Below are 56039 nucleotides of genomic sequence, written 5' to 3'. Positions count from 1 at the left end.
CAATACACGTACTCATTTATTTCATGATTGTATTTCCCTAAGTCAGCAAGCGGAATATACATACCATCCATTCTTTTACCTAACGTACTTTCACTCATTTTCTTATGCAGTTCTACAATTTGTTGTTTTTCAGCTTCATTCACGGAATCACTTATTACCGTAACAAAATCAACATCGCTCGTTTCTATATGAAATGCTCCTAGCGCGATTGATCCGTAAATGTATACCCCGACTATTTTTTCATCCAAAAAAATTTCTTTTAATCCTACTATGTACTGCTCCATTAACTGTTTTACTTCTTCTGGTAGAGCCTGCTTTATTCCATTCTCCACATCTATCCCTCCAATAAAAAAAGCCTTTGCAAATTCGCAAAGGCTTCATGCTTTATAAATATTTCTCGATTTCTTCGTAAACATCCTTCAAACGTGGATTTCCTTCTCCAACAATTTCTCCATTTACAAGAACGACTGGATAAAATAAATCTTCCTCCACTACTCGCTCTGCGAATGCTTTTTTATCCTCATCTTCTTGTTCTTCTTGAAAATCAATATACTCGAAATTAAATTTATTTTCTTGTCCCTCATATTTACGACCAATTGCCGCTTGTAACCACTCAAACGTTTCTGTTGAAGATGGCATTCCAACGCAGCTCGCACAAATTACTTTCGTCCCATACACTTGAACATTAACCATTTCTTCTCCCCCACTTCTTGTTTCAACAGCATATTCAGATGTCTTAGTACATAAGCACATCATTTTACAAACTTATTCCATACCCCTATACTGAAAAAACACGTTGTACACACGATACAATATTTCGACAATAAAACAAGAAGAGAAAAAATAGATTTTCCCCTCTATCTTGATTATAATAAAACTGATGAAAGGAGTCGATAAAAATGGAAAACCCACATATGCAAGAACAAGTATTAGAAGTATTAGATAAATTACGTCCATTCTTACTTCGCGATGGCGGAGACGTTGAATTAGTAGACATTGAAGAAGGTATCGTAAAACTACGCCTTATGGGTGCATGCGGAAGCTGCCCAAGTTCTACAATCACACTAAAAGCTGGTATCGAACGCGCATTACTTGAAGAAGTACCAGGCGTTATTGAAGTAGAACAAGTATTTTAATTAAAAGCGGAAGCGGCTCGTTCAGAATCGTTTTCTAAAAAGAGACCCATTTGGGTCTCTTTTTTTATTCAAATAACACTTCTCCTTTAACATCATAAAACAAAATTGGAAATCCTTCTCAAAAAATGCGATAATTAATACTATATAGTGAATCGTTCACACATATAAGCGGGATAAAGTAAAAAACATAGGGGGACGACATATGCCAAGAATGGGAAACACTTTTTTAACAATTCAAGAACTAGAAAAGAAAAAAGAGTATTTATTAGACCTTTCATCGGTTATACCAACGTGGAATACAAGCTATCAATTTTTATTTAAAGAAATCCAGCAAGAATTATTGAGTAAAGTAAATGAAAAAATCGAAAGACATCAATTCATTTTAAATATATGTGCAGATCAACAGGTAGGGGCATAATGTATTACATACAATTGTAGTATAAAAAAAGAGACCTCCATCGGTCTCTTTTTTTATACTTTTAAGATAGCCAATCTAATTTCCTAATCCCTAACTTATCAACTGGTAAACGAAGTGACCCGTAAAAATGCTTCATAAATTGCTCGGAGCGGTTCACATCGTGTAAAATGGCTTCTAAGCGATCTCTATATATGCTTTTTTGTTCTTCGTTTCCTGTTTGATAATATCGTTCAACGGTTTCAAAGTATTGGAGCGGGAACAGAAGCCTTGCAAATAATAGGCGCCAACCAAATGAGGATAGCGAATAATTCCGTTCATAATCTGTAACAAATTGGACGATTGTTTGCTCCCAATCTTTCTTTTTTTCTATCATCATATAGCGAATTAATTCTGCCATATCTCGAGTTGGGTGATCATACACCCAATTGAAAGGAAGTTTGAGGCGCTTCGTTTGATGCCATAATAAAGGTGTGAATCTTTCTTGGCAAATTGTTGCTGCATCAGTCATTTGCGGCGTATCATCCATCTCTGTATCGACAACATATTGAATTGCATTTTCTGCAACTCCTAAGTAATACGGGAAGGATTCAATAAACAATTGATCGAATACGTCTGTAGGGTGGTTCATCACTTGTGATTGCCAAAACTTTTCTAATTGATCGAGCCTTTTTTCCCATAATGCTTTCCATTCACCAATGCGGCTTAATTGCTCGATTTCTTCTGGAAAGAATGCACCTCGTTTATGGAATATAGAAAGCTCACTTCCTAATGATGTAGCATGTCGTTCTAACGCACGCATACCTTTTAATAAGCAGTAATTTTGTTCTTCTATCTCACTTACATAGTAGCCGTGTATAGTCGGAACGAAAGTCGCTACAGTTATATCCCCTTGCTGGTTCATATAATCACTGAGCTTTTTCATCTCTACAAGTACTTCTTCCTCCATTTCTCCAATTGGAACAAGTACATAAATTTTGTTGCGAATCCAAAAGCTTTTATAGGGGCCAAGGGGGATTAATTCTTTAACATGCATGTGATAATGCTCATAAATATGCTGAATCATCGCAGTCGCCACCTATGGTTTTTCTTTATATATATGAGCTTGTGCTCGCCTTTCATTCCTATGCACATGATAAAGCAACGAAACGTATACAAATACTAAAAAGAAAAAAAGGTGATAAACATGAAAGAATCAAATCAACTACAAGAAAGAGCATTACAACTATTACAAGAACGCGGTGTAACAATTGACGATATTGCTGAACTTGTTCATTTTCTTCAAAAGAAATACCATGCAAATTTAGAGATGTCAGAATGCCGTTATAACGTTGAGCGTGTACTATCAAAACGCGAAGTACAAAACGCACTTATTACAGGCATTGAACTTGATGTCCTTGCTGAAAAAGGAATGCTAAGTCAGCCATTACAAGATATCGTAAAACGTGATGAAGGCTTATACGGAATTGATGAGGTTATCGCACTTTCTATCGTTAACGTGTACGGCTCTATCGGTTTCACGAACTTTGGATATATCGATAAATTAAAACCTGGTATTTTAGAATACTTAAATGATAAATCATCTGGAAAAGTACACACATTCCTTGACGATATCGTTGGCGGAATCGCTGCCGCTGCTTCAAGTCGTTTAGCGCACCGTGCTGAGCATTCGGAATAAGGTGTCTAGGCCGTCAGTTTCATACTGACGGCCTTTCGTATTCCATAAGCATAAACTCTCTTCCACGGCTCAAAAAAACAGGTCCTACTTGAAATCCAATGTTTTTATATAACCTAATTGCTCTTTTATTAAATGTCGCTACACTTAGTCGAAACATTTTTGAATTCAATTCCTCAGCAGCAAATGCAATTCCAGCTTGAAAAAATGTTTTCCCCATACCTTTTCCTGTTAAATCTGGCTTCATGCCAATTCCGATATCGACTACACCTTCTCCCTTATATAAATTAGCATCTCTTCCGCCCGGAACTTGCGCATTTTCTCCAAAACAAAAATAGCCGATGAATTCTCCCTTCTCATCACAACAACCGTAATACGTCCCATCTAATAGCTCTTCTATTACTTCAGCCTCTCCTGAAAAACTATATAAATTGTACGGCTCCTCATACGTCCACATATTTATCTCATTCGCTTCTTCTTCTGTTAACTTATGTATTTCCATTCCTCTCGCTCCTCATCAAATATTCTATATATATTTACTCATTCATTTTTAACACTCAATTTCCCTCTAATTACAATATGCATAATTACATACGCACACCCATTTAAAAAATGCTAAACTTTATTTGAATCGCTGTTGTTACACTTCTTGATTAAGAAAGATCGTTAACCGGAAAATTAACGTCTTATCAAATTCAAGCAATTGGCACATTTTGTCATCATCAAAGACACTCAAAAGAGTGTCTTTTTTTCTATACCTGAGCAGGACTTGCTCATTTACAAAATAAATGCATAAATTACTATAACTCTTTAAACGCATTATTCCCTTTTTATAAGCTAGGGTGTTCGTTGCGACAGATTCGGATAATAAAAAGCACTCCAGCCAGAGTGCTTTTTACTTTCAAACAAGGAGGTTACATATATGGATAGTACTCTTGTATTTAACTTCGGCATTGGTATTGTCATTATTTTATTCGTCTTCTTTGTTCTTTGTATGAGCGGGGTGTAGCAATCTTTTATGCTGATAACTCCTTTAAAGTATCACTTAATTTAAACTTTCTTAATTGTAATGAAGCAATCATAGCCGCCCCTGCTCCAAGCACCACACTAGCTAGAGCCAATATGCACATTTGATTATACGGAATGATAATAACCGTTAACTCTAAGCTTGATAACACAATGTAACTAAACAAAATTCCGCCAAAAATGCCAATACAACCAGCTATCGCTCCAAGTAAAGTTCCCTCTAATAACACAATCCGTCTCATTTGCTTCGGAATAGCTCCTACCGCACGAATCATACTAATTTCAGCACGTCTTTCATGTAAACTTGCGACAATCGCATTCATTAATCCTATACCAGAAATGATGAAAATAATTACAACTAACAAACGAATTAACATCATCATTTGCGATAATAATTGCTCTTGTTCTTTCAATAAATCATAACTATTTATAACTTCTACATTCTCTTTATTATTTGTAATTTGTTTTACTTGCTTCTTAATCGCTTCAAATGATTGATTAGAATTAGTCATAATTTGAAGCGCTTCATACCCTTGCACGTGAAACTTATCACGGGCCCATTGTTCATTCACAAAAATATCCAACCCTCTTAACCTTAATCCTTGCTCAATAATCGAAACGACTTTAATCGTTTGTTTTTCTTTTCCCTTTCCTTGTACTTCAATCGTATCTTGCAACTGAAGTCCTAAATTTTTAGCCGTTTCTTTCGTAACGACTCCCTCACCATCTTGTAATGACTTATTTAAATTTTGCCCTGAAATCACTTTCGCCTTCGTTACTTTCTGATACGCTACAATATCGTTACCCACAACTTCCATTGAATCATAGTTAAGATTATTTTTTTTCGCATGTTCATACCATTCTTGATTCGCTTTTTTAAAGTCATAATTTACAAGTTTTGCTGTGAAGTCAGTAGCATTCCCTACACTCGCTTCTACACCGTCAACTTTTTTAACCTTCTCCATCCAACTAAATGGTAAAATCTCAATTCTTTGCGACTCCATCGGTACACGTACTACTAAATCCGCTGGTAAATGCTTTTGTAATCCTTTTTTCATACCTTCATACATAGAATTTACATACATCGTTCCAACAAGTGCTAACATAAAACCAAATGCTAGTATAGCAACTGAAACAGCTGCCTTATTCCGATAACGAATTATATTTCGACTACTAATCGTCGTTTCAATTCGAAATATAATTTGTAAAGGTTTTGCAATAACAGGCGCTATCATACGAATAAATAACGGAATCGCAAATAACAAACCAACTGCAAATAACAGCGCTCCTATCGCACTTGGATTAAAACCGATATACTCCTCTAATACGTTACCCGCTAGTCCAATAACAGTACCAATAATTAAAATGCTAAGACTAACAGCACTCCATCTTTTTTCTTTTTTCTCGTTACTAGGAAGACCTGGCCGAAGTGCTTGAACTGGAGGAATCTTTCTAACCATGAAAGCTGGTATAATAGCCCCTATGACAGACATAACAATCCCTAGTAAAAACGTAATGAGTAAAATATCACCTGAAATCGAGAATGATTCTTTCCCAGCACTCTCAATATTCACCCATTTATTAATGAATGATGCCGCAATTGTGTGTGTACTCGCTCCAAGAACAATTCCTGCTAGAGATCCAATTGCTCCAATACATAAAGCCTCTAATAAAACGACTAATATAATTTGATTTGGATTACTACCAAGTGCACGTAATAATGCCCATTGCTTAAATCGACTTCTGACAGATAAGAAGAAACTTCCCATTATTAAAAGGGCTACTACAAATAAGGCAATACCACCTAAACTAAAAATTAATGGCTTCATTACATTTAGTCGTTCAAATGCCTTATCGACATAAGTACGTTGGTCTACCTTTATATTTTCTATCTTCTTATTTACATCAAGAGCAATCGCTCTCTTCACATTTACATCGGGCGTTTTCACTTGAACGAGATTAAACTGGTTTGGTAGATTTAATTCTTTTTGAAGCCACTGGATTGGAAAATAAGCCCCATGCCCCATTGCCGCCATTAGCGGCGGATTTAAAATCCCGACGACTTTTACAGTCTTTTCTCCATGTTGCGGGAATGGCAACTTAATCGTATCTCCTACCCGTATATTTTCACGATCTGTATATCCTTTTGTCAGTGCTACTTCAGCCCCTTCTTTCGGATATCGACCTTCTAATATTTTATACGAATGCATTTCTGGAGAATCTTGCTCAACACCCCAATAGGACGGCTTTCCCGATAACTCTTTATAATTTGGAAAAGGGTATGGTATAAGTACTTTTGATATTTTTTCAGCATTTTCTAAGCCATCTATTCCTTGTAAACTTTCATTATTTAAATACATATCATTTTTTATATAGCCAAATTGCAAATTATAATCTCCATACCGGCTTACTACTTGTTCCTTCACACTTTGCTCTACTGATTGATTGCCTAGTAATAACATCGTCGCTAACATAACACCTAAAGCTGCACCGAGGGCAATCAGCATATTTCGCAACCAATTTTGTTTCATCGATTTTACCGCATATTTAATTACCCATCGCATCACCTTTACCTCCTACTTTAAAGTGGCGATTCATAATCTCTTGAATGTGAGTAACTTGTTGCGGGATATTTCGAAATTTCCATCCTTTACTTTCAGCATGTTCATGAATTACTTCACCATCTAATAAGAAAACAACTTTATCTGCATGGGCCGCTACGAACGGATCATGCGTTACAATGACAGCTGTTTGCCCTAATTCATCACATGCATTGCGAAGTGCCGCGATTATATTTTTGCTATTTTCTGAATCTAATGCCCCTGTTGGTTCATCTGCTAATATAATAGCCGGCTCATTTGCAAAAGCTCTTGCTATCGCAACCCTTTGCTGTTGACCGCCTGATAACTGTGCTGGTAAATGCTTTTCTTTTCCCTTCAATCCAACAAGTTCTAATAAACGAGTTGCTGTCACCGTTGCCTTTTTTTGCGAGACATTATCTAACAGTAATGGTAATCCTACATTTTCCTCTGCATTAAATACTGGAATTAAGTTAAACTGTTGAAAAATAAAACCGATTTTATGCCTCCTAAATAAAGCGAGCTCTTTTTCTTTTAATGTTGAAATCTCTGTACCGTCAACTCGAATACTACCTATCGATGGAATATCTAATCCACCTAGTAGCTGCAATAAAGTCGTTTTCCCTGAACCACTTGCCCCCATAATACAAACGAAATCTCCTTTTTGAATTTGAAGATTAATGCCTTTTAATATTTTTACTTTACTATCCCCAATATCAAACGATTTTTCTAACCTTTCAATTTCAATAATATTCATCCCCATATCCCCTGCTCTCTCTATTTACCAATCTATATATTCTATTCAAAAATGCAAAATCCCTACTTATTTGTATTTTTTTGTAATATACTATCATGTATCCCGTATTAACTGATTAAATCTTCATTTTATTTCTCACGTCAGAAAAGTTGACTCTCGCAACAAAAGTAACCATACTACTTACACGAATACAAAAAACTACTCACATATCCACAAATAGGAGGAAGAAAAATGAAACATGTAATCGTTTATGCACACCCGAATACAGAAAGCTTCAACCATGCTATTTTAGAAACTGTAAAAAGTGAATTAGAAGGAAAAGGCCATGAAGTACGCGTTCGTGATTTATACGAATTAAACTTCAATCCAGTATTAAGCGCTTCCGATTTCATCTCATTTTCTCAAGGAAATACACCAGAAGATATTAAAGAAGAGCAGGAGCATATCTCTTGGGCTGATAGTATTACATTCATTTACCCAGTTTGGTGGGCGGGACTTCCTGCTATTTTAAAAGGATACGTTGACCGTGTATTTAGCCACGGCTTTGCTTATGCTTACGGTGAAAATGGCATTGAAAAGTTATTAAGTGGTAAAAAAGGATTGTTATTATCTACAATGGGAAATTCGAAAGAAGTATACCTAGCCGGCGGTATGTTTGACGCAATGAAGAAAACAGCGGATGTTGGTATTTTTGAATTTACAGGAATTGAAACACTTGAGCATACATTCTATACAAGTGTTCCTTCTGTGGATGATAGTGTGCGTAAACAATATCTTGAAGAAGTTAAAGAAGTTGTGAATCGCGTATTTTAATGAAAAAATCCGGTTATAAGACCGGATTTTTTCTATTTCATCATTAATTTAGGAATATATCTTTGAAGGATATTTTCTACCTCATCCATATCCTCTTCTCTAATAAGTAAATTGATATTATCATTCATTTTCTCTCGCCCGCGATATAAAAAAATATTTTCCTTTGAATTCCCCCATGTAGATGTTTTATACCCTTTTAATTCTTCATACGAATAAAAATTTAATCCGTCTATTACGCCTTTTTCATATATTTGTACACTCTTAATGAGATGAATAGCTAATAAAGTCATTAAACAACTTGCTGCTGCATAACTACCTGACTGAACAAGAAACTGTTCAACTGTCCCAATATCACCACTTACGTATTGAGTATGCGTATACATACATTGTCCGATGAAGTACGCTGGTCCAAGTAATACGATCCAACGTCGTTTCAACCTGGGATATGTTGCAATAAGTTTTCCAGCACTTTTTTTCATATCATTTATTTTATATATCTTCCATAGAACAAAACCTAAAATACATAGTGTTAAAATAAAAATAATACATGACATCAAATACACTTCTTGGCCCCCAACCATTATTCACATATGCTAACAACTTGATTTTACCATTTATATCCACATACCATATATGCAATTATGCATAAAAAACAGGTAACCTCTTCCGGTTACCTGCATTTCATTACATCTTCTCAATCCACTCCGTCAAGTTATGCACAACTTGCGTCGGTTGAACTTCGTATTCTGTTAACTTCTCCACAGTTGTTACTCCAGTGTGGACAAGAAGGGTATGCATGCCAGCATTTACTCCCGCTAAAATGTCCGTATCGTAGTTATCCCCAACCATTAATGCCTCATCTTTTCCTATGCCAAGCACTTTTAACGCTTGTTCCATAATGATTGATTCCGGTTTTCCGATAAAGATTGGATCCACACCTGTTGATACTGCTACAACTGATGTTAATGAACCATTACCTGGTAATAATCCTCGCTCAGTCGGAATGGCAATGTCCCCATTTGTGGAAATAAACGTTGCGCCGTTACGCACAGCAAGACAAGCTTTTGCTAATTTTTCATATGTGATGTCACGATCTAAACCGACAACAACGAAATCAGGATTTTCATCCACAAGTTCAAATCCTTTTTCCACAAGTGCATCGTGTAAGCCTTCTTCACCAATCATATATACAGTTGCATCTTGTTTACGCTCATAAATGAAGTTTGCTGTCGCCATACTCGTTGTGAATACTTGCTCCGCTTTTGCTGGAATATCAAAACGAACAAGTTTTTCTGCCACTTGTTCTGGTTTACGAGTTGAGTTATTTGTAACGAATAAATATGGAATGCCGCGTTCTCCTAATGCTTTTACGAAGTCGCTTGCTTCTTCAATTTGCTCTTCTCCGCGATACATCGTACCGTCTAAGTCAATTAAATAACCTTTATACATCGATTATGTCTCCCCTTCTATGCTAACGTTCTCATCTATCATACCACTCTTATATTACCCCCTTTTTCCAAAGAAAAAAACGCTTTACCCTAAAGCGTCCCATAACGTTCATTTTTTCTCTTTTATTTGGTACGAACAATTACAATCGCCCACGCACATGTTCGTTAACATTTTCACATTTGCCCCTGCAAATAACCGCTTGTACATATCTTTTTCATCTTCACACACTTGCGGGAATTTCTCCGCTATTTCCTTTAACGGACAGTTTTGCTTTTCAAGTATGAAAGAGTGTTCCCCATCTCTCTTTATTTGAACCATATAACCACTTTTCTCTTGCATAGCAGCTATTTCCTGTACTTTATACGCTAAATTACTTTGATTACTTATCTTCTTTTTTAACTGTTCTTCCATTCGTTTCGTTCTCGCTTGTAAAACATAGCGAAGTATTTTTTCATCGTCCATTCGAGCTAAATCATCTAATATTTCAATAGCAAACTGCTTATATTCTTTCGGGAATGTATCTTCTCCCTTTTGACTTAGTCCATACAAATATGTTGGTCTTCCAACATGCTGCCTTACCATCTTTGAATAAATTAGCTCATCATTCTCTAGTTTACTTAAATGCCTTCGGATCGCCATCTCTGTAATTTCTAAAGCTTCGGCTAATTCTGCTACAGTATGCTCGCCCTTTACCTTCAATAATTGTATAATTTCTTCTTTCGTAGTACGTGCTTCCCCCATAGCTTACCCTTCTCCCTTTTCTCTCTCATACATAATATAAGATCCCCAAAAAGGCACCTTGGGGATCTTATAAGCATAATTATTCTGGTACAAATGCAGATACAGGTCCTAATTCCTTTTCTAAATAACTGCGAATATTCGCTGGGTATTTCTCTACCACTGCGATATGTTTTTGAATCGTCTTATATAACTCATCATGATTCATTTGAATATAATCTTGCGTAAGCATTTTTCGAAGAAGGATAACTTCCTTCATGCCTTTTCCTTCTTCTTCACTTATGACTCTCTCGTCAATTAAAATATCGATAATATCTTCGTAACTTCCCGGATCGCGCATAATAAATCCATCAATCATCGCATTTCCTACATCTAATACACAATCAATAATTAGATGTGCTATGCGTTCTAATGCGTAAAATTCAAACTCGGTTTCATATATCTTTTTCTCTTGAAATGTACTTGTTGCTCGTTCTAAACATACTAGCATTTGTTCTATTTTCTTTCTGTCTACAAAATACATGAATGTCACCTACCTGGAAATTAAAGCATTTACATTTTAATTGTAACGCTTTCTTCTGAAAAAATCGACAATTTTTCGAATTCACCTTTTCCTCGTTATTTGTTATAGTTATATTTGTATGATTTTTGAAATTGGAGGAATGGAATCTTGGAACGTGAACTCGCACTAGAAATTGTCCGTGTAACAGAAGCAGCAGCATTAGCATCCGCACAGTGGATGGGCCGCGGAAAGAAGAATGAAGCAGATGATGCAGCAACTACAGCAATGCGTGATATGTTCGATTCAGTAAACATGGCAGGTACAGTTGTAATCGGTGAAGGAGAACTTGATGAAGCACCGATGTTATATATTGGTGAAGAACTAGGAACAGGTATCGGTCCAGAAGTAGATATCGCCGTTGATCCATTAGAAGGTACAAACATCGTTGCAAAAGGCCTTGCAAATGCAATGGCAGTTATCGCAATCGCAGATAAAGGAAACCTTCTTCATGCTCCAGATATGTACATGGAAAAAATCGCGGTTGGTCCAAAAGCAGCTGGTAAAATTAGCTTAGATGATCCAATTGAAAAAACAATTGAAATTGTAGCAGAAGCAAACAATAAAAAGATTCGTGACCTAACGGTTATCGTGCAAGAACGTGAACGTCATCAAGATATTATTGACCGTGTTCGTGCAAAAGGTGCACGCGTAAAATTATTTGGTGATGGAGATGTTGGCGCATCAATCGCAACAGCTTTACCTGGAACAGGTATCGACTTATTCGTAGGTGTTGGCGGAGCTCCAGAAGGCGTTATTTCTGCAGCAGCATTAAAATGCCTTGAAGGTGAAATGCAAGCACGCTTAGTTCCAATGAACGAAGAAGAAGAAGCTCGTTGTCGTGAAATGGGATTAGAAGATCCTCGTCAACTTCTTATGCTAGATGACTTAGTATCTGGTGATGATGCAATCTTCTCAGCAACAGGTGTATCTGCTGGTGAGTTATTAGACGGCGTGAAATTCCTTGGTGGAGATTTAGCTGAAACATATTCTATCGTAATGCGTTACAAAACAAGAACGGTACGATTCATTAAAACACACCACCATTTAGATCATAAACCACACTTAAACTTAGATATTTAATAAAAGGAGCCATGTGTATGGAAGAACGTTTCTTTCTGTACGACGATACAGTCGCTACAAAAACTCGTTTCGTTAGCTTTATGGGAGAAAATGAGCGTCATGATTTAGCGCTTTTATACTCCGATCGTCATTACGGTAAAACGATAGTCCTTGATATGCAGAGCAATAAATTTGCAATCATCGGTCCTGACGATTTAAACGAACCAGGCTACTTAGAGCACGCATTTTCTATGTCTGAAGAAATTGCAGAAGAATTACGCTCATTTTTATTTGAACTTATATAATTTATTTTATGCACCAGCTAAATTAGCTGGTGTTTTTTCACTTTAAGTATTTTGAATTTTCAAACCAATATGTTATAATTAAGAATAAATCTATTTGGATAGAAAGGACGTTATCTACGTATGCCAACAATTACTTTGTAATGGACCAGCAATTGGATAGCATTACTCTCAAAAAAGCACCGTGCTTTTTCAAGGGAGTAGTCTGCCCATTCCCATTACAAAGGAACGTAACGCATCTGTAGTATGATGTTTACGGAGGTTCCTCTTGGGGAATCTCCTTTTATTTTTGTCTACTTCTCCTGTCTTCATACTACAAGACATCCAAATAGCTGTATTACGTTCCTTTACCACTATATAAGAGGTGAAGGAAAATGCAGAAAGTACAACTTTCTTGGAGTTTATATGAAAACGAGCAAAACACAATCGAAAAGTATTGTAAAAATTGCAGACGCACTACCCTATTTACTGACACGAATATTCGTAGGCATAACGCCAATGGAAAAAACATATACCGCTTTGCCATTTATAAATGTCCGAAAGATCATACGTGGAATCAAAAACTGCGTATTTATAAATCATTTACTGATCACGTTGAAACAGTCGATATGACGCAGCAAGATCAAATAGAAACAACTACTACCATTTCCATTACGCAACATAAAGAAAATGATATAGCCGAAATCACGATCGTATTAGACCTCATTTTCGGTTCACACCGAATTGATAAAGCCTTATCCACATATATTTCTGATTGGAGCCGTACACTCATTGTGGATAAAATTAAAAATGGGGATATACAGTTGAACGGACAACAAATGAAACCAAATACAATACTTTCTGAAGGCGATTCTATTTCGATTTGTTTATGAATGAGAATATGCAAAAAAATCCTCTTACAATCGTAAGAGGATTTTTTTATTTCTTCACTTTTCGTAATACAAAATGTGCACAACCGAAGTTACAGTACTCGTATAAATACTCTGATAAAGTGCTAATTTTCGTATCATATGTCGAACGTTGATTACTATCATCAAAGAATCCGCGCAATCTAAGTTGCTCATAGCCCCAGTCCCCAACGATATAATCATATTTATTTAAAATTTCTGCATAACGCTCTTTAAATGCTTCTTCACTAAAACCGTCACGAAAGTTTTTAATTACTTCGTACTGCACATTATTAATGCTCACCGTAGCATGCATCTCTTGCTCTTGCTTTTGCTCCATCATTAACTTCCTCTCTAAGCATTCTTCTTTTTATCGTATCACAAAGCATAACAACCAACAATTTCAAATACAAAAAATTGCAAATTAGTACATGCTATGGAGAAGGAGGTGATACATCGTGAAAAAACAAATTTTACTTTCCCTTCTCACTCTTTCCTTGTTTGCAGGCTGCCAATCAACAAATAAAGCCGAAATGGAAAGTGAAGAAGGAAGCCGTGTTCTTGTTTCCAACAAAAACGACATGTATCATACAGAAAATACAAACACAAGGCTCACAAGAGTCGGCTATTCATCTAAACAAAAACATGAAGTATCTAACAAACAAGTAGGAGCTATTAACCGCGAGAAAGTTGCTGAAATGATTACAAGCATGACAGTTAAACTTCCCGATGTTGCAAATGCCGCTACACTCGTTACCGATGATGAAGTATTTGTTGTATACCGTGCAAACACAACGGATCCGAAACTCGTAGCGGATCAAGTATATAAAACTGCTTTGTCCATCGTTCCTCGCTATTATAAAGCATATGTATCAACAGACCAAAAGTTGATTTCTCAAATTCAAGGACTACAATCCGGTAGCTTAAATGATACAGAATATACACAAAGCCTCGACATGCTAAAACGAGAAATGAGCAAAAACCCTCATTTGAACAATACGGGGGATCAGACTTTGAATGATATGATTAAAAAATAAAAAGGTGGAAAAAACCTCCACCTTTTTTACTATTTCTTACGATCCGCATAAACCTCCATCGCATCACACATAAACTGCGCTAAACCCCCGCCAAACTTATCAATATTTTTCGTAAAACGCTCATCAGCAACATACATTTGGCCAAGTCCCTTAAAAGCATCTAACGAATAGTGACCGAAGTTTTGCAAATAATCGTACCATACTCCAATTGCTTCTTGCGCCTCTTTAGAATCAGGTGCTCCGTGTCTAAGCGTCGCTAAATTTCTATAAATATCATTAAACTCTTCTTGCTTCTCTTTTGACATGCCTTTCGCATATTCATTCGCTTTATCTACAGCTGTATCCCCCCATCTTTCACGTGCTTCTTCTTCATATGGGTTATGGCTGAAATCAAATCCTTCAAATTTTTCTTTGTTCGTCATTTCAATCTCTCCTTTTGTATGCTGAATTGTTTTATTAATCGTCGCTATCACCTTATCCAATCTAGCCCGCTTTTCAAGAAGCATTTTCTTATGAAGCTGTAATGCCTCTTCACGGTCGAATGAAGGACTCATGATAATTTCCTTAATCTTCTTTAAAGGGAAGCCAAGCTCTTTAAAAAATAAAATTTGCTGCAATGTTTCTAAATTTTCATTGGAATACAGACGATATCCAGACTCTGTCGTCTCATCTGGGGTTAACAACCCAATTTCATCGTAATGATGCAGTGTGCGCACACTAATTCCAACTAAATTAGCTACTTCTTTTACCCTCATTGTCATGCGTATCTCCCCCTCAATATATACGATAAAGTATGACGCAACGTTAGAGTCAACAAGAAATTCATTTGTTTTTTGAAAGATTCATCTCTCCACATTCTCCTACATTTCATGCATAATATATATGTACATACATTAGAAAGCGGTGAAAGTATGGTTTCAAATACTGTAATTGCCAGCATCGTATTTCAACTCGTTGTTTCGATTCTGGCCCCAATTATTGTACTCGTTTATTTCCGTAAGAAATATAATATTAATTTGAAAATAGTTGGCGTTGGTGTCCTTATCTTTATCGGGTTTACCCAAATTCTCGAAACACCATTCCAATTATTCATGCGTGGTAATCCCACAACAGCTGAGTTTTTAAAGAACCCATTTATCTTTTCGATTTTCGGCGGACTAACTGCTGGTATTTTTGAAGAACTAGGTCGTTTCGTTGCCTTTTACTACTTACTGAAAAAATATCGAGATTATAAAGACGGTCTTGCGTATGGAATTGGGCACGGCGGTATTGAATCGATTTTAGTCGGCGGATTCGCCGGGCTTCAAACTCTTACCTTTGCAACATCTATTAACAATGGTAGCTTCGCTCAAATGGTTGAACAATACCCACAATTGAGCCATATCAAGGACTTGTTAATAGAGCAACCTGCCTATTTATACTTACTTGGTAGCCTAGAAAGAATTATGGCATTAGTACTGCAAATTGCCTTCACAATGCTTGTCGTATACGCGGTAAAACAAAAGAAATACATTTTCCTCGTATACGCTATACTATTCCACGCACTTGTAGACTTTTTCGCAGCACTTTATCAAACAAAAATGATTAACATCTTTGTCGCAGAAGGAATTACTCTTCTCTTCGCGATTGGTGGTTTCATTCTTATTCGTAAAATGAAAGAGAAATTAGTGAGTATGCCAGAGTAAAAAATAGCCCACCAATTGGTGGGCTATTTTTTATATAGATTTTCGTAGTGATGATAACTTTCCCCCCCTCGCAGCTCCCTCTTTGTTTCTGCATCTATAACGATGTACTTATGAAACTCATCTACTTCATCTTGAGAAAAGGAACCAAAAAAATAAACTTGGCGATCTGGATGAACAAACGAATCTTGAATCACCACGCTACTACGACAGCCGACAGCTGTTTTTTGTCGGAAGGTAAATTCTGCATCTTGTACTTCTTTCCATAAAATTTTCTTTCGAACACTATACGACGCATTTTTGTATTCCTTATAGACCTTCTTATCTAACTGTTCATAAAATAGATTTTCATTCACAAACGATTTGTTTTGATTGCTCGGGTATTCTAATTCTTGATTTGATTGTGCATATATTGTGGACAATTGTACGAGAAAACAAATACTGAATACAATGCATATCATTTTTTTCATAATTGCACCTCGATTTTCTACCCCGCTATTTGCGGACTGTAAGACCCCCATCTCAAAATTTGGTGAATGCGAGGGAGTTATATGGGAGTCGGGCTGCCCGATTGGTGAAGGCTAATAATCCGTGGACAAATCCCCCACGGATTATTAGCCTTCACTTTATTATCCACATTACTTTTCCACATACTTAGATTACTATGCCCTTTCCAATAAAAAGGAATTTTCCCACATTTGTCGAAGTATATATGGTCAACTTGAAAGATGGGGATGAAATATGAAGAAAATTATTGTAATCAGGCATTGTTCAGCAACTGGACAAGAGCGTAATGCCGAATTAACAAACATAGGAAGAGACCAAGCAAACAGCCTTGCTACATTCCTCTTAGAAAATAATCTACAAATAGATTATATTATTTCAAGCCCTTTTGTCCGCGCTATCGATTCTATTCGGCCCTATGCGCTCCAAACTAATTTACCTATTCAAGAGGATGAGCGATTAGCAGAGCGTATATTAAGCAACGTTCCAATGGATGATTGGATGCAAAAACTAGAATCCACTTTTACAAACATAGATATTGCCTTTTCGGGCGGAGAGTCAACAAAACAAGCTATGGATCGCGCCATCTCACTTATTCAGGAAGTTTTAAAACTAGAGCATGACACAACATTACTCGTTACACACGGCAACTTGCTCACATTAATTTTAAAGCACTTTGATCATACTATTGGCTTTGATGAATGGAAAACTCTAACTAATCCTGATATTTATGAAATTACACTTGATGAACAATCTATCATAAAACGATTATGGGAAGCGTCATCCAAGTAATATCCCTTTCCAATACATTCAGTTGACACTGCGAGAAGATATGCTAGGGCTGCAGTAAAACATAGAGAGGGGTATCATTCAATATGTACGAAGACGTACTTTCTTTACTACATAAAACAAATGCTTCTTATGAAAAATTTGAACACGAACCAGTACTCGATTATGAGACAGATCGCATCGTTCGTGAAAGGCTCGGCTTACAAGGTACTCCAAGTAAAAGCCTATTTTTAAAATCAAAATCCGGGGAGTACTACGTATTCTTTACATTAGAGGGAACTCGTCTCAACCGAGGAGAGATGAAAGAAATAACAGGAAAAAACTTATCTCTCTGTTCTCCTGATGAGCTAAGAGAAGAAACTGGCTGTACTCCAGGATGTGTAGCTCCTTTCGGTTATTCACAAGATGTAACGATTATTGTGGACAGTTCAATTTATACTTACAATAAAATTTTAATTACACCTGGTGTACCTGAATTTACAATTGAATTATCCACAGAGGAATTAAAAAAGATTTTATTAACATGTCCAAATCTAGTCTTGGAGTACAAACAAAAAGAGAGCTAATGATTAGCTCTCTTTTTTCATTATTTCGCTTCTGCTGTTTTTTCTTTTGCAGAACGTACTTGCTCGTCCGCATGGTAAGAAGAACGCACAAGTGGGCCAGCCTCACAGTGGCTAAATCCTTTGCTAAGTGCAATTTCTTTTAGCTCTGCAAATTCTGCTGGTGGGTAATATTTAAGAACTGGTAAATGCTTCTTAGATGGTTGTAGGTATTGTCCAAGAGTTAAAATATCCACATTGTTTGCACGTAAGTCATCCATTGCTTCAATTAAATCTTCTCTTGTTTCACCTAAGCCCACCATAATGCTCGATTTAGTTGGAATATCAGGCTGCATTTCTTTTGCTCGACGTAAAAACTCTAATGAACGGTCATATTTTGCTCTAGCGCGAACTCGGTTAGATAATCGACGTACTGTTTCAATGTTATGGTTCAAAATATCTGGTTTTGCATCCATTAACATTTTTAAGTTTTCTTCTACCCCACCCATATCAGATGGTAATACTTCGATTGACGTAAATGGATTTTTGCGACGAACAGCGCGTACTGTTTCAGCAAAAACAGCTGCCCCACCATCTTTTAAATCATCACGTGCAACCGCTGTTATAACAACGTGCTTTAAGCCCATTTGTACTACTGAATCTGCTACGCGTTCTGGCTCTTGTAAATCAAGCTCAGTTGGCAAGCCTGTTTTAACCGCACAAAAACGACAGGCACGTGTACAAACCGCACCTAAAATCATAAATGTTGCTGTTTTCCTTACAGCCCAGCATTCATGAATATTCGGACATTTCGCTTCTTCACAAACGGTATGAAGATTCTTAGAACGCATCATTTTCTTTAAGCCTGTATAGTTTTCATTCGTGTTTAACTTAATTTTCAACCATTCGGGCTTGCGCTTATACTCTGTTTGTTTTGTCATGGTTATCAACTCCGCACAATATGAAATAGTTTACCGTGTTCGCTTCTTTCAATGTAACATATCTATTCTAACGTATGAAAGCGATTTGCTCAAATGAAGATTCTAAGATTTTTTCCAATCGTTCCCTATAATGAAATACTCCGTATATCCCACACTAAAAAGAGTGATGTTGTGAAAGGAGTCTATTTCATGCTTCGAAAAATTTCTCTTTTGCTTTCGATTTGCTTTCTTCTCCACCAAAACATCGCTTACGGTGAAGATAATCAGCAAAGCATATATGAAAAGCGCATGGCACTATATAAAGAAACTGAGCAATCTTCAGGCATTCCGTGGTATTACTTAGCTGCAATGGATCAATACGAAAGAAACATACGGAGCGTAAGAAAGGATATTCCGAAAAAACCAGATGCCATCATTTCCCTTTATTTCAAACCTGAAATATGGGCTGGACCTGTTAATAGTAACGATACTCTCCCCCATACGATTTCTCTATTTGGCGGAATGGGTTTAGATGGTGACAAAGATGGATTTGCAAATGCAAATAACGACCGTGATCTTCTGCATACCGCAGCAACTATTTTAAAGAAACAAGGAACGTCAGAAGACCATATTAACATTATGCTTTGGGAATATTATAGACGTGCAAAAACAGTTGAATTAATTACAGAATACGCCCGAATTTATAAGCATTATGGACGTATTAATTTAGAAGGAAATGCTTTCCCTCTCCCAATCCGCAGTGACAATAGCTACCGTAGTACTTTTGGAGCTGGAAGAAGTTTTGGCGGGAGACGTATTCATGAAGGAACCGACATTTTTGCTGGATATGGCGTACCCGTAAGATCAACTTGCTATGGCGTCATTGAAACAAAAGGATGGAATCGTCTTGGCGGATGGCGCATTGGTATTCGTGACCTTCATAATAATTATCACTATTACGCTCATTTAGGCGGGTTCTCTAAAGAAATACAGCTCGGACAAATTGTTGAGCCAGGAAAAGTAATCGGATTTGTCGGTAGTACCGGTTACGGTCCTCCTGGCACAGCTGGAAAATTCCCGCCCCACTTACATTTCGGCATGTATAAAGACAATGGCTACACAGAATGGGCTTTCGATCCATACATGCATTTAAGTCTTTGGGAGCGAAAAGAACGAGCGAATACAAAACGATAACCGTAGCAAATCGCTACGGTTATTTTTTATTTATGGCTAACTATCCGTTTTCTTTTTATCTGGTACAACAACGCCCCCGCTTCCGTAATAAGTAGGCACTTCACCTTGAACAATGCGCGTCGCAATCGGAATGTTTTGCTTCACCGTAATTTCCTTCGTGCGTAACGGAATCATAACTTGTAACGTCACTTCCACTTCCATAATAATTTTAATCGCTGTATTATTAATTCCTTGCGGCTCAACTAGCTGTTTAATATCCGTGTTCACATGACCAATTGGTGTAAAATTAATCGGAATATCTGGTCCTATATTACCAAGAAGCGCATTATCGGTTATACGTCCAAAAGGAACTGACATAGATACCCCATTCTCTTCAAAAATACCAAGTGCTTTCGTATCCCCTTTTTCTACTTGTTGTAAATATTTCTCTATGTATGCAGTCGTCGATGTTAATATTTCATTTACTTGTTTGGTATTTAAATCAATTGTAGCTACTTTCCCGTTCCTATCCGTTTGTACTTTCATTAATGAATCTACATCAAACCCTTCATTAATTCGGTCTTTTACCGCTTTCGTCATAACTGCTGTCGCCATTTTATGCGTCTCCGTTTCCCCATACTTAATTAACGTTGGTTGAAGACTTTTATTTACAATCCATAATCCTTGAACTACCATTACGATAAAAATGATAAACGAAATAAGCAGTATATACCGAAAGGAAATCGGTCCCCTTCGAAACCGCGAATTTTTCGAACGAAATATGCTCATAAGAAAACCCTCCTTCTTATATTATTTCTATGCAAGAAAGAGGGACGATATATGCTTATCTCATTTTTAATAGTGCATCTTTTCCGATTGTGCCTACCGGAATGCCTAAAGCTTCGGCTTCAATTGTTACTGATTCCAGAGGTGCTTCAAGAAGTTGTTCAATCGTTCTTACACCAACCGCACGGCCAGCAATAATTCCTCGATCACCTAACTTCTCATTTAGAAGACCTACATCTAAAGCACCGCACATAATATATCCTTTATCGCTCATTACAGCTAGCAAATTTGTCTTCGGAAGTTTTACGCTAACAGCAATGAACGTATAGTTATCAATTATAATTGGCTCTACATTAACCATAGTTCACACTCCTCTCTTTCTTATCTGTATGACAAGAGAAAAATGAGTGTTACAAGTTAACTAGCCTATAGTTTGATGGAAGATGTATAAGTTATCAACATGTCTGTTAGTACATCTCTAAGTAGTTCTGGCATATAGTATTGTTTGTTAGAAAGTGTGGATAGCTCTGGGTATAAGTATCCAAATGTAAACATATCAATTGTTCCTACCGTATATATCCGGTCTAATTCCAGCGATTCGCCGTTAATCAATACATCTTCCAGTAAAATCTTATTCCCTGGAATCGTATCTGGAATCACTTCTAAACCATCGTAAATCATTTTCCCCATTACTTTTCCACGAAATCCGAATCCTTTCACCTCAAGATTCTCCATATTTGGGCGGCGTGCTTTCAAAATCACTTCTCTTAATATCTTTCCCGGCACTTTCAACGCACACGGATTAATTGGGTGTGGACAAATTCTGTGAATATCTCCGCGCGTCACAACACCTTCATTTAATCCCTCAAGTAGTACACCAGCGTTCACCATTCCAATATCTGCATTACACCACTCTTTAAGCGCACTTGCCAACATATGAGAAAACGTCGTCTCCTTAAACCAATCAACCGGCAATGAGTCTTTTAAATGAACAACAGGCTCAGCCATTATCAGTTTACTTTCTTCCTTTAGCATTTCAATTGTGGATAACGGCTCGCTATAAGCACCTAACCGCTCTGTCTTAATCGCTCTACCGTCCTTTTTCAACAGTCTCTTCGTCTCTTTATCCACAGTAAGCTGCACATGCCCAACGTAACGGCCCCACTTTTCACAACAACAAAGTAAAGTATTATTCATAAGAACACCGCGCTCAAATAAATGATGCGTATGTGCCCCTAAAATAACATCTATATCATAATGCTCCGCCATATACTCATCCATACTTTTTCCAAGATGAGAAAGCACAACAGTAATATGAGCTGTATCCTTAACTTCTTCTAAAATCGACTCTAAATGGATGATTGGATCTTCAATATGCCAATCTAACATATGATAAAACTCTGGATAAGCTACCGTTAATCCAATAAAGGCAATCGTAATCCCATCTGTCGTTGTATGTAATTTATAAGGCTTCGCCCACGCCGGACGTACACCCTCTTGTTCAAATAAATTCGCTACAAGCACCTCAAAACCAGCATCATCATATAGACGATTCAAATGCTCTTTCGCCAATGTAATTCCTTCATTATTTCCGATCGTTACATAATCATATAACGCCTCATTTAATAATTTTGTATTCCCAAGTCCATTTGTCGCCTCCGAAATACTATGAAAACGATCCACATGATCGCCAATATCCACAGTTAAAACAGTCTCTCCTGCTTCCTGTCTTCGCTTTTTCTCCCCTTGTACAAACCGAGAAATTTGCGGCCAATTTTCAAAATGACTATGTATATCGTTTGTATGATAAAGGTGGATGATTGTTTCTTTATTTATATTCAGAGAAAAAACCTCCTCTCAGTTCCTTACTGCCATTTACGCTACACGTACGCAATAATCCTGTAAATACTTTTCGTCTTTTCTTGCTATTTTACATTGTACTCGCATTATAAGAAAAAGCCAAAGATTGCCCTTTTTATATGAGAAACTTTATTTTTTCTAGTCTGTGGATTCTTTGCTGGGTTTGTCAGTATCTTAGCCTCAATTACTTCTTGTTGATCGCCTTATATATAAGTGCTTCTCTCCCATTTGAATGTTGAGGGGTATATTCCCCTCTCCGCGATGTCGTAATTTGTTGATAAGTCGATATTCCTTGTCGAAACGTCGATATATTTGAAAAATCGCTGATATATTCCAAGTTGTGGTCGATATATTTGAAAAATCGCCGATATATTTTAATCAATACTAGATGGGGTATCATCCTACACACATACCTTGTAACACGACATATGTCGTGTTACAATCTCACCATAAGGTGGTGAACCATAAAATGGATAAAGAGATATTAAAAGGAAGTATTGATATTTTACTTCTCTCCATCATTACACAGCACGATACGTACGGATATGAAATTATTCAAAGGCTAAAAGAAAACAGCAATGATCTATACACAATGAGCCAAGGTACACTCTATCCAGCACTCAAACGTTTGGAACAAAAGGATTTAATAAATTCCTACTGGGGTGAATCTGAAACTGGTATGAAACGAAAATTTTATCGCATTACTACGAACGGAAAGAAAATTTTAGAAGAAAAACTAACAGCGTGGGATTCAGTTACAGCTCTTATTAAAACTTGCCAGAAAGGAGCTTTAAATTAATGACGATTGAAGAATACATAAAGAGTATTGTTCAAAAAACAAACCTATCGCAATCTGAGAGAGACGAACTATACTTCGAAATTTATGATCATCTTACAAGCTTAAAGCAAGAATTTCTCGATCAAGGAAAATCTGAAGAAGAAGCTACTACATTAGCTATTCAAAGTTTTGGAGAGGCCTCTACTTTAGGAACTGAAATTGAAAAAGCGATGCAATCTTCCACGCAAAAATATGCACAGTGGATTGGCTGGGGATTATTTTTACCGTATTCTTTTGTTTTATTATTTAAACTGTTGCTCGGGAGGCCAGCCGTTTACTTTGATAGTCTGAAGTACTTCTTTGAAACAGGCGACTGGTACTTTATACACGGCGGATTAATAAACTTAGTTCCGCTCAAAAGTACAATCCGCTATTTAAATGGATTCGATCTAACACATCTACTAGATCCTTATAATATAGACATCGTACTTATGAATACATTAGGAAACGTCATCATATTCATCCCATTCGGATTCCTTCTACCTTTATTATTTAAACAAATAAACAATGTAAAAATGGCATCCAAAATTTTTATTAAGTTTATTTTATTAATCGAATCGTTACAACTTCTTACTTTTAGTGGTATTTTCGATATTGATGACATCATATTGAATATGCTAGGTGCTTTAATTGGGTATGGTTCTTTTATTGGGATGAGGTATATTTGGGAACGTGTTAAGTCTGTGGATAAGGTCGATATGATTTAGATCTTGGGTATATGGCCCTCTCTTCACGTACTAATTTGTTGATAGGTCAATATATTTAGCTGAACACCACTTGGGTATCCCCGTCCCAGACACACAACATAAAAAAGCGCCCTGCACAGCAGGGCGCTTTCACTTTTATCTATTAGCCGATAGAACCTTCCATCTCAAACTTGATTAGGCGGTTCATTTCAACTGCGTATTCCATTGGAAGTTCGCGAGTGAATGGCTCGATGAAGCCCATTACGATCATTTCTGTAGCTTCTTGCTCAGAAATACCGCGGCTCATTAGGTAGAATAATTGTTCTTCTGATACTTTCGATACTTTCGCTTCATGCTCAAGTGAAACGTAATCGTTTTTGATTTCGTTGTAAGGAATTGTATCAGATGTAGATTGGTTATCCATGATTAACGTGTCACACTCGATGTTAGAACGAGAGTTTTTCGCTTTTGGTCCGAATTGTACGATACCACGGTAAGTTACTTTACCACCATGCTTCGCAATCGATTTAGAAACGATTGTTGAAGATGTGTTTGGTGCTAAGTGAATCATTTTCGCACCAGCATCTTGGTGTTGGCCTTTACCAGCAATCGCGATAGATAATGTTAAACCACGAGCGCCTTCGCCTTTTAAGATAACTGCTGGGTATTTCATCGTTAATTTAGATCCGATGTTACCATCAATCCATTCCATCGTTGCGTTTTCTTCACAAACCGCACGTTTTGTAACTAGGTTGTATACGTTGTTCGCCCAGTTTTGGATTGTTGTATAACGGCAATATGCATCTTTTTTAATGATGATTTCTACTACCGCACTGTGAAGTGAGTTAGTCGTGTAAACAGGTGCTGTACAACCTTCTACGTAGTGTACGTGTGCGCCTTCGTCTACGATGATAAGCGTACGCTCGAATTGTCCCATATTTTCAGAGTTAATACGGAAATACGCTTGAAGTGGTGTATCAACTTTAATACCTTTTGGAACGTAGATGAATGATCCACCAGACCAAACTGCAGAGTTTAATGCAGAGAATTTGTTGTCTGTTGGTGGGATTACTTTTCCGAAATGCTCACGGAAAATATCTTCGTTCTCTTTTAATGCGCTATCTGTATCTTTGAAGACGATTCCTAGAGCTTCTAGGTCTTCTTTCATGTTGTGGTATACAACTTCAGATTCGTACTGTGCAGATACACCAGCTAAATATTTTTGCTCAGCTTCAGGAATACCTAATTTATCAAATGTCGCTTTAATTTCCTCAGGTACTTCATCCCAAGACTTCTCAGATTTCTCAGATGGTTTTACGTAGTACGTAATTTCATCGAAATCTAAGTCGTTTAAGTCGCCGCCCCATTGTGGCATTGGCATTTCATAGAACTTATCCAGTGATTTTAAACGGAAGTCTAACATCCACTGTGGTTCTTCTTTCATACGTGAAATCTCTTCAACGATTTCTTTTGTTAAACCGCGTCCAGCACGGAAAATCGAAACGTCTTTGTCTTTGAAACCATATTTATAATCGCCGATATCTGGCAGTTGCTTCGCCATGTTGGTGTGTCCCTCCTTAGATAACCTCGTTTTTAGGAACCTTTAACATTACTTATCTTCGTTTAAGCCCTTTTCTAACGCTTTCCACGCTAATGTTGCACATTTAATACGTGCAGGGAACTTGCATACGCCTTGTAATGCTTCAATATCTCCTAAATCAATGCTGTCATCGTACTCTTTTCCTAGCATCATGTCAGAGAAAATTTTCGAAAGCTGAAGTGCTTCTTCAATTTTCTTTCCTTTTACTGCTTGTGTCATCATTGAAGCTGAAGACATTGAGATGGAACATCCTTCTCCTTCAAACTTCGCCTCTTGTACAATACCCTCTTCTACTTTCATCGTAAGTTGAATACGATCGCCGCAAGTTGGATTGTTCAAGTTAACGGTAACACTATCTTCTAGCACGCCATGGTTACGAGGATTTTTATAATGATCCATAATAACTTGACGATATAACGTATCTAAATTATTAAATGACATTTGTGAAATACTCCTTTGTCTTGATTAGCGATTCAACAAATGTATCAATTTCTTCTTGTGTATTATATAAATAGAAGCTCGCACGTGCTGTAGAAGAAGCTTTTAGCCACTTCATAAGCGGCTGTGCACAGTGGTGTCCTGCGCGAACCGCAATGCCTTCCACATCTAATACTGTCGCTACATCGTGAGGATGTACGTCTTCAATATTAAATGTAACTAGACCAGCGCGATGCTTTGGACCATAAATTGTAACGCCATCTACTTCTGATAGTCTTTCTAAAGCGTATTGCGCTAATTCATGTTCATGCTTTTCAATATTATGAAGACCGATTTCTTCTAGGAAATCAATTGCCGCACCAAGTCCAATCGCATTACCGATAATCGGTGTACCTGCTTCAAACTTCCACGGAAGCTCTTTCCAAGTAGATTCTTGTAAATCTACGAAATCAATCATTTCACCGCCAAATTCAATTGGCTCCATATTGTTTAGCAATTCTTTCTTACCATATAATACGCCGATACCTGTAGGTCCGCACATCTTATGAGCAGATAATGCGTAGAAATCACAGTTTAAATCTTGTACATCCACTTTCATGTGAGGTGTACTTTGTGCACCATCAACGACCATAATTGCTCCGTTTTCGTGTGCGATTGCTCCGATTTCTTTTACAGGGTTAATCGTTCCAAGTACGTTTGATACTTGCATAATAGAAACGATTTTTGTATTCGGTGTAACAGTTTGACGAACATCTTCTAAAGAAATTGTACCGTCTGGTTGAAGCGGAAGGTATTTCAAAGTTGCGCCAGTTTTCTTCGCAACTTGTTGCCACGGAATGATGTTACTATGGTGTTCCATGTAAGAAATAACGATTTCATCGCCTTCTTTTACATTTTCAAGACCATAGCTAGCTGCTACTGTATTTAATGCAGTTGTCGTTCCGCGCGTGAAAATAATCTCTTCCATTGATTTCGCATTAATAAACTTGCGAACTTTCTCACGTGCACCTTCATACGCGTCGGTAGCTTTCGTACCGAGCGTATGAACACCGCGATGCACGTTAGAATTATATTCTTTATAGTAACGTTCTAACGTTTCAATGACTTGAATTGGTTTTTGAGAAGTTGCTGCACTATCGAAATAAACAAGTTGTTTGCCGTTCACTTTTTGATCAAGAATTGGAAACTGTTTGCGTATTTCATGAATATTCATTAGCGAACTTTCCTTTCAATTACCTCAACAAGCTGTGCTTTTACTCCTTCAATTGGAAGCTCATTTACTACAGGTGCTAAGAATCCATGGATGACTAAACGTTCTGCTTCGCGTTTTGGAATACCACGGCTCATCAAGTAGTATAATTGGTACGGATCTACGCGGCCTACTGAAGCTGCGTGACCTGCCATTACATCATCTTCGTCAATTAAAAGAATTGGGTTTGCATCCCCGCGAGCTTTCTCGTCTAACATAAGAACGCGAGAAGATTGTTGTGCATTTGATTTAGATGCACCGTGTTCAATCTTACCAATTCCGTTAAAGATAGATGTTGCACTATCTTTTTGTACACCGTGTTTTAAGATCCAACCTTCAGAGTGTTTACCGAAGTGAACAACTTTAGTTGTAAAGTTTTGTGTTTGGTTACCACGACCAATTGTTACTGTTTTTGTATCAGCATATGATCCGTCGCCCATTAAGTTCGTAACGTTCTCTGAGATTGTGTTTCCGTCATTCATAAGACCTAGAGCCCAATCAATACGGCCGTCGCGTCCGACAACACCGCGGCGGTTAACGTAAGTTGTTACGTCTTTTGCTAATAGATCAACCGCACCGAATTTCACTTGTGCGCCTTGTTCCACGATTACTTCTGCTACGATATTTGCAATACCTTTAGCATTTTCATTTGCAACGTAGTTTTCTACATAAGTTGCAGTACTGTTCGCATCAGCTACGAATAATACGTGGTTATATACGTTAGCTTCTTCGCCGTCTACTAAGAATACAGCTTGAAGTGGAGTTTCAAGAACAACGTTTTTCGGAACATATACGAATGCACCGCCGTTGATTAATGCAGCATGAAGCGCAGTTAGACGATGCTCGTCTACTTTCACGCCGTCTTTCATTAAGTACTTTTGTACTAATTCAGCATGCTCTGTTGCAGCTGTTATGATGTCTGTAAAAATAACACCTTTTTCTTTTGCTTCGTCTGCTAAAGAAACGAACGCAGTTGTACCAGTACGTTGCACTAATACGCTGTTATTTTCATCGATTAAGTTTTTCACTGCTTCTGGAAGCTCTGTTAAAGAACTTACAGGCTCTTGCTTAGCAGCGTCGCCTTTTCCGATAAAGTCCCATTTTTCAATTTTCGTTTTATCAGGCGTTGGCATTGGAAGTTCAGTTGCTTGTGCAAGAGCTTGTAAGCGGAACTCAGTCAACCAAGCAGCTTCGTTTACTTCGCTTGCGCGCTGACGGATTGTTTCTTGATCGAAAGGTAATGTACCGATTGTCATGTTTATGCTCCTCTCTTACGCTTCTTGCTCTGCTGTTTCGTCTTCAATACCTAATTCTTTTTTAATCCAGTCGTAACCTTCAGCTTCTAGACGTTGTGCAAGCTCAGGGCCACCAGATTTAACGATACGACCGTTCATCATAACGTGAACGAAGTCTGGAGTGATGTAGTTTAATAAACGTTGGTAATGCGTAATCATTAGGCAACCGAACTCTTCGCCGCGCATTTGGTTAATACCTTTAGATACAACTTTTAATGCATCGATATCAAGACCTGAGTCGATTTCGTCTAAGATTGCGATTTTTGGCTCAATCATCATTAATTGAAGAATTTCGTTACGTTTTTTCTCTCCACCAGAGAAACCTTCGTTTAAGTAACGTTGTGCCATTTCTGGATCCATTTCTAGGAATTCCATGTTTTTATCTAAAGTACGGATGAATTTCATAAGAGAAATTTCATCGCCTTCTTCACGACGTGCATTAATTGCAGAACGTAAGAAGTCAGCGTTTGTTACTCCGCTAATTTCACTTGGATATTGCATTGCTAGGAATAGACCTGCTTGTGCGCGCTCGTCTACTTCCATTTCTAATACATCTTCACCGTCGATGATGATGCTACCTTCTGTTACTTCATACTTTGGGTGACCCATAATTGCAGAAGATAAAGTTGATTTACCTGTTCCGTTAGGTCCCATAATTGCGTGGATTTCTCCACCTTTTACTTCAAGGTTTACACCCTTTAAAATTTCTTTGCCATCAATTGATACATGTAAGTCTTTAACCGTTAATGTAGAACCAGCCATCTCAATACCTCCATTAATCCTATATATACATTTTAAAAATTACTAAAACGTTCATATTCTCATTTTATTCTCATTCTAATCTTATATCAAATAAAATGATATCGCAAACGCTGAAAAAATGTAACAATTTTTTCACAAATGTATATAAGTATTTCCCTTGCATCCTTATATGATACACTTTTCTTCTTATATATATAAAGAAAAAAGGACTGGGAATTTCCCAATCCTTTCCTGCACTTATTCATTTACTGGAAGTACAGCACCTTTATATTCTTTATTGATAAAGTCTTGAATTTCTTTTGAATGCAATACGTCTACTAACTCTTTAATTTCTTTTTTCTTCTCGTCACCTTTACGAACTGCAATAATATTTGCATAAGGAGAGTCTGATCCTTCAATTGCAATTGCATCCTTTGTTGGATTTAATTTCGCATCAATTGCGTAGTTTGAATTAATAAATAAAGCATCACCCTCATTATTTTCATACAGCTTCGGTGAAAGTCCAGGTTCTACATCTGTTTTAAACTTTAAGTTTTTCGGATTTTCCACAACATCTTTTACTGTTGCTTTAACAACATCTACACCGTCTTTTAATTTAATAACGCCGCCTTTTTGCAATAGTGCTAACATACGTCCGCGCTCTGCAACGTTATTACTCATAATAACTGTTCCGCCATCTGGTAAATCTTTTAAGCTTTTATATTTTTTAGAGTAAATGCCCATTGGTTCTAAATGAATTTTTCCTGCGTTTACAATTTCATATCCTTTTTCCTGAATTTCTTTATCTAAATACGGAATGTGCTGGAAGTAGTTTGCATCAATTTCTTTATCCGCTAACGCTTTATTCGGCAACACATAATCTTGGAACTTTTTAATCTCTAATTTAATACCCTTTTTCTCTAATATCGGCTGTGCTTTCTCTAAAATAACAGCGTGCGGCACGTTAGAAGCTCCAACAACAAGCTTATTTTCCTCTTTCCCCCCGCAGGCAGCTAATGTAAATACAGACAGTGCTGTAACAACTGACAATATAATTTTTTTCATATGATGTCCCCTTCTCCCGTATAGTTATGTAGTTATAAAAAGGGCCGGCGTACACCAGCCCTTTTCAGCAATTATTCTTTTACAGGAACAACTGCCCCTTTATATTCTTTATTAATAAAGTCTTCAATTTCTTTAGAATGCAGCACTTCTACAAGAGCTTTAATCTCTTTTTTATCTTTATCACCTTTACGAACAGCTACTACGTTTGCGTATGGAGAATCATTTCCTTCAATTGCAATCGCATCTTTTTCTGGGTTTAATTTCGCATCAATTGCATAGTTAGAGTTAATTAGAACAGCGTCGCCTTCTTTATTGTTATACACTTGTGGTAATAAACCAGGCTCGATATCCGTTTTAAATTTTAGATTTTTCGGATTATCTGCAATATCTTTCGGAGTCGCTTTAACTGGATCTACTCCGTCTTTAATTTTTAAAATGCCTTCTTTTTGTAAAATTGCTAAACCACGTCCATGGTCAGCAACAGAATTACTCATAATAATTGTTGCCCCATCTGGAAGCTCTTTTAAGCTCTTATATTTTTGAGAGTATACACCAATCGGTTCTAAGTGAATTTTTCCTGCTATTTCAAAATCATATTTTTTATCTTTAATTTCTTTTTCTAAATACGGAATGTGCTGGAAGTAGTTTGCATCAATTTCTTTATCCGCTAACGCTTTATTCGGTAACACGTAGTCTTGGAATTTTTTAATTTCTAATTCAATTCCTTTTTTCTCAAGTAAAGGTTTTGCCTTTTCTAAAATAACAGCGTGCGGTACGTTAGAAGCACCAACAACAAGTTTCTTTTCATCTTTATCTTTCCCACCACAAGCAGCTAACCCAAAAATTGAAGTTGAAATAAGTGCCGTAAGTAATAATTTTTTCATTTTAAATACCCCCATTTTCATTATCTTTTATCTATTCGAGTCGTTACACTATCACCAATCCACTGAATGAAAAATACAACTAGTAATACACAAATTGTCGCAACGATTGTTACATCGTTATTTCCTCGCTGGAACCCTTCTAAATAAGCAAGTGTTCCAAGGCCACCAGCACCAACAACTCCCGCCATTGCTGTATAACCTACTAAAGCAATTGTCGTTACCGTAATACCCGATACTAACGCTGGTAACGCCTCTGGAATTAACACTTTCAAAATAATTGTGCTTGTTTTTGCCCCCATCGCTTTTGAAGCTTCAATTACGCCTTTATCAATTTCACGAAGTGCGATTTCAACCATTCTCGCGTAAAATGGTGCCGCTCCAATAATTAAAGCTGGCAGCGCTGCACTCGCTCCAAGTATTGTTCCAAGAAGAATCTTTGTGAACGGGATTAATAAAATAATTAAAATGATGAACGGTATCGAACGGAAAATGTTTACGAACGCTCCAATCACCGTATTAATTGCTTTGTTTTCCCATAAATTATCTTTCGCTGTCATAAAGAGTAATAGTCCTAAAATAAGTCCTAAAACAAATGTGGCAAGCGCTGCGATTGCCGTCATATATAACGTTTCACCAGTCGCTTCTAGCATTTGATTCCAATCAACATTTGCGATTAACTTATCCATGCGCAATCACCTCCAGCTCTACTTGATCTTGATGAATCCCTTCTATTGCTTGCTGGATTGCTGTTTCCTCACCATTTAAATGAACGACTAAACTACCGTAAGAACCGTTATTCGTTTGTGCGATATTTCCTTGCAAAATGCTAACTTCTATATCACTGCGTTGCATTAATCTTTGAAGAACCGGCCTTTCTACAGCCTCACCGATAAACTGCAAGCGAATTACTTTTCCATCTGGGTATTTTTCAATTAAGCTTTCAATCGTTTCATTTGTATCTTCAGAATCAGTTAACTGTTGTACAAATCGTTTTGTAATGTCTTGCTGTGGATTACGAAATACATCAAGTACAGGACCACTTTCTACAATCTTTCCTTGCTCCATTACCGCAACACGATTACAAATCTTCCGAATCACGTGCATCTCATGTGTAATTAATACAATTGTTAAGCCTAGACGCTTATTAATATCTAATAATAAATCTAAAATTTGATCCGTCGTTTCTGGATCAAGAGCTGACGTTGCTTCATCACATAAAAGTACTTGTGGATTATTTGCTAACGCTCTTGCAATCCCAACGCGCTGCTTTTGTCCACCACTTAACTGAGATGGATATGCGTCTCCTCTTCCTTCTAATCCAACGAGATGAATTAACTCATCAACACGTTTTCTTCTCTTCGCCTTATCCACACCCGCAATTTCAAGTGGGAATTCGATATTTTCGCGTACAGTTCGTGACCAAAGTAAGTTGAAGTGCTGAAAAATCATTCCGATTTCTTGTCTTGCCTTACGAAGTTCACTTCCTGTAATTGCTGAAATGACACGATTTGCGATTGTAATTTGACCAGACGTTGGTTTCTCTAACTGATTAAACAATCTAATTAAAGAACTTTTCCCAGCGCCACTATATCCGATAACACCAAATATTTCGCCTTTCTCTATTTGTAAGTTGGCGTTATCTACAGCAGTGACATCACCGCTTTTTGATTTATATATTTTCTTTACATTTTCTAATAAGATCATGATGTTCACCCCTTTTTTGTTTAAAAAGCGCAAGCGGCTCGTTTAGAATGTAAAGTGGATGGAGCTTCTGACGTAGAGGCGTTTCTTGCCTCATAGGAAGAAGCGAAGCCATCGAACATTCTAGCCGCTGGAGCTGGATTTCATAAAACTTTGGATAGACTCCGCAATTTTTTATTTTTGATGCAGGTTCTACCGTTATCACTACTTTTATTATTTGAATGTCCGCCACATTCAAACAACAAAAAAACCTTTCCGCTTTAGAGAAGCAGAAAGGTTTATATGCGTATATAACAACATTATCCCTCTCTCTCATCTCTCAAAGCATTTGCTTTGCAGGAATTGGCACCATTTCAACATAAGTTGACGGTTGCCGGGCTTCACAGGGCACAGTCCCTCCACCTCTCTTGATAAGAGAAATCAGATTAAATTTTCGTCTGATTTGAAATTTATTAAATTGTCTATATTTTATGAATTGAATTGTATCAATATCCATACGGCATGTCAACAGAAATTTTCGTAAAAAAAGAAACTTCAGACTTTTAAGCACCCACTGACATCGGCTTACATATATGAAACATTGATTCAACTAATAGCATCGTTCGATACGTTCCCGAATACTGTACACGTCCATCGTTCATTAACATTTGCAATCTTACATTGCCGTTCACCAATTGTTTTACATCTTCTTCATCTACACAAACAATTTGCTCCGTTCCTCTTTCCTCATGTAGCAGCTCTATATAATCTCTTGAAATTTGTAACGAACAACTTTCATCTCCAAAGCGGAAATTAACAGTTTTTTCTCCTTGTCTTAAAAGCGGTTCTAAATGATATTGACCATTAGCATAATTTACAAATGATTGCAGCAAAGAATATAATTTCACCCTAAATCACATCCTTCATATCACTTTCTATTACACATACCATTCCCTCTCACTAAAGAGCAATCCTGTTACTTTCGCTCGACAAATACTGTAACCACCCTGCATCTCGACATATTTCCCAAGAAATATGTCGAGGCGGCAAAAACTTTGCCGCCTACTTTAATTCCGTATATAAATATTCAACCGAATGAAATGCATATATCTTCTTCATGAGTGTCCCATTTTCAAAAACAAGTAAACACGGTACACTTTCGATTCCATACTCTTTCGCTAAATGCGGAGCATAATTTAAATCTAACATTCCAATTTTCAACTCTTCAATTGTCATCTCAACGACTGTTAACATCTTTTTTGCTAATTGGCATGTTCCACACATTGGTGTATATACATATAGCACTGTTTTTTCTTCGTTTTCTATTAGGGCTGTAGCTTCGGTACCTGTCCAGTCAATCACTTCTATCATTCCTTACCGTAAATATTCTGTATAAACGTCAATGTCAGCTCCCCATAATACATTTGCTAAGTGTGAAGATGGCGCAGTTGCCACTTCTCGGTACGAGCGATCAATATAAATATGCTCTGCTTGCGGAAATTCCTTTCGAAATTGTTTCCTTAACTTTTCTCCAGCATCATCAGCATCCACTAGTACATACACTTCCTTATCAAAAAACTGATCAATGAGCTCATCCATTTTCGACAAACCAATTGTACCATTTGTACAAACAATTTCCACCGGTTCACGAATAATAGATTCAATCTTTCTTCTATCTGATTTACCTTCTACAATAATGACTTTTTCCACATAAATCATATGTCATCACCCGATCACCATATACTATACAACCTTTAACTTAGTATATAGTATATTCGTTATTTTCATGTTGTTTCCTGTTTATTTTTGCAAAAGAAAAGCGGAGCCGACTGTTCAGCCCTGTTGGCTAAGGTTCTTTCGCACAGAAGACGCTTTTTGTCTTCTCGTGCGGAAGGTTCTTAGACATGAAGGGCTAGGAGGTGGAGCTAGACAAAGAAAAGCGCAAGCGGCTCGTTCAGAACAAGAGGGCACCCGAACTCCTGAACTAGAGGCGCTTTTTGCCTCAAGTGAAGGAGTGAAATGACCGACTGTTTTAGCCGCTGGAGCTAAACAATAAAAAGCAGAACCCGCTCAATCAACATGAAACATCTGCGAAAAAGTTTTTCAAAAATCTTCTCCTATATGATAATTAATATATATGTGCTTTCAAATTCATTATGTAACACAACATAAAAAAGGACAGCACAAAGGCTGTCCTTCAGTCGACTATAATTAGTCTTGGTTTGTCATTTCTGCATATTTTTCTGCAGTTAATAACTTCTCAACTTGGCTTGCATCAGAAAGTTCAACTTTAACCATCCATGCACCCTCGTATGGAGATTCGTTAACAAGTTCTGGTTGGTCACTTAATTCTTCGTTTACTGCTACAACTTTACCACTTACAGGTGCGTATAACTCAGAAACTGTTTTAACAGATTCTACGCTTCCGAATGGCTCGCCAGCTTCAATTGTTGCACCTACTTCAGGAAGTTCAACGAATACGATATCGCCTAGCTCACCTTGTGCAAAGTGAGTAATACCGATAACAACCGCATTACCTTCTGTTTTTACCCATTCGTGTTCTTCAGAGTAACGTAAATTATTTGGAATGCTCATGACTGTACCTCCAGTGAATGTATTAATTATGTAAAAATACCTTATTGGTACTTTTTCCACACACTTTCAAACTGCTCTTCGTTAAAACCAAGTGTTACACTCGTTCCATTTGTTACAATTGGACGTTTAATTAACATGCCATCAGATGCTAAAAGCTCGTACATTTCGTCTTCGCTTGCATCCTTTAACTTATCTTTTAAACCAAGTTCGCGGTAACGCATTCCACTTGTATTAAAGAATTTTTTTAATGGCAATTCACTTTTCTCATGTAAATTACGTAAATCTTCTTTTGATGGTGGATTTTCAACAATATGAATCATCTCATATGCTACATCGTTTGCCTCAAACCATTTCTTTGCTTTTTGACATGTGCCACACTTTGGATATGAATAAAATGTTACTGTCATAAATTCACCTACTTTTTTACTAACCTTTACCTTTATCATATAGAAAACGTTTTATTATTTCAAACGATTATTCGCTAAACTTTTACTTATTTCGTTATAATTTTTAATAATCCTGCTAATTTTTCTTATTTTTCCGCCATTTATCAAGAAAAAATAAATATATAATTTTTTAAAAACTTTTTTCTCATCCCACGCCGAACATATATCTTAAACAAATGTTTGATTAAATTCCTATTTTTCTTTGTTCACCCTTGAGCTGCATCAATTTCTTCCTACCGAACATATATCCTAAACAAACGTTTGATTAAATCCCTATTTTTCTTTGTTCACCCTTGAGCTGCATCAATTTCTTCCTATCGAACATACATCTTAAACAAACGTTTGATTAAATTCCTATTTTCCCTTGTTCACCCTTGAGCTGCATCAATTTCTTCCTACCGAACATACATCTTAAGCAAAAGTTTATTTAACCGTTTCAGCCTATAGTCACAAAACCTGGAAACACTTTAAATGACAAATACTTACAGATAAAAGGAACTAACGATTTTGACCGTAGTAGTGAGCCCGTAAGAAAGTTATTAAACATATCATCAATAAAGCCAAAGTAACTGCTCCTGAGAATATGAAATTCAAATTACTGACTGAAATAAAAAAAGAAGTACCCCTGTCTCTAATCAAGGGTACTTCTTTTTTTATCATGAATCTAAAGGTAAACGTATCCTTTATTAAAGTAGAAATGTATACTTTTCTACTTTTTCGTAGTTTATTCAAAATCTTTGCGGAACCGCCACTAGCTCATTTACATAATTATCGTTAGCTGAAGTTAATTATATTTTTCTACGTACTAAATAAAAAGCTAAGGAACCCATAATAATAGGTGCAACTAAACTAGAAGAATATGCACTAGTAATAGTAAAAAGAGAGAGTATAAATATATAAATAAGAGCTAGTCCAACAAATATAGGAATTCCAAATCGAAACTCCCTACATTGTTTTATGTTCCTGTATAACATTTCTCCAATTAGGCAAGCTACAAGATCTAATATACTACCAAATATGATGAGAATTACAATGAATCCTAATATGTTAGGTAAATCATTCTCGTAAGAATAACTAGGATCAGAAATATACGGTATTAAGAACCATATGATAATAAAAGTAAGCAGGCTTGCAGCATAACTAATTAAAAATTTCCCCAACGTAATCATCCTCATAATTTTCTAATATTATCTTCATTGTATGACATAATGTCCTATCATTAATAGCAAGACTGCCATCCACGAAATTGCTAATTGCATGAAATAAAAAAGACGCATTTAAATTGATGCGTCTTTTGGCGATGTTTCTTTTGTGAAATCATATAAAGCAATCGCGCCTAAAATAACCAATATACCTTCAGGAGCATCCAACAAAATAGTTCTCCAAGTTTCTGATATTACCCATTTAATACCTGCTGCTGATTCAAGATATACTTGAAAATAACTGATTGTAAAATCAATTACATATAAACATACAAGTAATGTTAAACCGAATCGAATTAATTTCTTATTTTTAAACATGTAACACCTCTCAAAATTCATTGGATATTTCTGAGTTCAGTTCTTTATATACAAAAATTACTATATTTAATTTTAACACACGAAAAAATCCAAATAAATACAATATGCATATTTACATATTTCGTGAATATTTAGGAATTACTTTTAATAAAAAATCCCTACAAGTGTAGAATAAACTAGCTTTAGCAATCCCAACAATTAATCGCATAAATAACGGAATCATTTGAACCACCATATAGACAATCCCAGCTCTTGAAATAAGGAGAAATCCTTTTTCCTGGCTACCAATCATAATGAATAACCCGCCGCATAACGCTACATAGAACCGACAGTTAAGAAATCACTGCAAAGAAAAAGCCATGTATACACATGACTTTCATAGCATAATCACTTCTATATTCCATAGAAATTAAAGTGAATTATATTTCTTTACTTTTAAAGGAATAGATATTACATATAAATCTATAGCATAAGTAATAATCAAAATCCCTTTTCCTTCATCAGCAAATTTTGCTTGCAGAAACTTTTCTGAAACTTTCCTTTTTCCCCATCTCTTTGGAAGATATTCGAATCCTAAGAACATAATATTCATCCTCTACCTTTTCAAACAGGCATTATAATTTTAAAAACTATCTTTCTTTTTCCCATGATATTCGAAATTCTCCACCATGATCTTCCGTTTTAATTTTAACCTTATATGTATCATCCTTAGGTACTTTAATGCTTTTTTTACCTTCGCCACTATTAAATTCTAGTATAGTATTATCATTTGAATCTACAACATAAGCAATTATAGTTCCTTGTTTAGTTTTATCAGTAAAAGAAAAGATCCAATTCTCCCCTTTTTTAACTTTCCTATCTTGAGTTGCAGATCCAGTAAATTTCCTATAGTCCCCAGATATACTACCAGATACGCTATCTGAAGAACCATGAACCTTACCACCAACAATCGTTCCTTCTCTTGTAAAACACCCACTAAGAACTACCAAACATAGAACAAATAATAATATATTTTTAATAGTTTTCAACATCATTCCACCTTATTCCTATGGTTCCTAATTTAACATTAGAATTACACATTCATATAATTACTGTTTTTCCCAAAAAAATCAAGGTAAAAATTATATTATTTAGAATTTTTGATGATTATATTCCATGAGAGTTAGGAAATTCCTCCAAATAAAAAAGTAATCTATATATCTTTGGCAATTTCATAAATAATGGCATCATTTGAACCACTATATAACCGATTCCTACATTCGAAATAAAGGAGAATCCTCGTTCCTGGCTCTACCTACCATAATAAGGATAAAGCTACTTACATACTTGCCCACAAACCAATACCAATCGCAAGGGGAGATGTGGAACTAACATTATCCTCCCTTGATAAAACGAGCTAATACTGGATGCGCTTCATTAAATTTTATAATCAAATCTGCAATAGCTGATATAAAATTATAAATCGGTATCATTACAGCCGCGAATACATCTCGCATACGTTGTAAAGCTTGCGTGAGCCTCTCAATCACATTGTTATATACTTCTACATAAAAAAATAAGAAGCCTCGTTTACAGGCTCCTTCATCATCTATTTAAATAATCTGCAATTGTTTGGAATACGACGATATACATATTATGAATACTTGCTTCTACATTTCCACCATTCGATAAACCAATTCCCCATTGTTGCCCTTCACCACTTCCGATACTCGCAAAACCTTGCGTATACATCGCATTTACATCTTTTCGGGCACTGTTATACTCTATCCCTTTTGTAATAAAAATCGAATATGATTTATCTTGTAAACCGATAAAAAACACTGGTTTCTTTAGTGATAAAAATACATTTTTATATTGCTCTGTTGAGGCTTCTTGAAAGTGATCTTTCATTATTAGAAAACCATCCACTTCCTTAGATTTCTTTTCCAGTTCCTCTAACTTCATTTCCTCAAACTTTACATTCCTAAACGTATCTCTCGGCTTTTCACCAACAACTCCAATTACGAGTGCTCTCCCGTTGTATTCTAATTTCTCTCCTTCTTTATCCTTTGCACACCCAGTACTCACTAGGCATAACAATATAAAAACTAAGAAATAAAATGAACGCTTCATTTAGCACCCTCTCCCTCTTTTAAGTCAAGTGACAAAAATGTAAGGTGAATTCAAGAAAATGTAAGTAAAATCGATAGCCCAATTCGTGTTTCTATATTATAATCAATTGAATTTACTTACATTACTAAAAAACATAGGAGATTGTCATGAAGAAATTTAAACTTTCATCTTTTCTTCCGTTAAGTTATATACTTCTACTCGTACTCGTAAGTCCCCTTTACGACGTATTAAATAAATCAGCTGTTCATGCAGTAAACGTTACAACTGTAGTAGATAGTTGGATTCCATTTATAAAAGCATTTATTATTCCTTATTTACTTTGGTTTCCATACTTATACGGCGCACTTATTTATTACTGCTTTGCTGATCGAAAGCAATATTACGTTACTTTAAGTAGTGTAATTCTTGGCAAACTTGCTTGTTTTTCTGTTTATTATTTTTGGCAAACAACAGTACCGCGTCCAACCGTCGTTGGAACAGACGTATTTTCCGAACTAGTCCGCTATATTTATAGTATCGATCAACCGGTAAACTGTTTCCCTAGCATTCACGTTCTTACTACATTTGTAATAATGCTCGCTGCCTTTAAACGTAGAGAACAACATGCTTTTGAATATTACATTCTTACTTTCTTCGGTACACTTATCATTTTATCAACGCTATTTACGAAGCAACACGCATTTGTAGATGCCGTTTCTGGAATGACGCTTGCAAGCATATTATACTTCGGTGTTCAGCTATTGTTAGCAAAAGAACCAATAAGAGTTCCAGTAAAACAAAATCATAAAATGTAACATAACAAAAAAGCAGACTGTGGCTTCTTCAGTCTGCTTTTCTCTATATCAAGGAGATTTTCAAATTAAGATTGCGGTACAGTCATATCACCTGAGTGAATACGACCTGCTTTTTTAAGAGCAATGTAAAGTATATAAGAAACAGCTACTGGGATGATGATATAAGTGATTATCATCGCTGGGAGAACTTCCCATCCTTGGCTGGAAATTAAATTAATTGGTGCGATAAGAGAACTTAATCCAAGACCTGCAATTTCTTTTCCTGCTTCTAGATGGAAAATCAATGCCGATACTGGGCCCACTATTGCACTGGCGACGACAGTTGGGACGAGAATCATTGGATTTTTAGTAATGTTCGGCAACTGTACTTTTGGAGTACAAAGTGCCTGAGCTAATATGCCACCTAAATTATTTTCTTTCGCTGAGATAACAGAGAATCCGATAAACTGAGCAACACATCCAGCAAGTGCTGCACCACCTGCAACACCATCTAAGCTAAGTGCTATCGCTAAAGCAGCTGATGAAGCTGGAGAGATAAGTAATAATCCCCAAACTACAGCAATCACGATAGAAGCGACGAACGGGCTACCAGCTGAACTATCTTTAATGAATGCTCCAACTGCATTTAAAACTGGGCTAATATTTTGAGCTAACCAAATACCGACTAAACCAGAACCGAGTATTGCTGCAAATGGAACGAGCATCATATCTAAAGCAGTCTTTCCGCTTAATCGTTTACCAATATAAACTGCTAAAGTCGCTGTTAATAATGCACCGATTGGTTCACCTGTTTTAATGATGAGACCAGCTTCAGTAATTGAAATGGAACCTGCTCCAATTGCTCCAGCCACCATTGCTGAGAAAATTACGAGTCCGTTTGCACCAAGCATAAAAGCAATTCCGGCTCCAATTGCTGGTGCCATAAGTGATTTTGCAACAACTCCGATTGTAATAAGTAATGGGATATCAACAATTCTTCCTATATTTTCGATCAGTAAACCAATTCCAAGAGATACGAAAATACCCTGTGCGATTCCGGCAGAAGCTTTAAACACACGAGACATTATATATTCCTTCATTTGTTTCACCTTCTCCTATAATTTAGTAGCCAATTGTTTTCATATAATCGCGTAAAACATCGTTTGATTTCGCAAAGCGGCTTTCTTCATCTTCTAATAAATTCAGTTCTACCACTTCTCTTACACCGTCTCTAGTAATAATTGCTGGTACTCCTGTACAAATATCGTATTCGCCATATTCGCCATCTAAAATAGCTGAAACAGCGATAACACGGTGATCATCATTGAAAATTGAGCGGGCAATATAAGCTAGGGAATTTCCGATTCCGTAATAAGTAGTTCCTTTACGCTTATAAATTTCCCAGCCAGCTTTTGCAGTCTTTTCAACAATTTCATCTAAATCTATCTCGCCAAATCGTTCTTTTTGTTCCTCTAAAATTTGCAGAATTGGCTTTCCACCAACAGTTACGTGAGACCAAGCAACCATTTGAGAATCACCATGTTCCCCTAATGAATACCCATGAATACTACGAGGATCTACATGTAACATTTCAGATAAAATTGTTCTTAAGCGAGAAGAATCTAGTGATGTACCAGTACCAAGTACACGATTTCTTGGTAAACCAGATAATTTCCAAACTTGATATGTAATAATGTCAACTGGGTTCGATGCGATTAAGAAAATGCCATCAAATCCACTTTCCATTACGCCATTCACAACACTCTCCATAATCTTAGCGCTTGCTCCTAAAGTGTCTAAACGACTTTGTCCAGGCTTCGGCGCTGGCCCTGCTGTAATAATTACAATGTCCATATCTTTGCAGTCTTCATAGCTTCCTGCATATACTTTTGTTCTTGTATTTGTAAAGTTAATGCAATGCGATAAATCCATCGCTTCTCCAACTGCACGTTCATGATTTATATCAATTAACAATAGCTCTTCGCAAATCCCTTGGTTTACAATGGAATACGCGCAGCTTGATCCAACTAATCCAGTACCGATAATTGCAATTTTTCTTGTGTTTCTATTCATAGCAATCTCTCCTAATCGATCATGTAATCTATTTCTTTTGTTCTTTACACTCCTAATTATAGAGATTCCCACGATAGAAACCATGGATACTTTGTGAAACATTGAACAAACTTTTGTCCTTTTTGTGAATTGTCATATTCAATTTTCGTCATATTCGTTACAACTGGAAAAATATTTCTTATGTATTTATTGACATATACCAAACAAAAAAAACGAGCGAATCCATTCGCTCGTTTCATTCATCACACTATTCCGCACTTAATTGACTTTTTAATTGCTGTACAATCATTGGATTAGCAGGTGCTGCCGGTTTGTAATAACTCTTTTGCTTTGCGTATTCATACATATTACGTTGACGCATCTCATCTTGATTGCGAATTTGAATTAACGTTTGATGTAACTGTTCATTATCAGACTGAGAAATATAATTTGCATAACTTGTTAAACTTGAATTTAGCCCTGCTAAATAATCATTTACCATATCTTTTTCATTCATTTTTCGCTTCCTCCTATCCTAAGAAAGTCATTAATTGTTGTTTCGTATTTCGTGCATCTTGTGCATCCTTTTGTAGCATTTGTTTCAACTCTGGATCTGTACATGCCTGTGCATACTGTTCTAACTTGTTAATAATTGTTGCGTGTCCACCAATCAAATGACGTAAGTTTTCTACTTCAAGCTCTGTTAAATTTTGCATAGAATACTCCTACCTTTCTTTGTTCATTCAATATTTATTATTTGATTCTTTTTAAATCGTATTCATTAAAAAGCTTTCTTAAATTCCTTTCATAATAAAATCAACCACATCTATTTATACAGACAAAAAAATGTTATAATTACAGAAAAATACAAATTTTAAAAATGTACCCTTAACTTTATAATTCACAAATACACCATATTAAGACGGTGTGTGCCTATGCAAAGAAAGTTTAAAGTTATCTTCTTCATCGTTTATGCAATCCTATATGTAAAATTGCTAATTGATGTACTAGCTTTAAAACCACTATTAACCTCTATACCTTTACACATGTTATTTCTCATTTGTTTCCTATTTATAGCACTTAACAACTATAAAAATCGTAACACTACGTTTTTCTTAGGATTTATTAGTAAGCGTTAGTTTAATTAAAAACTCCCTTTTATAAACTCTACATAACAAAGGAGCAATGACTATGAAAATCCACGACTTTCTTACAAAAAGCCAAGAAGCTTATGATTCTGAGTCAAGCCAGGATCCTTTCGTATTTACGTTTTTCAATTTTGTCTTAGCAATATATACATTTCTAAAACCTGCTAAATAATATTATTTAGCAAGAAAGAGCCTCTAAATCATTAGAGGCTCTTTCTCATTTTCAAGCCCTGTTCAATTTCGCATAGAATGCTCCTATCTTTCTTTGCTCATTCAAGATTTAGTATTCTGTTCTTTTAGGATTATATGCACTAAAAAACCTTAGAATCACTTCTAAGGTTTCCTCTTATTCAATCTCTCATTACATGTAATCCTTTAATAAACGTTTCTAGTAATAAATATAAACTTGTATCCAAATCTAGCGGCAAACCAAATCCACCCTGCTGTTCAATCGACGCAAACCCATGACAAATACTTCTGAATCCACGTGTCGCATGAAGTGCATTCTCTCCTTCTAAGCCGTATTGTTGTAAAACCTGAAGACAAAGCTTTACAATTCCGTCACCTGCTTTTCTTAATTCTTCATCTCGTAAAAAGGTTGCTTCATACAATCCAGGATGTTTGCGGACGAATGCTACATACGCTTCTCCTAAAGCATGAATTGCTTCATCCATACGTTTACCCTCGGCCGCTTCTTCCAATCTGTTATGCAACTGTTCTATTCCGTAAATACCAAGATTTTTCCGTACATCTTGTAACCCTTTCACATGATTATATAGAGAGGGCGAACGTATCCCTAACCTTTGCGCTAATGAAGCTATTGTTACTTCTTGTATTCCATTTGCATCCGCAATTTCTGCTGCTGTTTCTACAATTTTCGGTAATGTAAGTCCAATTCTAGGTGACATAAATTAACCCTCTTTTCTACTTTCTATATTCCGCCTAGCTTCCTTAATGGCAAGCTCTATGATAGCGCCTGGATCATTTATCATTTTCCCATGCCCTGCCGCAAGCAAGGATGGCTCATATTCTCTTAGCTTCTCTGCACTTTGTAATGCGACTTCTTTACTCCACGTTGCCATCGCAGGAAACGGAAACCAAAATTTCATTTGTCCTGAAACAGCCATACCTCCTCTTGTTTGGAAGGCATCCCCGACAATAAGAGCTTTATTTCGTACATCAAGAAACGACATGGAGCCTGGCGTATGTCCCGGTGTCATAATCGCAAGAAGCGATCCAACTCGGTCGCCATCTTCCAATAAAACATCAGGTACCGTTTTTACCTTTTTAGGTACACCGCCTTTTATCGGTATATTCGGTTCATCCTTTTGTAACGTCGTATCTCCTTCTAACAGTTTTGCGTCTCGCTTAGAAATATAGACTGGAACATTAGGAAGCACGTCCTTTAATGCGTCTAGTGCACCGATGTGATCATCATGCGCATGTGTTAATACAATATTCGTAATTGGTTTTCCTATTTTCTCAGCCGCCTGCAAGATTCCTTTTGCACTATATGGCAAAGCAGCATCAATTAAAGTTAAACCATCTTCTTCCTCCACAAAGTAACAATTCACAGGAAACACTCTTGGCAAAAATGACAATTGATATACCGTTTTTTCATGCATCATTCTCATATTCCCATCTCCCTTTTCACGAAAACTAATACTATTAGTTATATTATACTAATGGCATTAGTTTTTGTCACTGAAAATTACATTTTTTCACAAAAAAATAACAGTAGTCGTTTATACGACTACTGTTATTTAAAGGTATTAAACTGTATAACGCTCATCTTCTAAAATTTTCGCAGCGATTTCACGTTTCTTCGGAATTACGTTAAGTGGCGTGTGGCGTGTTAATTTGCGTAATGATGATAACATCATGCGCAGCATGTCGCCGTTTTCAACTGCGATAAGTGTTTCTTTCGCATCTGCTTCGATTTCGTTGAATGCTTCTTGGCAGAATACTTCAGTGTATAACACTTTTTGTTTATTCTTTTCAAGACCAGTTGTTTTAATTGCTTTTTCTGTACGAAGAACAGCTGATTCCATTGCGTATAGGTTACTTACGATGTCAGCGATATTCACAAGAATTTCTTGCTCTTTATCTAGTGCTTTACCGTATTTTTGAGCTGCTAATCCAGCTACCATTAAGCCGATTTTCTTCGCGTTAGTTACTAAATATTTTTGAAGTGCTAATGGCTCATCGCCTACTTCTTCTGGCATCATCATCATTAACTCTTCTTGTAATTTTTGTGCTTTTTGAAGAAGTGGTAATTCACCTTTCATCGCTTTACGTAAGAACGTACCTGGTACGATTAGGCGGTTAATTTCGTTCGTTCCTTCGAAAATACGGTTAATACGAGAATCGCGGTACATTCTTTCAATCTCGTACTCTGCCATAAATCCGTAACCACCGTGAATTTGAACACCTTCATCTACTGTATAATCTAGTACTTCAGAACCGAATACTTTATTTAAAGAACACTCGATTGCATATTCAGCGATAGAAGCTGCTACTGCTTTACCGTCTTTTACTTCTTCTTCAGATAATGTGCTCATGCGGCTTTCGAATAAACCTACTGTACGATATACAGAGCTTTCAGCTGCATATGTTTTTGCTGCCATATTCGCAAGTTTCTCTTGAATTAATGGGAAGCGAGCGATTGGTTGTTTGAACTGTTGACGTTGGTTTGCATATTGTGCTGAAATTTCTACTGCACGTTTCGCAGACCCAACTGTACCAACACCTAATTTATAACGACCGATATTTAAAATGTTGAACGCGATAATATGACCTTTACCGATTTCACCAAGTAAGTTTTCTTTCGGTACTAACGCATCTTCTAAAATTAACGTACGAGTTGATGAACATTTAATACCCATTTTCTTTTCTTCTGGGCTTGTAGATACGCCAGCATACTCTTTCTCTACGATAAATGCTGAGAAATGCTCACCATCTATTTTTGCATATACGACAAATACGTCAGCAAATGCAGAGTTTGTAATCCATTGTTTTTCACCATTTAATACGTAATGTGTACCTTCTGCATTTAAACGTGCAGTTGTTTTTGCGCCTAATGCATCAGATCCTGAACCTGGCTCTGTTAATGCGTATGCAGCTAATTTTTCACCAGTTGCAAGTAGTGGTAAATATTTTTTCTTTTGCTCTTCGTTACCGAATAATACGATTGGTAACGATCCGATACCTACGTGAGCACCGTGAGTAATTGCAAAGCCACCAGCGCGAGAGAATTTCTCTGCGATTAACGCTGAGCTTACTTTATCAAGGCCAATTCCGCCGTACTCTTCTGGTACGTCAGCGCCTAGTAAACCAAGTTCACCAGCTTCTTTTAAAAGACGAACAGAACGATCAAACTCGTGTTGCTCTAAATATTCAAGCTCCGGAAGAACTTCATTTACGATAAAGTCCTCTGTCGTTTTTGCAATCATTTTATGCTCAGATGAAAAATCTTCTGGCGTAAACACTTGATCAATCGTAATCTCATCTACTAAAAAGCTACCGCCTTTAACCGCACTTCCTACTGTTTTTTCCATGAAAATTTCCTCCTTTATATTTTCATAAGCCGCTTCTTTCTTTTTGAAAGAAGCTGGCTCTCCCATTTATTTTTTATAAACCTTTGTTGCTTCCATTCTTTGCTTTAGCGTTTTCTCGTTCTGAGCGAGCCGCTTCCACTTTTTATCTAATCCAGTTCCGGTGGCTAGAACAGTCGGTCGTTTCATCCCTTCCTGTGAGGCAAAAAGCGCCTCTTCGTCAGGGCTTCCAACGCCCTCTTGTTCTGAGCAAGCCACCTGCACTTTTTTTCAATCCAGTTCCAGCGGCTAGAATGTTCGGTGGCTTCGCTTCTTCCTACGAGGCAAAGAGCGCCTCTACGTCTGAAGCTCCATCCCCCTCACATTCTGAGCAAGCCGCTTCCACTTTTTTTATAGTAATTCAAACACTCCCGCTGCTCCCATTCCGCCGCCGATACACATTGTTACGATACCGAATTGCTCATTGCGGCGTTTCATTTCGTGAATAAGAGATAGTGTTAGTTTCGCTCCTGTACAGCCAAGTGGATGTCCAAGTGCGATTGCACCGCCGTTTACGTTTACTTTTTCCTCATCTAAACCAAGTTCACGAATAACTTGGATTGATTGAGAAGCGAACGCTTCATTTAGTTCGAATAGACCGATATCAGATAGCTCTAAGCCAGCTAATTTTAACGCTTTTGGAATTGCAGCGATTGGGCCGATTCCCATTACTTCTGGTGGTACGCCAGCTACTGCAAATGAACGGAATTTCGCAAGTGGCTTCATGCCATCGCTCACTGCTTTTTCACGATCCATTAATAGTACAGATGCTGCACCATCACTCATTTGTGAAGAGTTACCAGCTGTTACAGAACCGCGAACGTTAAATGCTGGACGTAATCTACCTAAAATGTCTAGCGTCGTTTCTGCTCTTACACCTTCGTCTTGTGCGAAAATGATTGTTTCTTCTTGCAGTTTGTTATTTGATCCAACAGTACGTAACGTTACATCTACAGATACTGTTTCATCAGCAAAGTTCCCTGCAGCTAATGCTTTCGCAGCACGTTGATGACTTCTTACTGCAAATGCATCTTGCTCTTCACGAGAAATTCCATATTTCACAGCAACTTGCTCTGCTGTATGTCCCATACCCATATAATATTCTGGAGCCGCTTCTACAAGGCGACTATTTGGACGAACAACGTGTCCCATCATTGGAACTAAACTCATTGATTCCGCTCCGCCTGATAACACAGCTTCAGAGTGACCAAGCATAATGCGCTCTGCTCCATAAGCGATACTTTGTAAACCTGAAGAACAGTAACGGTTAATTGTAATAGCTGGAACATCGTAAGAAAGTCCTGCTAATCCGCCGATATTACGAGCCATGTTTAAGCCTTGCTCTGCTTCTGGCATCGCACAACCGAAAATTAAATCGTCGATTGGTCCTTCATAATTCGCACGCTTTAACGTTTCCTTTACTACTAACGCCCCTAGATCGTCAGGACGAACTGTTTTTAATGAACCCCTCTTTGCTTTTCCAATTGGTGTTCTTGCTCCCGCAACAATGACAGCTTCTCTCATGAACGATATCTCCCCTCGTTATTAGTTACGTAATGGCTTTCCTTTTACAAGCATGTGCTGCATTCTTGCTTGTGATTTCATCTCACTTACTAAGCTAATAAATGCTTCACGTTCTACATCTAATAAATACTGCTCATCAACTTCTGTTCCGTACGGCACTTTTCCGCCCGCAATGACATATGCAAGTTTCTTCGCAATATGAAGATCATGTTCAGAAATGTAACCTGATAAATGCATTGCTTCTGCACCAAGTACAAGCGTTGCATAGCCTGTTTCACCAACAACAGGTATCTTTTTACGAATCGGCGCTTTATAACCCGCTTCATATAAAGAAAGTGCTTTTTGTTTCGCATCATATAGTAAGTGATCACCATTCACACTAATACCGTCTTTATCGCCTAAGAAGTTGTTCGATACAGCTTCTTGTGCTGATGTAGAAACTTTCGCCATCGCTACAGATTCGAATACTTTATTCGCAACTTTTTGCAGATCAAACTCTACACCGTTTGGCATTTTATTTAAGTGTTTAATGTATAGCTCTTTATTACCGCCTCCGCCAGGGATTAAGCCAACACCAACTTCTACTAAGCCCATATACGTTTCGCTAGAAGCTTGAATGCTAGCTGCTGGTAAGCAAACTTCTGTACCTCCGCCAAGCGTCATACCATATGGTGCTGCTACAACTGGCTTAGAAGAGTACTTAATTTTCGTCATTGCATCTTGGAAGTTTTTCACGACCCACTCAATTTCAAAGTAGTTGTCGTCTTGTGCTTCCATTAAGATCATTGCAAGGTTCGCACCAACGCAGAAGTTCTTCGATTGGTTTCCGATAACAAGACCTTTATAATTCTTCTCTACTTCATCAACAGCGTAGTTAATCATTTGCGTAATATCCATGCCAATTGCATTGCTCTTTGAATGGAATTCTAAGCAAAGGATGCCGTCACCTAAATCAATTAAGCTCGCTCCGCTATTTTTCTTTAATACACCATTTTTCGCTTTTAATTGTTTAAGAGAAATTGCCTTTTTATTACGTTCGATTAGCTTATATTCGCCATTATCGTAATAGTAGCTATCTCCGTTATCATGTTTATAGAAAGTAGTGAAACCTTTCTCTAACATTTCTTTCACCCAAGTCGGAACAACTACGCCGTTTTCTTCCATCTTTTGAACAGACTTTTCAACGCCGATTGCATCCCAAATTTCAAATGGCCCTTGCTCCCATCCGAAGCCCCATTTCATCGCTTGGTCAATCGCAACGATATCGTCCGCAATTTCTTTATGAAGTTTTGCAGAGTATAAAAGAGTTGGTGTAATGATGTTCCATAACAACTCCCCTGCACGGTCTTTCGCGTATACAAGCGCTTTCAATTTATTCGCTAATCCTTTTTCTTGCTTACTTAACTCTACGGATGCAGCTTTTAATTTTTTGCGCGCTTCGTATTCCATCGTTTCAGGATTTAATTCTAAAATTTCTTTTCCTTGTTTTAAGAAGAAGCCTTGACCTGTTTTGCTTCCAAGCCATTTTTTATCAAGCATGTCATGCATGAAAGCTGGTACTTTAAATACATCACGCTCTTCTTCTTGTACATTTTCATATACGTTATTTGCAACATGTACAAATGTATCTAAACCGACAACATCTAATGTGCGGAACGTTGCGCTCTTCGGACGACCAATTAATGGACCCGTTACAGAATCAACTTCTCCAATGCTATATCCACGCTTAATCATTTCTTGAAGCGTTACAAGCAAGCCGTACGTACCAATGCGGTTTCCAATAAAGTTTGGTGTATCTTTTGCGATAACAACGCCTTTTCCAAGAACGTCTTCGCCAAATAATTTCATGAAGCTTAATACTTGTGGATCAGTTTCTTTCGTCGGTATTACCTCTAGAAGTTTTAAATATCGTGGTGGGTTAAAAAAGTGTGTGCCTAAGAAGTGTTTCTGGAAGTCGTCTGAACGACCCTCTGCCATTTTTTCAACGGAAATGCCTGATGTATTTGAGCTCACAATTGAGCCTGGTTTACGAACAGCATCTACTTTTTCAAATAGTTTCTTCTTTATATCTAAGTTTTCAACTACTACTTCAATAATCCAATCTACATCAGCTAGAAGCTCAAGATCATCTTCTAAGTTACCTGCTTCAATCAGTGCTAAATTTCCTTTCACTGTCAGAGGAGCTGGTTTTTGCTTTAATAGTTTTTGCACAGCCGTATTACTAAAACGATTTCTCACACTTTTATGTTCTAATGTAAGTCCCTTCGCTTCTTCTTCTTTCGTAAGCGCAGGTGGTACAATATCAAGCAATAATGTCGGAATACCAATATTAGCTAAGTGTGCCGCAATTCCTGAACCCATTACGCCTGAACCTAGAACAGCAGCCTTTTTAATTTGGAACATCCATTTCTCCCCCTATTCTTGAATGAATGCTCATTCAATTTTTCGACATAAGTCGCAATCAATGAGTGAGCCTCTACTAATAAATATATGATACAGTTTGAATTTTCGCAATATATTTATTGATAAAATTTTCTGAAACAAATATATTTCTTTCATTTGGCTATGCTATACATGTGTATTTTCTTCATTAAAATGCACTTTTCCTTTTTATAATCTGACGAAACTGGAGGAATATATATGGCAAAACTTAAGAAGAACCCTTCAAAAGCTGGAATTAGCGCAGCAAGCGTAACTGGAAATGCAGGTCCGCATAATCAAGGTGTTGAAAAAGGGCGTCAAGGTAATAACCAACAATATAAGAAGCATAATATGGGCGAAAAATAACGCTATATTTTTGGGCAGAGAACGTGGCATAATGATTAATGGCTGCTTTTTCTGCCCAATTTATTTGGAACAAAAGAGGGAATTATAATGAAACGAACAATAGTTATGATTGTAATGATTGCTACACTGTTTACAGGGATGATTTTCTTCTCTTATGCTCACAGACAACAAGCCGTAAGAGCGGATCAACCTAGTATTACTGGGCAATATGGAATTACAATCGATGCAGACACAGGTGAAATTTTGTATGGAAAACGCGAGGATGAGCGCTCTTATCCGGCTAGTATAGCCAAAATGATGACAACTCTTCTCTTACTTGAGAATGTAAAAGAAGATGAAGAAATTACAGTTACAGAAAACGCAATAAAAACAGAAAGTCAAAGTAAGAAGATTAAGCTTCGTGCTGGTGAAAAATTAAAACGTGATGAGGCATTAAAACTTATGCTTATCATTAGTGCAGACCCGATCGCTGAGTCAATTGCAGAACATATCGCAGAATCAAAAAATGAGTTTGTGAAAATGATGAATGCTAGAGCGAAGGAACTCGGGACGAAGCATGCAACTTTCAAAAATGCAAGCGGTGCTGATGCACTTGGAAATAAAGTATCACCTTATGACATTGCTATTATTACGAAAGAAGCCTTGAAGTATCCGATTGTTTTAGAATATATGAATTCAATACATACAACACTACATACTTCAGAGCGCTCTCCAAAAATCGCAAACTATGGACGAGAAGAACTATATGACGATCCATATGCAATTGGAAGTAAAAGCGGTTTATCTGCACTCGGAAAATATACAGTCGTAACTGTTGATGAAAAAAACGGTAAACGTGTCATCAATGTCGTATTATCTTCTACTCGTACACAACTATACCCTGATACGAAGAAAATGGCACACTATGCATTTCAGCAATTAAAATAACCAAGGAGAATTTTCTCCTTGGTTATTTTTTGATCATACCTTTTAATACGAACGCAACGTTCGCTGGACGCTCTGCTAGACGGCGCATGAAGTAACCATACCAATCGTTTCCATACGGTACGTAAACACGCATTTTATAGCCTTCTTTTACTAGCTCAAGTTGACGCTCTGTACGAATCCCAAATAGCATTTGGAATTCAAATTGATCCCTTGAAATATTGTGTTCTTCGGCAAGTTTTTTCGTATATTCAATAATTGCTTCGTCATGTGAAGCAATTGCAGTATAATTTCCATTTAATAAGTGCATTTTAATAATTTTTTTATAATTGTCATCTACATCTTTCTTGTCTGGGAACGCTACTTCTTCAGGTTCCTTATAAGCCCCTTTTACAAGACGTAAATTAGGATTATAAGCATTTAAATCTTCAATATCTTTTTCTGTACGATATAAATAAGCTTGAATAACTGTACCAATATTATCGTACTCAGATTTTAATTGTTTAAAGATATCAATTGTTTTTCCGCAACGCGTATAGTCTTCCATATCAATTGTAACAAACACACCGTTTTCTTTTGCAGCTTCTAAAATACGACGCATGTTGTTCATTACGATTTCATCAGAGATATCTAATCCCATAGAAGTCATCTTTAAAGAAAGTTGTGAATCAAGACCTTCTCTTCCAATTGCACGAATCGCTTCAATCGATTGGGTAGCCATTTCATTTGCTTCTGCTTCATTATCAACGAATTCACCTAAATAATCGATTGTTACACAAAGACCTTGCTTATTTAATTGTTGAATTGCAGCTGTCGCTAATTCAATCGTCTCCCCTGCGACGAAGCGACCTGCACCAAAGCGCAAACCGTACTTTTTAGCCAGTTTTGTTAGCGCTTTATTTTTAGATAAGAAAAGAAACGAATTTCGCATTAATTGTTCCATGTAATTCACCCCTATGACTGTACTTTATCTGTTTTTTACCCCTCTTCGGAATTATATCATTGTTTAAAATTATTTGATACAAATAATTATTTAGATAATTTATAAAATACTATAAAAACATTTAAAACCCCATATTCTCGCTTACAAATATGCCGGAAATATTTTTCGACATTTATAAAAAACGGGTTTACTAGGCAAAAAATAAGCATGTCGAAAATATTCGACATGCTTATAAAACCCTTTATATTCCATGTAAATTATATAAGGATATTAATATAGAAAACTTGAGGTAACATTATCTCAAGCTTTTTTACTTCTCATTTCGCTTCTCATCATTCAGCTTTTTAATATTCGTAATTAACTGTACCATCTCTTCTTTCGCATCTGGATACGTCTCATTCCAGTGCTTCACTAAAGCCGGCATCGTCTTCGCTATGTAAGAATACAGTGCCCACTTCTGTACCTGCTCTTTTCTCTCTTCATCGCTCTCTCCAAGTAATAGTTCCGTGTATTTCTCTAACAACCCGTCAAATTGTTCGTTAAACTTTTCACTCATCTTATCTACCTCCTATATGAAAAAAGCAGCGAAGATCGCTGCTTTTCCTTATAATTTTGATCGAACAGAGTTTAATTTTTTCTCCATTGTGCTTACTTTATCACGACGATCATCGATACGAATTGTTGTTGCAACACGCTGTGCACCTTTCGTATATGGAACTTCATGCATTTGTTGAATTACTTCTAGAATGACAGGAAGATCTCCTTCAATAATTGTATTCATTGGTGTTAATTGATACTTCACGCGATCTGCATTTTTCTCTAGCACCTTTTGTACTTCTGCTACATATTCACTAACACTTGGATTACCTGTTCCTACTGGAATAATCGATACGTCAACAATTGCCATAGTAGTCTTCCTCCTATAAATTACTTCTTATATATCCATTGTCTATTTTACCAAAATCTTTATCATTTTAATAATTTGTTATTCGTCTACTTTAAACTGCTCAACCAATCTTTCTAAGTCCTGCATATTCTCTGTCAAACTTTCCATCGTATGAGCCACTTTTTCTAAATGATTAACTTGTGACTCAGTAGCAGCATTAACCTCTTCAGAAACAGCTGTACCTAATATTACAAACATCATAGAAATCAGCACCGAAAATACTACTGCAATTTTTAAACGTAAACTTCTCAACACTTGTGCAAAAACAAATAGTTCATTATCCTTAACATATAATCTCATTCGTTCGGAGGGAACTATGCTACAAAAATTCGGTTTCTCACAATATGAAAGCCAGGCCTATGAAGTTGTCGTATCAAGCAACGAACCATTAGATGCAACAACTATTGTTAAACATTCAGGTGTTCCAAAAGCAAAAATATACGAAGTGTTAGCACGCCTAATTGATAAAGGGATGGTAATGGATTCTGTTTCAGAAAAGAAAAAGTTGTATACAGCATTACCACTCAAGCTAGCAATTGAAAAATTAACGACAGAATTCCAATCTAATATTAAAGAACTTGAAAATAATATTTCTAAAAAGTCATTTACAGATGACCGCGTTTGGAGTTTAAAAATGCAGTCTTCTATTAAGGTACAAAGTAGGCAACTTGTAGAAGATGCAAAAGAATCTATACGCATCTCTGCATGGAATGATACCCTTTTAGAATATCTTCCTTTACTAGAACAAAAAGCAAAACAAGGCGTCCTAATCGAGTCCCTCATAGTTGGAGAAGTAGAAACAGACTTAGAAAACATACATTTTCTAATCCTAACTGAAGAGCCTAACGCATTAGAGCGGTACTTACTACTCATCGTTGACGATCGTGAAATTTTATTTGCTGGTGTAGAGCAAGAATCATGGCAAGCGATGAAAACAATGTCACAACCTTTCGTGAAGTTCTTTACAGAATTTTTCTATCATGACGTTGCACTTGCAAAGATTACCCAGAAACACCATGATCTCTTTATGGAAGATGAGGAAATTAAGAGTTTGTTGATGAAGTTGAGATACTAAAAAAAACGCCTTTATTACAAGGCGTTTTTTTCTACATTTCTTTTCTATTTTTCACCCTTAACACATATGCACCAGCAATAATAAAACTAATTCCTAAAACGAATAAAGCCGTAAATTCATTGCCGACGCCGCCAGTAGCTGGTAAACGCACTTCATTATGAGTATTAAGTTGTTGCATCGGCTTCACATCAGCGGAAGGTTTTACTTCTCCATTTGGTGTTGGCTTATTTGGCTTAGAAGGAAGCGATGCCTTTTCTTCTTTCTTATTTTTCACAATATGTTTAATAATTTCTCCATCCTCTTTTATTTCAAATGCGAATGTCTCTTCATTTATTACATATCCATTTGGCGCTATTATTTCTTTATACGTGTACTTTCCGTATGGTAGTTTGAATTTCGCTACACCTTTTTCATCCGTTTTCCCTTTTACTACT

At 36.8% G+C, this 56039-nt stretch carries 70 protein-coding genes, 1 pseudogene and 1 riboswitch (1 of these 72 running past the window's edge); of the genes and pseudogenes, 18 read left to right on the top strand and 53 right to left on the bottom strand.

Features of this window, described 5'->3' with window-relative positions:
- Both JDS80_RS20880 and JDS80_RS20875 read right to left on the bottom strand, forming a co-directional pair.
- Window positions 1-347, bottom strand: the 5' portion of a protein-coding gene (locus JDS80_RS20880; protein WP_346011390.1) for a nucleotidyltransferase domain-containing protein. The gene continues 463 nt to the left of window position 1, outside the view; 347 of the gene's 810 nt are visible here — the first part of the coding sequence; it begins with the start codon at window positions 345-347; the stop codon falls past the left edge of the window.
- A gap of 37 nt (window positions 348-384) precedes the next feature.
- Window positions 385-693, bottom strand: a complete 309-nt coding sequence (locus JDS80_RS20875; protein ID WP_000248590.1) for a YuzD family protein — start codon at window positions 691-693, stop codon at window positions 385-387.
- Window positions 694-899: 206 nt separating this feature from the next.
- On the opposite strand from JDS80_RS20875, the gene JDS80_RS20870 reads away from it, so the two are divergent.
- Complete coding sequence (locus JDS80_RS20870; RefSeq protein WP_000431159.1) at window positions 900-1136, top strand: NifU family protein; 237 nt, start codon at window positions 900-902, stop codon at window positions 1134-1136.
- A 202-nt stretch (window positions 1137-1338) separates the two neighbouring features.
- Window positions 1339-1554: a hypothetical protein gene (locus JDS80_RS20865; protein WP_016096616.1), complete on the top strand. Its 216-nt coding sequence runs from the start codon at window positions 1339-1341 to the stop codon at window positions 1552-1554.
- 61 nt (window positions 1555-1615) lie between these two features.
- Here the strand turns inward: JDS80_RS20865 and yutH are convergent, their stop codons facing one another.
- A complete protein-coding gene (gene yutH, locus JDS80_RS20860) occupies window positions 1616-2617 on the bottom strand; it encodes a spore coat putative kinase YutH (protein ID WP_071748210.1) in 1002 nt (333 codons plus the stop codon).
- Between the two features lie 120 nt (window positions 2618-2737).
- Between yutH and JDS80_RS20855 the strand changes: the two genes are divergently transcribed.
- Window positions 2738-3229, top strand: coding sequence for a phosphatidylglycerophosphatase A family protein (locus JDS80_RS20855; RefSeq protein ID WP_044740520.1), 492 nt, complete (start codon window positions 2738-2740; stop codon window positions 3227-3229).
- A gap of 19 nt (window positions 3230-3248) precedes the next feature.
- On the opposite strand, the gene JDS80_RS20850 is transcribed toward JDS80_RS20855, so the two are convergent.
- The 3 genes from JDS80_RS20850 to JDS80_RS20840 form a co-directional block, all read right to left on the bottom strand.
- Window positions 3249-3728, bottom strand: a complete 480-nt coding sequence (locus JDS80_RS20850) for a GNAT family N-acetyltransferase (protein ID WP_199639886.1) — start codon at window positions 3726-3728, stop codon at window positions 3249-3251.
- Window positions 3729-4242: 514 nt separating this feature from the next.
- A complete protein-coding gene (locus JDS80_RS20845) occupies window positions 4243-6816 on the bottom strand; it encodes an FtsX-like permease family protein (protein WP_199639885.1) in 2574 nt (857 codons plus the stop codon).
- Window positions 6800-7588 carry an ABC transporter ATP-binding protein gene (locus JDS80_RS20840; RefSeq protein WP_199639884.1) on the bottom strand — a complete coding sequence of 263 codons (789 nt, stop codon included), beginning with the start codon at window positions 7586-7588 and terminating at the stop codon, window positions 6800-6802. Before JDS80_RS20840 ends, JDS80_RS20845 begins: the two co-directional genes overlap by 17 nt.
- Window positions 7589-7819: 231 nt before the next feature.
- On the opposite strand from JDS80_RS20840, the gene JDS80_RS20835 reads away from it, so the two are divergent.
- Window positions 7820-8401, top strand: a complete 582-nt coding sequence (locus tag JDS80_RS20835; RefSeq protein ID WP_199639883.1) for an NAD(P)H-dependent oxidoreductase — start codon at window positions 7820-7822, stop codon at window positions 8399-8401.
- A 32-nt stretch (window positions 8402-8433) separates the two neighbouring features.
- On the opposite strand, the gene JDS80_RS20830 is transcribed toward JDS80_RS20835, so the two are convergent.
- From JDS80_RS20830 to JDS80_RS20815, 4 genes are all read right to left on the bottom strand, one after another.
- Complete coding sequence (locus JDS80_RS20830; RefSeq protein WP_098888364.1) at window positions 8434-8964, bottom strand: iron ABC transporter substrate-binding protein; 531 nt, start codon at window positions 8962-8964, stop codon at window positions 8434-8436.
- A gap of 121 nt (window positions 8965-9085) precedes the next feature.
- Window positions 9086-9850 (bottom strand): TIGR01457 family HAD-type hydrolase, encoded by a 765-nt coding sequence (locus tag JDS80_RS20825; protein ID WP_000276470.1) that lies wholly within the window; start codon window positions 9848-9850, stop codon window positions 9086-9088.
- Window positions 9851-9958: 108 nt separating this feature from the next.
- Complete coding sequence (locus tag JDS80_RS20820) at window positions 9959-10591, bottom strand: helix-turn-helix transcriptional regulator (protein WP_071748204.1); 633 nt, start codon at window positions 10589-10591, stop codon at window positions 9959-9961.
- Between the two features lie 79 nt (window positions 10592-10670).
- Window positions 10671-11111 (bottom strand): DUF86 domain-containing protein, encoded by a 441-nt coding sequence (locus JDS80_RS20815; protein WP_071748203.1) that lies wholly within the window; start codon window positions 11109-11111, stop codon window positions 10671-10673.
- A 147-nt stretch (window positions 11112-11258) separates the two neighbouring features.
- Here JDS80_RS20815 and glpX point away from each other — a divergent pair, with 147 nt between their 5' ends.
- From glpX to JDS80_RS20800, 3 genes are all read left to right on the top strand, one after another.
- Window positions 11259-12230, top strand: a complete 972-nt coding sequence (gene glpX, locus JDS80_RS20810; protein WP_071748202.1) for a class II fructose-bisphosphatase — start codon at window positions 11259-11261, stop codon at window positions 12228-12230.
- A 17-nt stretch (window positions 12231-12247) separates the two neighbouring features.
- Window positions 12248-12514, top strand: a complete 267-nt coding sequence (locus tag JDS80_RS20805; RefSeq protein ID WP_000392612.1) for a DUF3055 domain-containing protein — start codon at window positions 12248-12250, stop codon at window positions 12512-12514.
- A 371-nt stretch (window positions 12515-12885) separates the two neighbouring features.
- Window positions 12886-13383: a cytoplasmic protein gene (locus JDS80_RS20800; protein ID WP_071748199.1), complete on the top strand. Its 498-nt coding sequence runs from the start codon at window positions 12886-12888 to the stop codon at window positions 13381-13383.
- Window positions 13384-13429: 46 nt separating this feature from the next.
- Here the strand turns inward: JDS80_RS20800 and JDS80_RS20795 are convergent, their stop codons facing one another.
- Window positions 13430-13741, bottom strand: coding sequence for a YutD family protein (locus JDS80_RS20795; RefSeq protein WP_002003766.1), 312 nt, complete (start codon window positions 13739-13741; stop codon window positions 13430-13432).
- 115 nt (window positions 13742-13856) lie between these two features.
- Here JDS80_RS20795 and JDS80_RS20790 point away from each other — a divergent pair, with 115 nt between their 5' ends.
- Window positions 13857-14435: a YhcN/YlaJ family sporulation lipoprotein gene (locus JDS80_RS20790; RefSeq protein ID WP_071748198.1), complete on the top strand. Its 579-nt coding sequence runs from the start codon at window positions 13857-13859 to the stop codon at window positions 14433-14435.
- A 29-nt stretch (window positions 14436-14464) separates the two neighbouring features.
- Here JDS80_RS20790 and JDS80_RS20785 read toward each other — a convergent pair whose 3' ends face one another.
- Window positions 14465-15196 carry a MerR family transcriptional regulator gene (locus JDS80_RS20785; protein WP_071748197.1) on the bottom strand — a complete coding sequence of 244 codons (732 nt, stop codon included), beginning with the start codon at window positions 15194-15196 and terminating at the stop codon, window positions 14465-14467.
- A gap of 108 nt (window positions 15197-15304) precedes the next feature.
- Here JDS80_RS20785 and JDS80_RS20780 point away from each other — a divergent pair, with 108 nt between their 5' ends.
- Complete coding sequence (locus JDS80_RS20780; RefSeq protein ID WP_071770917.1) at window positions 15305-16120, top strand: YhfC family intramembrane metalloprotease; 816 nt, start codon at window positions 15305-15307, stop codon at window positions 16118-16120.
- A 23-nt stretch (window positions 16121-16143) separates the two neighbouring features.
- Here JDS80_RS20780 and JDS80_RS20775 read toward each other — a convergent pair whose 3' ends face one another.
- The gene (locus JDS80_RS20775) at window positions 16144-16587 is read right to left on the bottom strand and encodes a hypothetical protein (RefSeq protein ID WP_199639882.1); all 444 of its coding nucleotides are present in this window, start codon (window positions 16585-16587) and stop codon (window positions 16144-16146) included.
- Window positions 16588-16858: 271 nt separating this feature from the next.
- Between JDS80_RS20775 and JDS80_RS20770 the strand changes: the two genes are divergently transcribed.
- On the top strand, window positions 16859-17413 hold the full coding sequence (locus tag JDS80_RS20770; RefSeq protein WP_071748194.1) for a histidine phosphatase family protein: 555 nt from the start codon (window positions 16859-16861) through the stop codon (window positions 17411-17413).
- Between the two features lie 83 nt (window positions 17414-17496).
- Window positions 17497-17976, top strand: a complete 480-nt coding sequence (locus JDS80_RS20765) for a YbaK/EbsC family protein (RefSeq protein WP_071770919.1) — start codon at window positions 17497-17499, stop codon at window positions 17974-17976.
- 20 nt (window positions 17977-17996) lie between these two features.
- Here the strand turns inward: JDS80_RS20765 and lipA are convergent, their stop codons facing one another.
- A complete protein-coding gene (gene lipA, locus JDS80_RS20760; RefSeq protein WP_000166375.1) occupies window positions 17997-18893 on the bottom strand; it encodes a lipoyl synthase in 897 nt (298 codons plus the stop codon).
- A gap of 189 nt (window positions 18894-19082) precedes the next feature.
- Here lipA and JDS80_RS20755 point away from each other — a divergent pair, with 189 nt between their 5' ends.
- Entirely contained in the window at window positions 19083-20066 is a 984-nt protein-coding gene (locus JDS80_RS20755; protein WP_071748192.1) for a M23 family metallopeptidase, read from the top strand.
- Window positions 20067-20102: 36 nt separating this feature from the next.
- Here JDS80_RS20755 and yunB read toward each other — a convergent pair whose 3' ends face one another.
- The 3 genes from yunB to JDS80_RS20740 form a co-directional block, all read right to left on the bottom strand.
- Window positions 20103-20834: a sporulation protein YunB gene (yunB, locus tag JDS80_RS20750; RefSeq protein ID WP_199639881.1), complete on the bottom strand. Its 732-nt coding sequence runs from the start codon at window positions 20832-20834 to the stop codon at window positions 20103-20105.
- Between the two features lie 55 nt (window positions 20835-20889).
- Window positions 20890-21192, bottom strand: a complete 303-nt coding sequence (locus JDS80_RS20745; protein WP_002112658.1) for a YunC family protein — start codon at window positions 21190-21192, stop codon at window positions 20890-20892.
- A 65-nt stretch (window positions 21193-21257) separates the two neighbouring features.
- On the bottom strand, window positions 21258-22649 hold the full coding sequence (locus JDS80_RS20740) for a 5'-nucleotidase C-terminal domain-containing protein (protein WP_199639911.1): 1392 nt from the start codon (window positions 22647-22649) through the stop codon (window positions 21258-21260).
- Window positions 22650-23160: 511 nt separating this feature from the next.
- Here JDS80_RS20740 and JDS80_RS20735 point away from each other — a divergent pair.
- The gene (locus JDS80_RS20735; protein ID WP_000356639.1) at window positions 23161-23490 is read left to right on the top strand and encodes a PadR family transcriptional regulator; all 330 of its coding nucleotides are present in this window, start codon (window positions 23161-23163) and stop codon (window positions 23488-23490) included.
- The gene (locus tag JDS80_RS20730) at window positions 23490-24236 is read left to right on the top strand and encodes a VanZ family protein (RefSeq protein WP_199639880.1); all 747 of its coding nucleotides are present in this window, start codon (window positions 23490-23492) and stop codon (window positions 24234-24236) included. The genes JDS80_RS20735 and JDS80_RS20730 overlap by 1 nt, the downstream gene beginning before the upstream one ends.
- Before the next feature lie 142 nt (window positions 24237-24378).
- Here the strand turns inward: JDS80_RS20730 and sufB are convergent, their stop codons facing one another.
- The 21 genes and pseudogenes from sufB to JDS80_RS20625 form a co-directional block, all read right to left on the bottom strand.
- The gene (gene sufB / locus JDS80_RS20725; RefSeq protein ID WP_001118829.1) at window positions 24379-25776 is read right to left on the bottom strand and encodes a Fe-S cluster assembly protein SufB; all 1398 of its coding nucleotides are present in this window, start codon (window positions 25774-25776) and stop codon (window positions 24379-24381) included.
- Window positions 25777-25824: 48 nt separating this feature from the next.
- Window positions 25825-26256 carry a Fe-S cluster assembly sulfur transfer protein SufU gene (gene sufU, locus JDS80_RS20720; RefSeq protein WP_000009523.1) on the bottom strand — a complete coding sequence of 144 codons (432 nt, stop codon included), beginning with the start codon at window positions 26254-26256 and terminating at the stop codon, window positions 25825-25827.
- Complete coding sequence (gene sufS, locus JDS80_RS20715; protein ID WP_199639879.1) at window positions 26246-27466, bottom strand: cysteine desulfurase SufS; 1221 nt, start codon at window positions 27464-27466, stop codon at window positions 26246-26248. Before sufS ends, sufU begins: the two co-directional genes overlap by 11 nt.
- Complete coding sequence (sufD, locus tag JDS80_RS20710) at window positions 27466-28758, bottom strand: Fe-S cluster assembly protein SufD (protein WP_071748145.1); 1293 nt, start codon at window positions 28756-28758, stop codon at window positions 27466-27468. The genes sufS and sufD overlap by 1 nt, the downstream gene beginning before the upstream one ends.
- A 15-nt stretch (window positions 28759-28773) precedes the next feature.
- Window positions 28774-29559, bottom strand: coding sequence for a Fe-S cluster assembly ATPase SufC (sufC, locus tag JDS80_RS20705; protein ID WP_000929162.1), 786 nt, complete (start codon window positions 29557-29559; stop codon window positions 28774-28776).
- Window positions 29560-29796: 237 nt separating this feature from the next.
- Window positions 29797-30603 (bottom strand): methionine ABC transporter substrate-binding lipoprotein MetQ, encoded by an 807-nt coding sequence (metQ, locus tag JDS80_RS20700; protein WP_071748144.1) that lies wholly within the window; start codon window positions 30601-30603, stop codon window positions 29797-29799.
- Between the two features lie 71 nt (window positions 30604-30674).
- Window positions 30675-31487, bottom strand: coding sequence for a methionine ABC transporter substrate-binding lipoprotein MetQ (metQ, locus tag JDS80_RS20695; protein WP_071770925.1), 813 nt, complete (start codon window positions 31485-31487; stop codon window positions 30675-30677).
- A gap of 20 nt (window positions 31488-31507) precedes the next feature.
- Window positions 31508-32173, bottom strand: a complete 666-nt coding sequence (locus tag JDS80_RS20690) for a methionine ABC transporter permease (protein ID WP_071770926.1) — start codon at window positions 32171-32173, stop codon at window positions 31508-31510.
- Entirely contained in the window at window positions 32166-33191 is a 1026-nt protein-coding gene (locus tag JDS80_RS20685; RefSeq protein WP_071770927.1) for a methionine ABC transporter ATP-binding protein, read from the bottom strand. The genes JDS80_RS20690 and JDS80_RS20685 overlap by 8 nt, the downstream gene beginning before the upstream one ends.
- A 306-nt stretch (window positions 33192-33497) precedes the next feature.
- A riboswitch (SAM riboswitch) is annotated at window positions 33498-33605 on the bottom strand.
- Between the two features lie 125 nt (window positions 33606-33730).
- Window positions 33731-34075 (bottom strand): hypothetical protein, encoded by a 345-nt coding sequence (locus tag JDS80_RS20680; protein ID WP_000781217.1) that lies wholly within the window; start codon window positions 34073-34075, stop codon window positions 33731-33733.
- A gap of 154 nt (window positions 34076-34229) precedes the next feature.
- Window positions 34230-34538 (bottom strand): thioredoxin family protein, encoded by a 309-nt coding sequence (locus JDS80_RS20675; protein WP_083595962.1) that lies wholly within the window; start codon window positions 34536-34538, stop codon window positions 34230-34232.
- 3 nt (window positions 34539-34541) lie between these two features.
- Window positions 34542-34886: a toprim domain-containing protein gene (locus JDS80_RS20670; protein ID WP_000640866.1), complete on the bottom strand. Its 345-nt coding sequence runs from the start codon at window positions 34884-34886 to the stop codon at window positions 34542-34544.
- 492 nt (window positions 34887-35378) lie between these two features.
- Window positions 35379-35762: a glycine cleavage system protein GcvH gene (gene gcvH, locus JDS80_RS20665; protein WP_071748138.1), complete on the bottom strand. Its 384-nt coding sequence runs from the start codon at window positions 35760-35762 to the stop codon at window positions 35379-35381.
- A gap of 41 nt (window positions 35763-35803) precedes the next feature.
- Window positions 35804-36169 carry an arsenate reductase family protein gene (locus JDS80_RS20660; RefSeq protein WP_000218970.1) on the bottom strand — a complete coding sequence of 122 codons (366 nt, stop codon included), beginning with the start codon at window positions 36167-36169 and terminating at the stop codon, window positions 35804-35806.
- Between the two features lie 827 nt (window positions 36170-36996).
- Window positions 36997-37368, bottom strand: a complete 372-nt coding sequence (locus JDS80_RS20655; RefSeq protein WP_242477399.1) for a hypothetical protein — start codon at window positions 37366-37368, stop codon at window positions 36997-36999.
- Window positions 37369-37485: 117 nt separating this feature from the next.
- Window positions 37486-37728 (bottom strand): DUF3937 family protein, encoded by a 243-nt coding sequence (locus JDS80_RS20650; protein WP_071748137.1) that lies wholly within the window; start codon window positions 37726-37728, stop codon window positions 37486-37488.
- Window positions 37729-37840: 112 nt separating this feature from the next.
- Window positions 37841-38047, bottom strand: a pseudogene (locus JDS80_RS20645) (hypothetical protein); the annotation flags it as partial.
- 90 nt (window positions 38048-38137) lie between these two features.
- The gene (locus JDS80_RS20640) at window positions 38138-38320 is read right to left on the bottom strand and encodes a hypothetical protein (RefSeq protein ID WP_199639913.1); all 183 of its coding nucleotides are present in this window, start codon (window positions 38318-38320) and stop codon (window positions 38138-38140) included.
- A gap of 37 nt (window positions 38321-38357) precedes the next feature.
- Window positions 38358-38759, bottom strand: a complete 402-nt coding sequence (locus JDS80_RS20635) for a hypothetical protein (protein WP_199639877.1) — start codon at window positions 38757-38759, stop codon at window positions 38358-38360.
- A gap of 342 nt (window positions 38760-39101) precedes the next feature.
- Window positions 39102-39257 carry a tail length tape measure protein gene (locus JDS80_RS20630; RefSeq protein ID WP_071770932.1) on the bottom strand — a complete coding sequence of 52 codons (156 nt, stop codon included), beginning with the start codon at window positions 39255-39257 and terminating at the stop codon, window positions 39102-39104.
- A gap of 55 nt (window positions 39258-39312) precedes the next feature.
- A complete protein-coding gene (locus tag JDS80_RS20625; protein WP_071748135.1) occupies window positions 39313-39840 on the bottom strand; it encodes a hypothetical protein in 528 nt (175 codons plus the stop codon).
- Window positions 39841-39986: 146 nt separating this feature from the next.
- On the opposite strand from JDS80_RS20625, the gene JDS80_RS20620 reads away from it, so the two are divergent.
- Window positions 39987-40634: a phosphatase PAP2 family protein gene (locus JDS80_RS20620; RefSeq protein WP_071748134.1), complete on the top strand. Its 648-nt coding sequence runs from the start codon at window positions 39987-39989 to the stop codon at window positions 40632-40634.
- Window positions 40635-40699: 65 nt separating this feature from the next.
- Here the strand turns inward: JDS80_RS20620 and JDS80_RS20615 are convergent, their stop codons facing one another.
- The 10 genes from JDS80_RS20615 to JDS80_RS20570 form a co-directional block, all read right to left on the bottom strand.
- Entirely contained in the window at window positions 40700-41713 is a 1014-nt protein-coding gene (locus tag JDS80_RS20615; RefSeq protein WP_071770933.1) for a PTS sugar transporter subunit IIC, read from the bottom strand.
- 22 nt (window positions 41714-41735) lie between these two features.
- Window positions 41736-42686, bottom strand: a complete 951-nt coding sequence (locus JDS80_RS20610) for an L-lactate dehydrogenase (RefSeq protein ID WP_071770934.1) — start codon at window positions 42684-42686, stop codon at window positions 41736-41738.
- 247 nt (window positions 42687-42933) lie between these two features.
- On the bottom strand, window positions 42934-43182 hold the full coding sequence (locus JDS80_RS20605; RefSeq protein ID WP_002015950.1) for a spore coat protein: 249 nt from the start codon (window positions 43180-43182) through the stop codon (window positions 42934-42936).
- Between the two features lie 13 nt (window positions 43183-43195).
- Window positions 43196-43381, bottom strand: coding sequence for a hypothetical protein (locus JDS80_RS20600; protein ID WP_044738025.1), 186 nt, complete (start codon window positions 43379-43381; stop codon window positions 43196-43198).
- Window positions 43382-44163: 782 nt separating this feature from the next.
- Window positions 44164-44721, bottom strand: a complete 558-nt coding sequence (locus JDS80_RS20595) for a TetR/AcrR family transcriptional regulator (RefSeq protein ID WP_199639875.1) — start codon at window positions 44719-44721, stop codon at window positions 44164-44166.
- 3 nt (window positions 44722-44724) lie between these two features.
- Window positions 44725-45447, bottom strand: a complete 723-nt coding sequence (locus tag JDS80_RS20590; RefSeq protein WP_199639874.1) for an MBL fold metallo-hydrolase — start codon at window positions 45445-45447, stop codon at window positions 44725-44727.
- 138 nt (window positions 45448-45585) lie between these two features.
- Window positions 45586-47370 carry an acyl-CoA dehydrogenase family protein gene (locus tag JDS80_RS20585; RefSeq protein ID WP_071748128.1) on the bottom strand — a complete coding sequence of 595 codons (1785 nt, stop codon included), beginning with the start codon at window positions 47368-47370 and terminating at the stop codon, window positions 45586-45588.
- Between the two features lie 66 nt (window positions 47371-47436).
- Window positions 47437-47631, bottom strand: a complete 195-nt coding sequence (locus tag JDS80_RS20580) for a hypothetical protein (protein WP_199639873.1) — start codon at window positions 47629-47631, stop codon at window positions 47437-47439.
- 126 nt (window positions 47632-47757) lie between these two features.
- Window positions 47758-48930 (bottom strand): acetyl-CoA C-acetyltransferase, encoded by a 1173-nt coding sequence (locus tag JDS80_RS20575; protein ID WP_071770938.1) that lies wholly within the window; start codon window positions 48928-48930, stop codon window positions 47758-47760.
- Window positions 48931-48951: 21 nt separating this feature from the next.
- Window positions 48952-51333, bottom strand: coding sequence for a 3-hydroxyacyl-CoA dehydrogenase/enoyl-CoA hydratase family protein (locus JDS80_RS20570; RefSeq protein WP_199639872.1), 2382 nt, complete (start codon window positions 51331-51333; stop codon window positions 48952-48954).
- A gap of 237 nt (window positions 51334-51570) precedes the next feature.
- Here JDS80_RS20570 and JDS80_RS20565 point away from each other — a divergent pair, with 237 nt between their 5' ends.
- Both JDS80_RS20565 and JDS80_RS20560 read left to right on the top strand, forming a co-directional pair.
- Window positions 51571-51717: a YuzL family protein gene (locus tag JDS80_RS20565; RefSeq protein WP_001096346.1), complete on the top strand. Its 147-nt coding sequence runs from the start codon at window positions 51571-51573 to the stop codon at window positions 51715-51717.
- An 87-nt stretch (window positions 51718-51804) separates the two neighbouring features.
- Complete coding sequence (locus tag JDS80_RS20560) at window positions 51805-52644, top strand: D-alanyl-D-alanine carboxypeptidase family protein (protein ID WP_199639871.1); 840 nt, start codon at window positions 51805-51807, stop codon at window positions 52642-52644.
- Window positions 52645-52666: 22 nt separating this feature from the next.
- On the opposite strand, the gene JDS80_RS20555 is transcribed toward JDS80_RS20560, so the two are convergent.
- The 4 genes from JDS80_RS20555 to JDS80_RS20540 form a co-directional block, all read right to left on the bottom strand.
- A complete protein-coding gene (locus JDS80_RS20555; protein WP_002174080.1) occupies window positions 52667-53584 on the bottom strand; it encodes a proline dehydrogenase family protein in 918 nt (305 codons plus the stop codon).
- 310 nt (window positions 53585-53894) lie between these two features.
- On the bottom strand, window positions 53895-54140 hold the full coding sequence (locus JDS80_RS20550; RefSeq protein WP_070145375.1) for a YusU family protein: 246 nt from the start codon (window positions 54138-54140) through the stop codon (window positions 53895-53897).
- Window positions 54141-54188: 48 nt separating this feature from the next.
- Window positions 54189-54491, bottom strand: coding sequence for an MTH1187 family thiamine-binding protein (locus JDS80_RS20545; protein WP_001018860.1), 303 nt, complete (start codon window positions 54489-54491; stop codon window positions 54189-54191).
- Window positions 54492-54569: 78 nt separating this feature from the next.
- Window positions 54570-54743: a hypothetical protein gene (locus JDS80_RS20540; protein WP_180237305.1), complete on the bottom strand. Its 174-nt coding sequence runs from the start codon at window positions 54741-54743 to the stop codon at window positions 54570-54572.
- A gap of 103 nt (window positions 54744-54846) precedes the next feature.
- Here JDS80_RS20540 and JDS80_RS20535 point away from each other — a divergent pair, with 103 nt between their 5' ends.
- A complete protein-coding gene (locus JDS80_RS20535; protein ID WP_199639870.1) occupies window positions 54847-55605 on the top strand; it encodes a TrmB family transcriptional regulator in 759 nt (252 codons plus the stop codon).
- A gap of 31 nt (window positions 55606-55636) precedes the next feature.
- Here the strand turns inward: JDS80_RS20535 and JDS80_RS20530 are convergent.
- Window positions 55637-56039, bottom strand: a 403-nt coding sequence (locus tag JDS80_RS20530) for a SpaA isopeptide-forming pilin-related protein (RefSeq protein WP_274605844.1), incomplete at its 5' end; no start/stop codon positions are given.

Source organism: Bacillus cereus group sp. N8, assembly GCF_016483685.1.
Lineage (GTDB): Bacteria > Bacillota > Bacilli > Bacillales > Bacillaceae_G > Bacillus_A > Bacillus_A proteolyticus.
This window is presented reverse-complemented; position numbering and strand designations above follow the sequence as displayed.

Bases quoted from the DNA above. Each gene is read 5' to 3' on its own strand.
- JDS80_RS20875 (WP_000248590.1), bottom strand. From the start codon at position 693: ATGGTTAATGTTCAAGTGTATGGGACGAAAGTAATTTGTGCGAGCTGC.
- JDS80_RS20870 (WP_000431159.1), top strand. From the start codon at position 900: ATGGAAAACCCACATATGCAAGAACAAGTATTAGAAGTATTAGATAAA.
- JDS80_RS20865 (WP_016096616.1), top strand. From the start codon at position 1,339: ATGCCAAGAATGGGAAACACTTTTTTAACAATTCAAGAACTAGAAAAG.
- yutH (WP_071748210.1), bottom strand. From the start codon at position 2,617: ATGATTCAGCATATTTATGAGCATTATCACATGCATGTTAAAGAATTA.
- JDS80_RS20855 (WP_044740520.1), top strand. From the start codon at position 2,738: ATGAAAGAATCAAATCAACTACAAGAAAGAGCATTACAACTATTACAA.
- JDS80_RS20850 (WP_199639886.1), bottom strand. From the start codon at position 3,728: ATGGAAATACATAAGTTAACAGAAGAAGAAGCGAATGAGATAAATATG.
- JDS80_RS20845 (WP_199639885.1), bottom strand. From the start codon at position 6,816: ATGCGATGGGTAATTAAATATGCGGTAAAATCGATGAAACAAAATTGG.
- JDS80_RS20840 (WP_199639884.1), bottom strand. From the start codon at position 7,588: ATGAATATTATTGAAATTGAAAGGTTAGAAAAATCGTTTGATATTGGG.
- JDS80_RS20835 (WP_199639883.1), top strand. From the start codon at position 7,820: ATGAAACATGTAATCGTTTATGCACACCCGAATACAGAAAGCTTCAAC.
- JDS80_RS20825 (WP_000276470.1), bottom strand. From the start codon at position 9,850: ATGTATAAAGGTTATTTAATTGACTTAGACGGTACGATGTATCGCGGA.
- JDS80_RS20820 (WP_071748204.1), bottom strand. From the start codon at position 10,591: ATGGGGGAAGCACGTACTACGAAAGAAGAAATTATACAATTATTGAAG.
- JDS80_RS20815 (WP_071748203.1), bottom strand. From the start codon at position 11,111: ATGTATTTTGTAGACAGAAAGAAAATAGAACAAATGCTAGTATGTTTA.
- JDS80_RS20805 (WP_000392612.1), top strand. From the start codon at position 12,248: ATGGAAGAACGTTTCTTTCTGTACGACGATACAGTCGCTACAAAAACT.
- JDS80_RS20800 (WP_071748199.1), top strand. From the start codon at position 12,886: ATGCAGAAAGTACAACTTTCTTGGAGTTTATATGAAAACGAGCAAAAC.
- JDS80_RS20795 (WP_002003766.1), bottom strand. From the start codon at position 13,741: ATGATGGAGCAAAAGCAAGAGCAAGAGATGCATGCTACGGTGAGCATT.
- JDS80_RS20785 (WP_071748197.1), bottom strand. From the start codon at position 15,196: ATGACAATGAGGGTAAAAGAAGTAGCTAATTTAGTTGGAATTAGTGTG.
- JDS80_RS20780 (WP_071770917.1), top strand. From the start codon at position 15,305: ATGCATAATATATATGTACATACATTAGAAAGCGGTGAAAGTATGGTT.
- JDS80_RS20775 (WP_199639882.1), bottom strand. From the start codon at position 16,587: ATGAAAAAAATGATATGCATTGTATTCAGTATTTGTTTTCTCGTACAA.
- JDS80_RS20770 (WP_071748194.1), top strand. From the start codon at position 16,859: ATGAAGAAAATTATTGTAATCAGGCATTGTTCAGCAACTGGACAAGAG.
- JDS80_RS20765 (WP_071770919.1), top strand. From the start codon at position 17,497: ATGTACGAAGACGTACTTTCTTTACTACATAAAACAAATGCTTCTTAT.
- lipA (WP_000166375.1), bottom strand. From the start codon at position 18,893: ATGACAAAACAAACAGAGTATAAGCGCAAGCCCGAATGGTTGAAAATT.
- JDS80_RS20755 (WP_071748192.1), top strand. From the start codon at position 19,083: ATGCTTCGAAAAATTTCTCTTTTGCTTTCGATTTGCTTTCTTCTCCAC.
- yunB (WP_199639881.1), bottom strand. From the start codon at position 20,834: ATGAGCATATTTCGTTCGAAAAATTCGCGGTTTCGAAGGGGACCGATT.
- JDS80_RS20745 (WP_002112658.1), bottom strand. From the start codon at position 21,192: ATGGTTAATGTAGAGCCAATTATAATTGATAACTATACGTTCATTGCT.
- JDS80_RS20735 (WP_000356639.1), top strand. From the start codon at position 23,161: ATGGATAAAGAGATATTAAAAGGAAGTATTGATATTTTACTTCTCTCC.
- JDS80_RS20730 (WP_199639880.1), top strand. From the start codon at position 23,490: ATGACGATTGAAGAATACATAAAGAGTATTGTTCAAAAAACAAACCTA.
- sufB (WP_001118829.1), bottom strand. From the start codon at position 25,776: ATGGCGAAGCAACTGCCAGATATCGGCGATTATAAATATGGTTTCAAA.
- sufU (WP_000009523.1), bottom strand. From the start codon at position 26,256: ATGTCATTTAATAATTTAGATACGTTATATCGTCAAGTTATTATGGAT.
- sufS (WP_199639879.1), bottom strand. From the start codon at position 27,466: ATGAATATTCATGAAATACGCAAACAGTTTCCAATTCTTGATCAAAAA.
- sufD (WP_071748145.1), bottom strand. From the start codon at position 28,758: ATGACAATCGGTACATTACCTTTCGATCAAGAAACAATCCGTCAGCGC.
- sufC (WP_000929162.1), bottom strand. From the start codon at position 29,559: ATGGCTGGTTCTACATTAACGGTTAAAGACTTACATGTATCAATTGAT.
- metQ (WP_071748144.1), bottom strand. From the start codon at position 30,603: ATGAAAAAAATTATATTGTCAGTTGTTACAGCACTGTCTGTATTTACA.
- metQ (WP_071770925.1), bottom strand. From the start codon at position 31,487: ATGAAAAAATTATTACTTACGGCACTTATTTCAACTTCAATTTTTGGG.
- JDS80_RS20690 (WP_071770926.1), bottom strand. From the start codon at position 32,173: ATGGATAAGTTAATCGCAAATGTTGATTGGAATCAAATGCTAGAAGCG.
- JDS80_RS20685 (WP_071770927.1), bottom strand. From the start codon at position 33,191: ATGATCTTATTAGAAAATGTAAAGAAAATATATAAATCAAAAAGCGGT.
- JDS80_RS20675 (WP_083595962.1), bottom strand. From the start codon at position 34,538: ATGATAGAAGTGATTGACTGGACAGGTACCGAAGCTACAGCCCTAATA.
- JDS80_RS20670 (WP_000640866.1), bottom strand. From the start codon at position 34,886: ATGATTTATGTGGAAAAAGTCATTATTGTAGAAGGTAAATCAGATAGA.
- gcvH (WP_071748138.1), bottom strand. From the start codon at position 35,762: ATGAGCATTCCAAATAATTTACGTTACTCTGAAGAACACGAATGGGTA.
- JDS80_RS20660 (WP_000218970.1), bottom strand. From the start codon at position 36,169: ATGACAGTAACATTTTATTCATATCCAAAGTGTGGCACATGTCAAAAA.
- JDS80_RS20650 (WP_071748137.1), bottom strand. From the start codon at position 37,728: ATGTTTAAAAATAAGAAATTAATTCGATTCGGTTTAACATTACTTGTA.
- JDS80_RS20640 (WP_199639913.1), bottom strand. From the start codon at position 38,320: ATGAATATTATGTTCTTAGGATTCGAATATCTTCCAAAGAGATGGGGA.
- JDS80_RS20635 (WP_199639877.1), bottom strand. From the start codon at position 38,759: ATGTTGAAAACTATTAAAAATATATTATTATTTGTTCTATGTTTGGTA.
- JDS80_RS20625 (WP_071748135.1), bottom strand. From the start codon at position 39,840: ATGAAGCGTTCATTTTATTTCTTAGTTTTTATATTGTTATGCCTAGTG.
- JDS80_RS20620 (WP_071748134.1), top strand. From the start codon at position 39,987: ATGAAGAAATTTAAACTTTCATCTTTTCTTCCGTTAAGTTATATACTT.
- JDS80_RS20615 (WP_071770933.1), bottom strand. From the start codon at position 41,713: ATGAAGGAATATATAATGTCTCGTGTGTTTAAAGCTTCTGCCGGAATC.
- JDS80_RS20610 (WP_071770934.1), bottom strand. From the start codon at position 42,686: ATGAATAGAAACACAAGAAAAATTGCAATTATCGGTACTGGATTAGTT.
- JDS80_RS20605 (WP_002015950.1), bottom strand. From the start codon at position 43,182: ATGAATGAAAAAGATATGGTAAATGATTATTTAGCAGGGCTAAATTCA.
- JDS80_RS20600 (WP_044738025.1), bottom strand. From the start codon at position 43,381: ATGCAAAATTTAACAGAGCTTGAAGTAGAAAACTTACGTCATTTGATT.
- JDS80_RS20595 (WP_199639875.1), bottom strand. From the start codon at position 44,721: ATGTCACCTAGAATTGGACTTACATTACCGAAAATTGTAGAAACAGCA.
- JDS80_RS20590 (WP_199639874.1), bottom strand. From the start codon at position 45,447: ATGAGAATGATGCATGAAAAAACGGTATATCAATTGTCATTTTTGCCA.
- JDS80_RS20585 (WP_071748128.1), bottom strand. From the start codon at position 47,370: ATGGAAAAAACAGTAGGAAGTGCGGTTAAAGGCGGTAGCTTTTTAGTA.
- JDS80_RS20575 (WP_071770938.1), bottom strand. From the start codon at position 48,930: ATGAGAGAAGCTGTCATTGTTGCGGGAGCAAGAACACCAATTGGAAAA.
- JDS80_RS20570 (WP_199639872.1), bottom strand. From the start codon at position 51,333: ATGTTCCAAATTAAAAAGGCTGCTGTTCTAGGTTCAGGCGTAATGGGT.
- JDS80_RS20565 (WP_001096346.1), top strand. From the start codon at position 51,571: ATGGCAAAACTTAAGAAGAACCCTTCAAAAGCTGGAATTAGCGCAGCA.
- JDS80_RS20560 (WP_199639871.1), top strand. From the start codon at position 51,805: ATGAAACGAACAATAGTTATGATTGTAATGATTGCTACACTGTTTACA.
- JDS80_RS20555 (WP_002174080.1), bottom strand. From the start codon at position 53,584: ATGGAACAATTAATGCGAAATTCGTTTCTTTTCTTATCTAAAAATAAA.
- JDS80_RS20550 (WP_070145375.1), bottom strand. From the start codon at position 54,140: ATGAGTGAAAAGTTTAACGAACAATTTGACGGGTTGTTAGAGAAATAC.
- JDS80_RS20545 (WP_001018860.1), bottom strand. From the start codon at position 54,491: ATGGCAATTGTTGACGTATCGATTATTCCAGTAGGAACAGGTAATCCA.
- JDS80_RS20535 (WP_199639870.1), top strand. From the start codon at position 54,847: ATGCTACAAAAATTCGGTTTCTCACAATATGAAAGCCAGGCCTATGAA.